Below are 54,904 nucleotides of genomic sequence, written 5' to 3'. Positions count from 1 at the left end.
CCGTAGAGCTGCTTCAGGTTGATCCCGAGCGAGCGGTAGAAGGAGAAGATCTCCGGCCCGATCGCCTCGCCCGCCGTGTAGCCCACGCGGATGCGCGAGAAGCCCAGCGTGTTCTTGAGCGGGCCATAGACGAAGAAATTGCCCAGCGCATAGGACATCCGCTTGCCGAAGCTGACGGGCTTGCCGTCGAGAATGTCGGGACCGACTTCGCGCGCGACCTTCATGTAGTGGTCGAACAGCTTCTTCTTCAGCTTGCCCGCATCTTCCATGCGGATCATCACCGAGGTCAGCTGGTTCTCGAAGACCCGCGGCGGCGCGAAGAAATAGGTCGGCCCGATCTCGCGCAGGTCGATCATCATCGTCTCGGGGCTTTCCGGGCAGTTCACGGTGAAGCCCGACCAATAGGCCTGCCCGATCGAGAAGATGAAATCGCCCACCCATGCCATCGGCAGGTAGGCGAGAACTTCGTCGTTGTGGTTCAGGTGATCGAATTCCGAGGACGCCTTGGCGGTCTCGATGATGTTGCGGTTCGACAGGACCACGCCCTTCGGCTTGCCGGTCGTGCCCGAGGTGTAGAGCATCACGCAGGTGCTGTCATAGGTCAGCTCGGCGATGCGCTTGTCCAGCTCGGCCTCGTAGCGCGAATGGCCCGCGCGGCCCTCGGCCTGCACGTCCTCCAGCGCGTTCATGCGCGAATGGTCGTATTTCCGCATGCCGCGCTTGTCGGTGTAGGTGACATGGGTGATCGCGTGGATGCGGTCCTCGATCTCGACGATCTTGTCAACCTGCTCCTGATCGCCGCAGACGACGAAGCGCGCGCCGCAATGCTCCATCACATAGGCCATCTCGTCGGCCGCCGCGTCCTGATAGAGCGGCACCGGAATCGCGCCGCACATCTGCGCCGCGACCATCGACCAGTAATGCATGGGGCGGTTGCGCCCGATGATGGCGATATAATCGCCCCGTTCCACGCCGAGGCTCAGGAAGCCCAGCGCCATCGCGCGGATTTCCTCGGCCGCTTCGGCCCAGCTCCAGCTCTGCCAGATCCCGAATTCCTTTTCGCGATAGGCGGGGTAGCCACCATATCGGGCCACGTTCCGCGCCAAAAGCGCAGGAATCGATTGGGCAGACTCCTGCCCCTTCGCGACTGCGTCAGCCAAATTTTCCTCCCTCGCGCCGGTATGTCCGGCGTCCCTCGACCGCCCCGGGCGCTCCTCCGCGCACAGTTCGGCATGGCTCGACAGTCCATGTCAAAGTTTTCGTGATCTTTTCGTGATTGTAACGAATTCTTACCGCTTCGCTGCGCAGCGAAACACGCTTTGCCGCGCCGCCTGCCGGTGGTAGCAAAAGCCAAGGAGCGGGAGGGGTGAGGTGAGCGAAACAAGCCGCGAGCGGCTGACACAGGCGGGGCTGAACCTGATCGGACAGGCGCTGTCGATCTTCGACAGCGATCTGCGGCTTGCCGTGTCGAACCGGCAATATCAGCTGATGTTCGACCTGCCCGACACGCTGACCCAGCCCGGCACCACCTTCGAGGACACGATTCGCTTCCTCGTCACGCGGGGCGAATATGGCGAGGTCGACGATATCGAGGCCGCCGTCCGCGAACGGGTCGAGACCGCCCGCGCCTTCGAGGCCCATTACATGGAGCGTCAGCGGGCGAACGGGCGCACGATCTCGGTCGAAGGCGCGCCGCTGCCCGAGGGCGGTTGGGTCACGGTCTATACCGATATCACGCCGGTGAAGCGGCAAGAGGCGCTGTTGCGCGCGCGGTCCGAGGAATTGTCAGACCAGCTGCTCGACCATGCCGAGGCGCTGGCGGCGGCGAACCGGGAACTGGCCGCGACCAACATGGCGCTGGAGGAAACCTCGCGCCAGCTGGCGATCACCGAAGCCCGCACGCGGCAGGTGACCGAGATGATGCCCGCCCATATCGCGCGGGTCGATCGTAACCTGATCTACACCTTTTCCAACCGCCGCCTGTCGACCGTTATGCCCGGCTCGCTCGCCAATGCGGTCGGCCACCACGCGAGCGAGGCGCTCGGCCCCGAGACCTATCGCAAGATCACACCCGGGTTCCGGCGCGCGCTGGCGGGCGAGGCGAGCGTCGTCGAGATCACGCATGACCCGTCGGGTCGGCGCATCCGCGTCGCGCTGACCCCCGATCTTGCCAGCAAGAACGAGGTGAGCGGGGTCTATATCCTCTCCACCGACGTCACGCATGAGGCGCAGGCCCGCGCAGCACTCGCGCAATCCGCGAAGCGCGAATTGGCCGCACAGCTGTCGTCGGGGCTGGCGCATGACTTCGCCAATCTCCTGACGATCATCCTCGGTCTGCAGGGGCGGCTCGAACGGATGGAGGGGCTGCCCGCCGACGCGCAGGACGCGATCCGGGCGACCCTTGGTGCGGCCCGGCGCGGCGGCACGCTTCTCGACCGGATCGCCGCGATCTCGGGCCCGCGCGAGCTGCGCCCGCAGGCGGTGGTGCTCGACGATCTCTTCGACGATCTCGCCGCGATGGCCGGGCCGACGCTGCATGATCCGGTGACGCTCGATTTCGACAATAGCGATCTGAAAGACTCGATCCTGCTCGATCCCGGCCCGTTGCAGGACAGCCTGCTGAACCTGATCCTGAACGCCAATCACGCGATGCGCGCCGAGGGCGGCACGATCCGGATCGAAGCCCGTGCGGTGCGCGATACATGGGTCGAGATCGCCGTGACCGATCAGGGCGGCGGGTTCTCGGATGAGGCGCTCGAACATGCGCTCGATCCGTTCTTCACGACCAAGGGCAACGAAGGCTCCGGGCTCGGCCTGTCGATGGTCTATGACCAGACCAAGCTCGCGGGCGGCACGCTGCGGCTGGCCAATACCGAAGACGGCGCGCGCGTCACGATGCGCCTGCCGCTTAAACCCGCCGCCCGCCAAACCGAGCCGATGATGGTGCTCTTGGTCGAGGATGACGAGGACATTCGCGCCAGCACCCGCGACATGCTGCGGGCGATGGATCACACGGTCGTCGAGGCGGGAACGATCGCCGAGGCCGAGGCGCTTCTGAACCTGCCCGATATAGCGCTGGTCCTGTCGGATATCCAGCTTCCCGGCCCGCGCAACGGGGTGGATCTCGCCCGCAAAATCCGCAATCAGGTTCCGATGATCCTGATGACCTCGCTGCCGCCGGGCGATGCGCTGCGCGCGCAGGCCCCCTGCCCGGTCCTTCAGAAACCCTTTACCGCCGCGCAGCTTGCGGCGCTGCTTGCGGGAGTGCCTCGATGAGTGCCGACCATCCCCTTGTCGCGATCCTCGACGACGAGCCCGAAATCCGCCGGATGCTCTCCGACGCGCTCGAAGAGGCCGGGTTCCGCACGACCTGCTACGGCCGCGCGACCGAATTCGAAGCCGGGCTGAAGCGCTCCTCCCCCGATGTCTGCCTCGTCGATCTGGGCCTGCCCGATCGCGACGGGCTCGCGCTGGTGCATCGGCTGGCGCTGGAATCGGGCGCCGCGATCATCATCATTTCGGGCCGCGCGCAGGTGCAGGACCGGGTGACGGGGCTGGAACTTGGCGCGGATGATTACATCATCAAACCCTTCGATCCGGCCGAGGTCGTGGCCCGCATCCGTGCGCGCCTGCGCAAGGGACGCAGCGAAGGCCCGGCGCAGGCGCAGACCGCCCATTTCGCAGGCTGGACCGCCCATTTCGACCGCTACCTGCTGGTGGCGGAGGACGGTGCCGAGACCTCTTTCTCCCATGCCGAAGGCGAGGTACTGCGGCTCTTTCTCGAGAGCCCGAACAGGCTAATCACCCGCGCGCAGATGCAGGAAAGCTTGGGCGGCGCGGCAGGCGAAAGCTTCGACCGGGCGATGGATGTGCGGATTTCGCGGCTGCGTACGAAGCTGGGCGAAGATCCGAAAAACCCGCGCCTTATCAAGACGATTTACGGCGCAGGCTATATCTTCCTGGGCGAGGTCCGCTGGAGCTGACGAAACCACCTCTAGCGCGGATATCAAGGCGTTAACCTCTTTTCGCTGGCCAAAACTGCTCCGCTCTGATTCACTTCACGAAATCGGGATACAGGGGCACTGCCATGCTCAATCTCCTTCTTCACACGCCGACGTCGCGACGGTTCTATCGCGTGGAAGTCTCCGACAACCTGTTCGGGGAATATACCGTGCTGCGCGAATGGGGCCTGCAGGGCCAGACCGGCGCGTCCTGTCTTCGGTGGTTCTCCAACCTGCGCGACGCAGTCCATGCGGCGGAGCGGTTTCGTCGCCGGGCGCAGCGCCGCGGCTATGCGCTGAGCGAAGCGGGCGCAGGCGAAGCGCAGGCCTGAGCCCTACTCAGTCTTCGGAGTTCTCTGCTTTCCCCGCCGCCGCGCGTTCCTCGCGCTTGATCTTCGCCCGAATCTTCTCCAGCCGCGACTTCAGCTTGCTGCGGCGGCGGTTCTGATAGGCCGTGATGATCGGCAGGGACACGTAGTAGCAGATGGTCGCCGCGATCACGCCGGGGCCGATCCCGCCGATCAGATAGGGCAACCAGACATCGGTGAAGAACCGCTCCAGCCCGCTCCATTCCGCGTGCTCGGGGGTGAACATCGCCCAGAAGTTATGCAGCAGATCGTGGCTCGCCGCCTGAAAGGTCTGCAGCAGGCTTTCCGGTTCCCCGCCATGATCGAGCCGGTCGCCGAGGATCTTGTGCCCCAGCTTCGTCGAGAAGACCGCGATGATCGGGAAGGTGACCGGGTTGCCGAAAAACGTCGCGAGGATCGCGGCGAGGATATTGCCGCGCATGATCCAGGCCACGGCGGCGGCGCTGACGAAGTGAAATCCGAAGAGCGGCGTGAAAGAGACCAAGACCCCCGCCCAGACGCCACGCGCGATCCGGTGCGGGCGGTCGGGAAGCCGGTTGACCCGGTGCTTGACGTATTGAAAAGCCCGGGACCAGCCCGAACGCGGCCAGATCGCCTCGCGCAGGTTGGCCCAAACCCCCCGTTTTTCGCGTCGTCTGAAGACCACGCTGCCGTCCTTTCTCCCCCCTGCGCCGTGTGCGTCAGGGTTTGCGCGACAGGTTTCTGATCCGCTCCACCTGCGCCACGTCGCTCTCCGCCTCCAAGGCGGTAAGCAGGCGATGCATATGTTCTGCATCGCACAGTTCGACCTCGACGAGAACCGAATAGAAGTCCGGCTTGCGCTCCACGAAGTTGAGGTCCGAAATATTTGCCTTCTGCTGGCCGATCAATGTGCAGATATGTCCCAGCACGCCCGCGTCGTTCGAGATCGTGACCTTCAGGGTCGCGGTATAGGCGGGCGGGTGTTGCCCGGTCTTCCAATGCAGATCGACCCAGCGTTCGGGCTGATCCTCGAACTCTTCGAGCGCGGGACAGTCGATGGCGTGGATCACCACGCCCTTGCCCCGATAGGTGATGCCGACGATGCGCTCGCCCGGCAGCGGCTGGCAACAATCGGCGCGGCGGAAGCTCTGATCGGCGCCGAGTCCCAGAACGGCGCGGGTCGGCTCGATCTCGGTGCCTTCGCGGCGTTGGGCGAGCTCGGGATACAGCGCGTCGAGCACATCCGAGGCCGCCAGTTCCGCAGAGCCGAGCCGGGCGAGAACCTCGTCCTGATCGCCGATCCCCAGCGCCTTGCCGGCCGTGCGCAGCGCCTTGTCGGTCACGCGGCGGCCGACATGTTCGAAGGCCACACGCGCCAGTTCCTGCCCCAGCTTGATGAAGCGGTCGCGATCTTCCTCGCGCAGCGATTTGCGGATCGCGGCCTTGGCGCGCCCGGTCGCCACTATATCGAGCCAGGTCAGCTGCGGACGCTGGCCCGAGGCGGTGATCACCTCGACCGACTGGCCATTCTTCAGCCGGGTCCAGAGCGGCACGCGGATCCCGTCGACCTTGGCGCCGACGCAGCTATTTCCGATCCGCGTGTGGATCGCATAGGCGAAATCGATCGGGGTCGCGCCTTTCGGCAGCTTCACCACATCGCCTTTCGGGGTGAAGCAGAAGACCTGATCGGAATACATCTCGAGTTTGACGTTCTCGAGAAACTCGTCGTGATCGCCGTCGCCATCGGGGTCCGAGAACCGCTCGCTGAGCGAGGCGAGCCATTTCGCTGGATCGACCGCGAAGGGGTTCTGCGCCCGCTCGCCATCGCGATAGGACCAGTGCGCCGCGACGCCCGCCTCGGCCACTTCGTGCATCTGCCGGGTGCGGATCTGCACCTCGACGCGCTTGCCGTCACGCCCCGAAACGGTGGTGTGAATCGAGCGGTAGCCGTTGGTCTTCGGCTGACTGATGTAATCCTTGAACCGGGTCGGCACCGCGCGCCAGCGGTGGTGGATCAGGCCCAGCACCCGGTAGCAATCCATCTCGGTGCGGGTAATGACGCGGAAGCCGTAGATATCCGACAGGCGCGAGAAGGTGAGCTGCTTCTCCTCCATCTTGCGCCAGATCGAATAGGGCCGCTTCGCGCGCCCGAACACGTCCGCGTCGATATCCTCGTCTTCGAGCAGCGCGCGGATGTCGGCGGTGATCTTCGGGATCACATCGCCAGTTTCCTTTTGCAGGCTGACAAAGCGGCGGATGATCGAGGTGCGTGCCTCGGGGTTGAGCACCTTGAAGGCGAGGTCTTCAAGCTCCTCGCGCATCCATTGCATACCCATCCGGCCTGCGAGCGGCGCGTAGATCTCCATCGTCTCGCGCGCTTTCTGCGCCTGCTTCTCGGCCCGCATCGAGCGGATCGTGCGCATGTTGTGCAGACGGTCGGCGAGCTTCACGAGGATCACCCGCAGGTCTTTCGACATCGCCATGAACAGCTTGCGGAAGTTCTCCGCCTGCTTCGAGGCCGCGTTCGAAAGTTGCAGATTTGTCAGCTTGGTGACGCCATCGACCAGCTCGGCGATCTGCTCGCCGAACATCTCGGACACTTCGCCATAGGTCGAGCGCGTGTCTTCGATCGTGTCGTGCAGAAGGGCGGTGATGATGGTCGCATCGTCTAGACGCTGCTCGGTCAGGATCGCCGCCACCGCGACGGGATGCGAAAAATAGGGCTCGCCCGAATGCCGGAACTGCCCTTCATGCATGTCTTTTCCGTAGGCATAGGCCTTCCGGATCAGATCCGCATCGGTCTTGGGATTATAATTGCGGACGAGCGCGATCAGGTCTTCGACGTCGATCATTCGCGCTCGTTCCGGCCAATCAGTGGATTACTCGCGCCCCTGCGCGTCCATCAGCGCGCGCAGCATACGCTCTTCGCTCATGTCGTCTTCGACGGCACGATCGGGGGTCTCACCACCCATGAGCATCGCCATCGAGTCCTCTTCGGGCTCGTCGACCTCGATCTGGGTCTGGTTGCTCTCGATGAGACGCTCACGCAGATCCTCGGCCGATTGGGTCTCCTCGGCGATTTCGCGCAGAGCGACGACGGGATTTTTATCGTTGTCACGCTCGACCGTGAGGGGAGCGCCAGCAGCGATTTCGCGGGCACGATGCGAAGCGAGCATTACCAGCTCGAAGCGGTTCGGAACCTTGTCAACGCAATCTTCAACCGTCACGCGGGCCATGAATCTCTCCAGAAGAACTCGGATTGAGGGCCCTACTTAGGCTTTGCAGTGCAGAAACACAAGCGCCCATCCGGCCCGTCCGCAGGGTTTTGACCACGTTACAGAGGGGAAATCGGGGATTTTTCCGCCTCGGGAAGGGCGGCGAGCATTTCCATCACGCTGTCGCCCGTGATCGGGTGGCGCCAGAGCGGCGCGATTTCGGCCAAGGGAATCAGCACGAAAGCCCTGTCCTGCAAGCGCGGATGCGGCAGGATCAGGTCGGTCGGGGCGTCGCGCTGCTGCGCCTCCGGCGGAAGGTTCTTCCAGCGCAGAAAGCTCTCGCGATCCGGTAGAACCCGATCCTCCGAGGCGATCAGGTCGATATCGACAACACGCGCGCTCCAACGACCTTCCCGCACACGGCCAAATTCTTCTTCGACTCCATGAAGTTGCGCGAGCGCATCGCGCGGTTGCAAACTGCTTCGCATTTTGCAACAAGCGTTCACGAAATCGGGACCGGACCCTTCGGGAACGGCAGGCGTCGACCAGAAGCGACTGGCGGCAACCAAGGAAAACCCCAATTGCTCGAGCCGCTCGATCGCGGCGCAGAGCGTAGTGCGAGGAGACCCGAATTGGCTTGGTAGATTCGCCCCGAAAGCGACCAAATAGTTAGTGTCCATAAAGACAGATTCCGTTTCCCTCGCGAAATGCGATATGTCCTAGATAAATCTGGTCGGCCCTCCCCGCCTGTGCAACACAATTGATGCGGCTATACTTTCCGTATCGGCACCTGCGCGAACTGGTCCACCCTACCTGTGCAAGAGGACTGTATGTTCTACAAGGACGAACGGCTCGCCCTGTTCATTGACGGATCTAATCTCTATGCGGCCGCCAAGGCGCTTGGCTTTGATATTGATTACAAGCTGTTGAGACAAGAATTTGAACGTCGCGGCAAACTCGTCCGCGCCTTCTATTACACCGCTCTTCTGGAGAGTGAAGAATATTCACCGATCCGGCCCCTCGTGGATTGGCTGAATTACAACGGCTTCGCGATGGTCACCAAACCGGCCAAGGAATACACGGATTCCATGGGTCGCCGGAAGGTGAAGGGCAACATGGATATCGAGCTGGCCGTCGATGCGATGGAACTCGCACCGCGCCTCGATCATATCGTGCTGTTCTCCGGCGATGGTGATTTCCGGCCGCTGATCGAAAGCCTTCAGCGTCAGGGCTGCCGCGTCTCGGTCGTCTCGACGATCCGCTCGCAGCCGCCGATGATCGCCGACGAGCTGCGCCGTCAGGCCGACAATTTCATCGAACTCGACGCGCTGCGCGAAGTGATCGGTCGCCCGCCGCGTGAGCCGCGCGAGGACGAGAACGGCGACGAGAGCTGATCCGGGGCCTGACGCGACCCGTAATTCGTGCTTGAAGGGGCGTGCAGATCACCTGCGCGCCCTTTGTCATTGCGGAAGGCCTGATGCTCGAAAACGTTTCCCTCTTTGGCCTCTTCGTCTCGGCGCTTCTGGCGGCGACGCCGATCCCGTTCCAGTCGGAGCTCGTATTCGTCGCGCTGCAGACGCTTGGCACCCAGAATATCTGGCTGATGATCCTCATCGCCGCCGTGGGAAACACGATCGGCTCGCTCGTCACCTACGTGATCGGACTGGGCGTCACCCACTGGAAAGACCGCAAATGGTTCCCCGCGACCGAAGCACAGCTCGCACGGGGCCATCGCTGGTTCGAGCGCTGGGGGATCGGCCTGCTGTTGCTGAGCTGGGCTCCCGGCGGCGATCTGATCTGCCTGATCTCGGGCATCCTGCGCATGTCGCTGTGGCTCTTCATTCCGCTGGTCTTCGTGGCCAAGGCTGGGCGCTACGCGGTGCTGGCCTGGCTGACGGCGGAAGCGATCAAACTCGCAAGCTGATCGCCTCTGGACGCGAGGCGGACGGGGCTTTAGGTCTGAACCCGAACAAAGGAGCGCGCGATGAAACCCTCCCTGACCCTTTATCTGGCAGCCCCGCGCGGCTTTTGCGCGGGCGTCGACCGGGCGATCAAGATCGTCGAGATGGCGATCGAGAAATGGGGCGCACCGGTCTATGTGCGCCACGAGATCGTGCATAACAAATACGTCGTCGACAGCCTGCGCGACCAAGGCGCGGTCTTCGTGGAAGAGCTCGACGAATGCCCTGATGACCGGCCGGTGATCTTCTCGGCCCATGGTGTGCCGAAATCGGTGCCCGCCGAGGCGTCGCGGCGCGAGATGATCTATGTCGATGCGACCTGCCCGCTGGTGAGCAAGGTCCACAAGGAAGCCGAGCGGCACTCGAACGAGGGGCTGCAGATGGTCATGATCGGCCATGCGGGCCACCCGGAAGTGCTGGGCACGATGGGGCAGCTGCCCGATGGCGAGGTGCTACTGGTCGAGACGGTCGAGGACGTGGCCAAGATCACGCCGCGCGATCCCGATAGGCTGGCCTTCATCACCCAAACCACGCTGTCGGTCGATGACACGGCGGCGATCGTGGCCGCGCTGCAGGACCGTTTTCCGAAGATCGTCGGCCCCGCGAAAGAAGACATCTGCTACGCCACCACGAACCGTCAGGCATCGGTGAAGGCGATGGCCGATCAGATCGACGCGCTGCTGGTGATCGGCGCGCCGAACTCGTCCAACTCGCGCCGTCTGGTCGAGGTCGGCAAAGCCTCGGGCTGCGCCTATTCGCAGCTGGTGCAGCGCGCCGCGGATATCGACTGGCGTGCGCTGGAAGGTGTGCAGACGGTCGGCGTGACCGCGGGCGCGAGCGCGCCGGAAGTGCTGATCGACGAGGTGATCGACGCCTTCCGCCAGCGCTATGACCTGACCGTCGACCAGATCGAAACCGCCCGCGAGGACATCGAATTCAAGGTGCCCCGCGTGCTGAGAGAGGCGTCGTGATGCGCGAAATCGGCCCGAAAATCCCCGGCGGCGCGCTGCTCCTTGGCCTTGCCGGGCTGATCCCGTTCCTTTGGGGCGTGCTGGTCGTGCAAACCGGGCAATTCGCCTTCGTGGCCGATCCGCGCGTGGCGGTGCTCGCCTATGGCCTGATGATCTTCTGCTTCATGGCAGGCAGCCTATGGGGTTTCGCCGCGAGCGCGGAATGGGAGACCGGCTATTTCCTCGCCGTCGCTCCGGTCATCTTCTTCATCGCCTTCGTGGCGCTCGGGATGCCGGTGAATTTCGTGCTGATCCTGGGCTTCCTCGCGCTCTTGCCGCTCGACTGGCTGTTCCAGAAATTCGGCCACACACCGCGCTGGTGGCTCAAACTGCGCATCGGCCTGACCGTCGTCGTCGTCGCCTGCCTGATCGCGCTTGTGAGGACGTAACGAGATGAAGCTTTATTCGATGCCCTCCTCGGGCAACAGCTACAAGGTGCGTCTGCTGATGGCGCTGCTGGGCCAGAGCTACGACAAGATCGATGTGGAATACAACACCGAGGCACTGGCCGAAGCTCATGAGAGCGGTGCGCTGCCCTTCGGCAAAGCGCCCGCGCTGCATCTCGATGACGGGCGGGTGCTGGCGGAGTCCAACGCGATCCTGACCTATCTCGGCGAGGGCTCGCGCTTCATCCCAGAGGACCGCTTCGCCCGCGCGCAGATGCTGTCCTGGATGTTCTGGGAGCAGAACCAGCACGAGGGCGTCATCGCCGTGCGCGCCGCGATCCTGTGCTATCCGCATCGCGCGCATGAGCGCACGCAGGAGACGCTCGACGCGCTGGAAGTGCGCGGCCACGTCCTGCTGGGCATCATGGAGCAGCGACTGGAGCAGGCCGATTGGCTCGCGGGCGACACGATGAGCCTCGCCGATATCTGCCTTTACGCCTACACCCATACCGCTGAGACCCGCGGCGGCTATGATCTCGAGCCCTTCCCGGCGCTGCGCCGCTGGCTCGACCGGATCGCAGCGCTCGACGGCTATGTGAGTCTCGATGCCTGAGCTTTACGCATGGACGGATGGCGCGTGCAGCGGCAATCCCGGCCCCGGCGGCTGGGGCGTCTTGATGCGCGCGATGGACGGTGAAAGCGTCGTCAAAGAGCGCGAGCTAAAGGGCGGCGAAGCGGAGACCACCAATAACCGGATGGAGCTTCTGGCCGCCATCAACGCGCTGGAGACCCTGACCCGCGACACCGCGATCACGATCACCACCGACTCCGCTTACGTGAAGAACGGCGTGACCGGCTGGATCCACGGCTGGAAGCGCAACGGCTGGAAGACCGCGGCGAAGAAGCCGGTGAAGAACGTCGATCTCTGGCAGCGGCTCGACGAGGCGCAGCGCCGCCATCGCGTGACGTGGGAATGGATCAAGGGCCACGCGGGCCACCCCGAGAACGAGCGCGCCGACGAGCTGGCCCGCGCCGGGATGGAACCCTTCAAACCGGCCAAGCAAAAATGACCGCCCTGCCTGACTGGCTGGGGGAGTTTCCCTTGGGGGCTGCGCTGGATTACGCCTCGGTGCTGGTCTTCGCGCTGACCGGGGCGCTGGTCGCCTCGCGCCAGCAGCTCGATCTCGTGGGCTTCATCTTCATTGCCGCGCTGACCGCTATCGGCGGCGGCACGCTGCGCGATCTGCTTCTGGGCCGCGACCCGGTCTTCTGGGTCGGCGATCCCACCTATGTGCTGATCGCGGCAGGGGCGGCGGTGGTCGTGTTCTTCACCGCGCATCTTCTGGAAAGCCGCTACCGCGCGCTGCTGTGGCTCGATGCCTGCGCCTTGGCGGTGGCAGTGCCTGCGGGCGTCGCGATCACGATGCGGCTGGAGCATGGGCCGGTGATCGTGCTGATCATGGGCATCGCCACCGGCACGTTCGGCGGCCTGATGCGCGACGTGGTCTGCAACGAGGTGCCGCTGGTTCTCAAACAGGGCGAGCTGTATCTCTCCTGCGCGTTTGCCGGGGCCATGAGCGCAGTGATAGCGACGGCGCTCGGGGCGGATACGCTGATCGCGCTTTTGATCTGCGGCGGCGTGACCTTTGCGCTGCGGGCCGGATCGCTGCGTTTCGGCTGGAAGCTTCCGGTCTACAAGGCGCGCCCACCGCGCCAATACTGACGGAAGTCGATTAACCGAAGTAACTCAGCACGACCGGCGCGAGGAAGGCGGTCAGCACCGCGTTCAGCCCCATGCCGATGGACGCAAACGCGCCCGCAGTCTCATGCACCTGAAAGGCGCGCGCCGTGCCGATCCCATGCGCCGCGACGCCCACCGCGAAGCCCCGCGCCCGCCAGTCGCGAAAGCCCAGCAGGTTGAGCATCGGCGTCACCGTGATCGCCCCGATCATGCCGGTCAGGATCACCAGCGCCGCGGTCAGCGACGGCTCGCCACCAAGGGATTGCGAAATCCCGATAGCCACCGGGGCCGTCACCGATTTCGGCGCGAGCGAGGCGAGCAGTTCAGGCCCCGCGCCCATCGCCTTTGCAATCGCCAGAACCGAGACGATGGCCGTGACCGACCCCGCCGCCAGACCCGCCGCGATCGGCAGAAGCGCGCGTTTCACCTTGGGCAGGTTCGCATGCAGCGGCACCGCGAGACAGACCGTCGCCGGGCCCAGCATGAAGTGGACGAACTGCGCCCCGTCGAAATAGCGCTGATAGGGCGTGCCCGTCATCAGGAGCACCGCGCCTAAGATTACCACCGCGATCATCACCGGATTGGCGAAGGGGCTGCGGTTCACGCGCCTGAAGATCGTATCCCCGATCCAATAGGCGATCAGCGTCGCCCACAGCCACAGCAGCGGTTCGGAGGACAGGTAGGACCAGAGCTTGAACGGATCAGTCATCGACATCGCTCCGGGTCAGCTTCGCCACCGCGACGAAGGCCGCCGCCCCGACCACGATCGCCAACATCGTCGACACCACCAGCGCCACCGCCAGCCCCAGCCCATGCTCGCGCAACGCGCCCAGATGCGCGACGATCCCCACGCCCGCAGGCACGAAGAGAAGCGACAGGTGTTGCAAGACGAACTGGGCCGTGGGGCGCACGATCTGCTGCACCTTGCCCGAGACGCTCATGAGCAAAAGCAGGAAGATCATCCCCAGAACCGGGCCGGGAAGCGGCAGTTGCAAAGCACGGGACAGGATCTCGCCAGCGAGTTGGCAGGCGAGGATCAGGGACAGGGCTGGGATCATCGGTCGGCTCCTTGGGACGCTTCCGATGCTAAGCCCGCGCGCGCAAAAGGAAAAGACGGAGGACGCGCATACCGGCACCCTCAGCCGGCACGTCGCACCAGCCAAAACCCTGCGCGGGAATGCGCCAATATATTGTGGATAACAGCCCCATCATAGCCAGATGCGGTGTCTTCCCATTGACTCGCAGGCCTGCTCTACGGACACTTCTCAGAACTCGGTCAGATTCGGAAAGTTCGGCAATTGCGCTTCTCTCGGCTACGTCTCAACGGTTTCAAGAGCTTCGTGGACCCCACGGATCTCGTGATCCATGACGGGCTGACCGGCGTCGTCGGACCCAATGGCTGCGGCAAGTCGAACCTGTTGGAAGCGCTGCGCTGGGTGATGGGCGAGAACCGCCCCTCTGCAATGCGCGGCGGCGGGATGGAAGACGTGATCTTCGCGGGGGCCTCGTCGCGCGGCGCGCGCAATTTCGCGGAAGTCGCGCTGCAGATCGACAATACCGAGCGGCTTGCGCCCTCCGGGTTCAACGACAGCGACGGGCTGGAGATCGTGCGCCGGATCACCCGCGATGCGGGCTCGGCCTATAAGGTGAACTCCAAGGACGTGCGCGCCCGCGACGTGCAGATGCTGTTCGCCGACGCCTCGACCGGCGCGCATTCGCCCGCGCTCGTGCGGCAGGGCCAGATTTCCGAACTGATCAACGCCAAACCGAAGAACCGCCGCCGCATCCTCGAGGAAGCGGCCGGGATCTCGGGCCTCTATCAGCGCCGCCACGAAGCGGAGTTGAAGCTGAACGGCGCCGAACAGAACCTGACCCGCGTCGACGACGTGATCGAGCAACTCGCCTCGCAGCTGGCCACTCTCGCCCGGCAGGCGCGTCAGGCCGCGCGCTACCGCACCATCGGCGAAGAGCTGCGCCGCGCCGAGGGGATGCTGCTCTATCGCCGCTGGCGCGAAGCCGATCTGGCCCGCACCACCGCCGAAGAGGCGCATCGCGAGAAGGTCGCCGGGGCCGCGCAGGCCGAGAAAGCCTCCCGCGAGTCTGCCAAGGCCCGGCAGGGCAAGGAAGACGCGCTACCGCCGCTGCGCGAGGAAGAGGCCATCGCGGGCGCGATCCTGCAGCGCCTCACCGTGCAGCGCGACGCGCTCTCGGATCAGGAAGATCAGGCGATCGCGCGGATCGAGACGCTGAAGGCCCGGATCGAACAGCTCGTGCGCGACATGGAGCGCGAAGCGGGGCTCAACCGCGATGCGGGCGAGACGATCGGGCGGCTCGAATGGGAGCAATCCCAGATCGCGAAAGCCTCCGAGGGGCATGAAGACAAACTGGCCGCCGCGGTCGATGCCGCTCATGAGGCCGCGCAGATTCTGCAGGAGCGCGAGGCGCAACTGTCGGAGCTGACCGAGGATGTCGCGCGGCTCGCCGCCCGCCACCAGTCGTCGCAGCGCCTCGTCACCGACAACCGCGCAACGGCCGAGAAATCCGAAGCCGCCGCCGCGCAGGCGAAGCAGGCCGCCGAGGCCGCTGCTGCCGCGCTTGCGAAGGCGAACACCGAATTCGAGGCGGCCGAAGGCGCACAGACACAGGCGCAGGCTGCCGCCGAAGCTGCAGAAGAGGCATTGGCCGCCGCCGATGACGCGCGGGCCGAGGCGCAGGGCCGCGAAAGCGCGGCCCGGGCGGCGCGCTCGGAGGCCGAGGGCGAAGCGGGGGCCTTGCGGGCCGAAGTGTCGGCGCTGGCCCGTCTCGTCGAGCGCGAAGCCTCCAACGGTCAGCAGATTCTCGACCGCGTCCGGGTGGATCGCGGCTACGAGGCGGCGCTCGGTGCCGCGCTCGCCGATGATCTGCGCGCGCCGGAAGTGGGCGAGGATGACGCGACCGGCTGGCAGGCGCTGCCCGACTATCCCGCGCCGCAGCCCCTGCCCGTCGGTGTCGAGCCGCTCTCGGCTCATGTGGATGTGCCCGATGTGCTGGTCCGCCGGATTTCGCAGATCGGTCTGGTCGAGGATTACGACGAGGGTGTGCGGCTGCAGGATCAACTGGCCCCCGGCCAGCGGCTCGTCTCGACCGAGGGCGATCTGTGGCGCTGGGACGGCTATCGCGCCGGCGCCGAGGATGCCCCGACCGCCGCAGCCCTACGCCTGCAACAGCTCAACCGTCTGGTGGAGTTGAAGCGCGATCTGGAAGAGGCCGAGGCGCGCGCTTCGGGCGCGAAATCCGCCCATGAGGCGCTGACCGCCGCGCTGGCTGAGGCCACCCGCGCCGATGCCGCCGCCCGCGAGGCGCGCCGCGATGCCGATCGCCGTCTGGCCGAAGCGGGCCGCGCGCTCAGCCGCGCCGAGGCCGATCGCTCCATCGCCAGCTCCAAGCTGGAAAGCGCCCAACTCGCCGTCGCCCGCCACGAGGAAGAGGCTGGCAGCGCGCGGATGGCGCTGCGCGAGGCGGAGAATGCGCAATCCTCCCTGCCCGATCTGGACGCCGCGCGCGGCGACGTCGAGGCGGTGAAGATGACCGTCGAAGCGGCGCGGATGACGATGATGACCAAGCGCTCCGCCCATGACGAAATCCGTCGGGAAGGCGAGGCGCGGCTGAAGCGTCGGCAGGAGATCACCAAGGAAATCTCCGGCTGGCGGCACCGTCTGGAGACCGCCGAGAAGCGCTCGGCTGAGCTGGAAACCCGCAAGATCGAGAGCGAGGCGGAGCTGAAGGACGCCTCCGCCGCCCCCGAGGAACTGGCCGCGAAACGCGCCGAACTGTCGGAGGCCATCGCCACCGCCGAAGCGCGTCAGGCCGAGGCATCGGACAAGCTTTCGAGTGCGGAAAGCGCCCTGCGCGAGGCGCAGCTGGCCGAACGCGAGGCCGAACGTCTGGCCGGTGAGGCGCGCGAAGCCCGCGCCCGTGCCGAAGCCCGCGTCGATGCGGCCCGCGAAACCGTCGCCTATGCCGCCGAACGTATCCTCGAGGAGACCGAGAAGTCGCCGCAGGATTTGCTGGAAAGCCTCGACGCCGATCCCGAAAAGATGCCCGACGCGGAGAAGCTCGACGCGGAAGTGAACCGGCTCAAGCGGCTGCGCGAGAGCCTTGGTGCGGTGAACCTGCGCGCCGAGGAAGATGCCCGCGAGGTGCAGGAAGAGCATGACACGCTGGTGCAGGAGAAATCCGATCTCGAAGAGGCGATCCGCAAGCTGCGCGCCGGGATTTCGGGTCTGAACCGCGAAGGGCGCGAGCGTCTACTGACCGCGTTCGAGCAGGTGAACGAGAACTTCCGCACGCTGTTCACCCACCTCTTCGGCGGCGGCTCGGCGAACCTGCAGCTGGTCGAAAGCGACGACCCGCTGGAGGCCGGTCTCGAGATCATGTGCCAGCCGCCGGGCAAGAAGCTGTCGACGCTGTCGCTGCTGTCGGGTGGCGAGCAGACGCTGACCGCGATGGCGCTGATCTTCGCGGTCTTCATGGCCAACCCCGCCCCGATCTGCGTGCTCGACGAGGTCGACGCGCCGCTCGATGACGCCAACGTGACGCGCTTCTGCGACCTGCTCGACGAGATGACGCGGCGCACCGATACGCGCTTCCTGATCATCACCCACCACGCGGTGACGATGGCGCGGATGGACCGGTTGTTCGGTGTGACGATGCAGGAGCAGGGCGTGAGCCAGCTGGTCTCGGTCGACCTGAAGAAGGCCGAGGCGCTGGTGGCATAACGGCGAGGGGCTCGGCCCCGCGCTATCGCGCCCCCGGGATATTTCGATCAAGAAGAAGAGACGCGAATCCGCTTGCGGGGAAACAGGCGCGCGCCTAGCCTCGCCGCGAAATTTCATGGAGGGCGCAATGGCCAAGATCGAAGCACGTCTCGAAGAGCTGGGAATTCACCTTCCCGATGCGCCCGCACCGGCGGCAAATTACGTGCCCTTCGTGCGCACCGACAATCAACTGTTCGTCTCGGGACAGATCTCGAACGGGCCCGAGGGGCTGATCCGCGGCAAGCTCGGCGACGGGATGGATGTCGAAGAGGGCGCGATGGCGGCGCGGTTCTGCGGGCTGGCGCTGATCGCGCAGGCGAAAGCGGCCATTCGTGATCTCGACAAGCTCCGCGTGGTGAAGCTGGTGGGCTTCGTGAATTCGACGCCTGAGTTCACCGATCAGCCCAAGGTCGTGAACGGCTGTTCGGACCTGATGGTCGAAGTCTTCGGCGACGCGGGGCGTCACGCGCGTTCGGCGGTCTCGGCGGCTTCGCTGCCGATGGGCGTCGCGGTCGAAATCGAGGCGATTTTCGAGGTCGCGTGATGGCATTGCATCCTGATTTTCTCCGGCTTCCGATCGCGCATCGGGCGCTGCACGACTACACGCTCGGCCGCCCTGAAAACAGTCGCGGCGCAATCCGCGCGGCTATCGCGGCGGGCTACGGGATCGAGATCGACGTGCAACTCTCGGCCGATGGCGTGCCGATGGTGTTTCACGACTACGCGCTGGACCGGCTGACCGCAGAGCGCGGCCCGGTGCGCCAGCGCACGTCGGCAGAGCTTGGCGCGATCCATCTGAGCGGCACGCAGGAAGGTATTCCGACCCTCGCCGAAGTGCTGAAGATCGTCGACGGGCAGGTTCCGCTTCTGGTCGAGATCAAGGATCAGGACGGCGCGCTCGGCCAGCAGATCGGCCCGCTGGAAGAGGCGACGGCGCTGTTGTTGCGCGACTATGAAGGCCCGGTCGCGGTGATGTCCTTCAACCCCCACGCGGTGGCGGCTTTCGGCGAGCTGGCCCCGGGCGTGCCTGTCGGGCTGACCACCTCGGCCTATCAGCCCAATGACTGGGCGCTGCTGCCTGCAGCCCGCGGCGACGAGCTGCGCCATATCCCCGATTTCGAGCGCGTCGGCGCGGCCTTCATCTCGCATGAGGCGAAGGACCTGAACGCGCTGCGTGTGACCGAGCTGAAATCGCTCGGCGTGCCGGTGCTGTGCTGGACGATCCGCTCGGTCGACGAGGAGGCGCTGGCGCGTCGGGTGGCCGATAACGTGACCTTCGAAGGCTACCTCTCGGCGCTTCCGGCTTGACGCCGCGCGCTCAGGGTACAGATTCAGGCAAAGGATGGCCTAACCACCCGGGATCAAATGGATCAAAGCGTTGAAATCACGCTTTATTCGGATATTTCCGAAATAAGTGAAAAAGACTGGAACGCCTGCGCCTGCCCCGAAATCGGGGATGGGGAGCGGGCGTTCGACCCGTTCACCACGCATCGGTTTCTTGCGGCCTTGGAGGCCTCCGGCTCGGTCGGTCCGGGGACGGGATGGGATGCGCGGCATCTGGTGGCGCGGATGGGCGACCGGGTGATCGGCGTGGCGCCGCTTTACGTGAAATCGCACAGTCAGGGCGAGTATGTCTTCGATCACGGCTGGGCCGATGCGTTCGAGCGCGCGGGCGGGCGCTATTACCCCAAGCTGCAATGCGCGGTACCCTTCACCCCCGTGGCCGGGCGGCGTCTGCTGGTTCTGCCGGGGCTGGAAGAGGCCGGGGGCCGCGCGCTTCTGGCCGGGATGGCGCAGATCGCGGAAGGAGCCGGGGTCTCGTCGGTTCATATGACATTCTGCACCGAGGACGAAGCGGAGCTTGCCGCCGAGGCGGGCTGGCTGCCGCGGCTCGGGCAACAATTTCACTGGTTCAACGAGGACTACGAGAGCTTCGACCAGTTCCTCGGCGAGCTGAGTTCGCGCAAGCGCAAGACGCTGCGCAAGGAACGCCAGCGGGCACAGGCCTTCGGCGGCGAGATCGTGCAGCTGACCGGCGACGATATCCGGCCCGAGCATTGGGATGCGTTCTGGCAGTTCTATCAGGACACCGGCGCGCGAAAATGGGGCCGCCCCTACCTGAGCCGTGCCTTCTTCGACCTGCTGCACGAGATGCGCGACGACGTGCTTCTGGTGCTGGCGATGAACGGAGACCGCCCGATTGCGGGTGCGCTGAACCTGATAGGGCGGGATGCGCTCTTCGGGCGCTATTGGGGCTGCATCGAGGATCACCCCTTCCTGCATTTCGAGCTTTGCTACCATCAGGCAGTCGATTACGCGATCGCGCACAAGCTGAGCCGGGTCGAGGCCGGGGCGCAGGGCGAACATAAGCTGGCGCGCGGCTACCTGCCCGTCGCGACCCATTCGGCGCATTGGATCGGCCATGAAGGTCTGCGCGGCGCGGTCGCGGAGTATCTGGAGGCCGAACGCGCCGCCGTGGACGAAGATATCGAGATACTTACCGAAATGGGCCCGTTCCGGAGCCCCTCGGGTGGCAGCGATGAGCAGGCGTGATAAGTAGCAGTGTTAAAGGACGTATGACGGGAGCGATGAATGAATTTCAATGACCTGACCGATGTCAGCGCGTGGCTGACGCAGGATCGGATCGATGCGGCCATCATGGTTGCGGTGAATGTGGTGGCTGCGCTGGTGATCTTGCTGGTCGCGATGGCGATCTCGGCCTGGGCCAAACGGCGTATCGTGGCGCTGTCGCAGCGTTACAAACGGCTGGACGACACGCTCTTCGGCTTCCTCGGCAATATGGTGAAATACCTGATCCTCGCGATCGGGGTGATCTTCATCCTCAACCGCTTCGGTATTCAGACCACCTCGTTGGCCGCCCTTGTCGGTGCCGCCGGTCTGGCCATCGGTCTGGCGCTGCAAGGCACGCTGTCGAACCTTGCGGCGGGCGTGATGATCATTCTGTTCCGCCCGTTCCGCCAAGGCGATTTCATCGCCGCGGGCTCGGAAAGCGGCACGGTGACCGAGATCCAGCTCTTCTACACGGTGCTGACGACCTATGACGGCATCCAGATCATCGTGCCCAACAGCGACATCTGGTCGAGCGCGATCACCAATTTCTCCGCCAACCCGACACGGATGATGGATCTGACCATCGGCGTCGCCTATGACGCGGACCTGAAGAAGACGCAGGAAGTGCTGGAGAATATCTCGCTCTCCGATCCGCGTGCCCTGCAAGAGCCCGCGCCCGTGATCCGGGTGAAGCAACTGGGCGACAGCTCGGTCGATTTCACCTTCCGCGTCTGGGCCAAGACGGAAGATTTCTGGGGACTTCAGGCGGAATATACCCGTAAGATCAAGGTGGAGTTCGACGCTAACGGCATCGGCATTCCCTTCCCCACGCGGACGCTCGAAGTGGTGCAGGTGCCGAAGATCGAGACCCGCAGCGTGACCCGCGAAAGCGGCGCCGCTTGAACTGGCGGCCCGCTGCTGCAAGGCTGCGGGCCAGCTTAACGCATCAGGGAGTAAGCGATGACATCGAAGCTCGAACCCGAGGAACGCAAGGCGCTGCTGAACGCGCTTGAAGATACCGGATGGCGCGCGGCCGATGGGCAGGATGCCTTGATCAAGCGGCTTCTGTTCAAGGATTTCTCCGCCGCTTGGGGGTTCATGAGCCAAGCCGCGCTCTGCGCCGAGAAGATGGATCACCATCCCGATTGGCGCAATGTCTACAACAAGCTCGAAATCACGCTGACGACCCATGATTGCGGCGGCATCAGCGTCCTCGATATCGAACTGGCCGGCGCGCTGGATTCGCTGGCCGAGGGCGTGGCCGAGGTCGACCGCGATATCGGACGCCCGGTGATGCGTCTGACCGAACCAGTCGAAAAAGACAAAGACTGAACGAAAAACGCCCGGCTCCTTGGCCGGGCGTTTTCATGTTCCGGAAAGGGCGCGCGTTAGATTGCCGCGAGAAGCCCCTTGCCCGCCGAGGCTTCGCAGGTGCCGGGGCTATCCTCGACATGCAGCAGCTTGACCACGCCATCCTCGACCAGCATCGCATAGCGCTTCGAGCGGTTGATGAGGCCCGCGGGCGGCGCGGTGAAATCCATCTCGATCGCCTGCGTGAAAGCGGCTTCCGGGTCGGCCAGCATGGTCAGCCCCGCCTCGGTCGCGCCGGTCTCTTCGCCCCAGGATTTCATCACGAAGGGGTCATTGACGGAGATGCAGACGATCTCGTCCACGCCCTTCTCGGCGAATTGGTCCTTGGTGCGGATGAAGCTGGGCACATGGGCGGTGGTGCAGACGCCGGTAAAGGCGCCCGGCACGGCGAAGATCACGATCTTGCGGCCCTTCATCTTGTCACCGAGGCTCACGGGTTGCGGCCCTTCATCGCCCATCGCGAGGAAAGTCGCGCCAGGAAGAACGTCGCCGGTCGTTAAGGTCATAGAAAGCTCCGATTTGTTCGCGTTGCACTTGTTCCGCCCGTCGATATAGGGTCAAGCGCGAGCCGGGCCAGTGGAGAAAGTCATGGGTGGAATAGTGATCGTCGGCGCGGGACAGGCCGCAGCCTCGATGGCCGCGAAACTGCGGGCGCTGAAATATGACGGTGCGATCACCGTGATCGGCGCGGAGCCCATTCAGCCCTACCAGCGACCACCCCTGTCGAAAGCCTATCTGCTGGGCGATATGGAGCTGGAGCGGCTCACGCTGCGCGCCCCCGACTGGTGGCAGGAGAACGACATCGTGCTGCGGCTCGGCACCTCCGTCACCGCGATCGATGCCGAGGCGCAGACGGTCACCCTGTCGGATGGCGAGACGCTCGATTATTCCGAACTCGCGCTCTGCACCGGGGCCACGCCGCGCCGTCTGCCCGCGGCGATCGGCGGCGATCTGGGCAATGTCTTCACCGTGCGCAACCTCGCGGATGTCGACCGGATGCAGCCCCATTTCACCCCCGGAAAACGGCTCGTGGTGGTCGGCGGCGGCTATATCGGGCTGGAGGCCGCGGCGGTCGCGCGCAAGCTCGGCCTCGAGGTCACGCTGGTCGAGGCCGCCCCGCGCATCCTCGGCCGCGTCGCCTGCGAAGAAACTGCAGACGCGATCCGCGCGCTGCATCGCGGGCGCGGCGTCGAAATCCTCGAAGGGGTCGGCCTGACGCGATTGACCGGCGAGGAGGCCGTCACCGGCGCGATCCTCGAGGACGGGCGCGAATTGCCCGCCGATTTCGTGATCGTCGGCATCGGCATCACCCCCGACGAAGAGGTCGCCCGCGAAGCCGGTATCCATTGCGAAAACGGCATCGCCGCCGACGCGCAGGGCCGCACCTCCGCGCCCCATATCTGGGCGGCGGGCGATTGCGCCTCCTTCCCCGGGGCCGCTGAACGTATCCGCCTCGAATCCGTCGGCAACGCAATCGACATGGGCGAGCTGGTCGCCGAGAACATGCTGGGAGCAGGCCGCGCCTTTGCCCCAAAACCGTGGTTCTGGTCCGATCAGTTCGACGCGAAGCTGCAGATCGCCGGGCTCAATGCGGGCTACGATCAGGTCGTCAGCCGCCGCGATGACGGCAGCAGCTTCTGGTATTTCCGCGCAGGCCGCCTGATCGCGGTGGACGCGATCAACGATGCGCGCGCCTATATGGTCGGCAAACGCCTGATCGAAGCGGGCAAACCCGTGACGCCCGAAGCTGTCGAGACCACGGCAGAGCTGAAAGCCCTGATGAAATGAGAATTATCGGAGGCGCGAAACGCGGGCTGAAACTGGCGGATGTGGGTGCAGGCGACATGGATGCGCATCTGCGCCCCACGACCGACCGCGTGCGCGAGTCGATCTTCAACCTGCTGATGAATGGCGGGCATGGCAATCCGGTGCCCGAGGCACGTGTGCTCGATCTCTTCGCGGGCACCGGCGCGCTGGGGCTGGAGGCGCTGTCGCGCGGCGCGGCCCGCGTGGACTTCGTCGATGACGGCACCGCCGCCCGCGCACTTCTGCGCCGCAATATCGAGGCGATGCGCGCGATGGGCGTCACCGATGTCTGGCGGCGCGATGCGACCAATATGGGTCCAAATCGCGGCCCCGGCTATGATCTGATCTTCCTCGACCCGCCCTATGGGATGGGACTGGGCGAACGTGCCCTCGCCTCCTGTCTCGAGAATGGATGGATCGCTCCGGGCGCGATGATCGTTTGGGAAGAGAACACCCCGCCGATCCTGCCCGCCGCCCTCGAACAGCTCGACCAACGCCGCTATGGCGACACGCTCGTAACCCTTGCCCGGATGCCTGAATGACAAACCACCCGAAGATCCCCCATGCCGTCCTGTTCGATTGCGACGGTGTGCTCGTCGACAGCGAGCCCGCGACCTTCGACCTGATTCAGGAAGAATTCGCCCGCTACGGCGTGCATAAGACGATCTCCGAACTGGAAGAGGCCTTCATCGGCTCCACCATCGAGAATGTCTATCAATGGGGCCGCGCGCATGGGGCCGATCTGCCCGAGGGCTGGGTCGACAGCTATTACGAAGGGCTCTACGCCCGGCTGCGCGAGGGGACCGAGTTGATGCCCGGCATCCCGCGCCTTCTCGCCCGGCTCGATGCGGAGGGAATTCCCTTTGCGGTCGGCTCGAACGGACGGCAGGCGAAGATGGAGGCGACGCTCGGGCAGCACCCGGATATCCGCACGCGGCTCGAAGGACTTCTGTTCTCGGGGCAGGACATGGGAATGCCCAAGCCGAAGCCCGATCTCTACATCCATGCCGCGCGCCATCTGGGCGCTGACCCGAAGGCTTGCGTGGTGATCGAAGATAGCGCCACAGGCGCGCGCGCGGCGAAAAACGCAGGTATGCGCTGCCTCGGCTATTCGCCGAAAGGCGATAACCCGCGGCTCGCGGCGGAAGGGGCGGAACTGTTCACCGACATGGCCCAAGTGCCGCGGCTCATCGGCCTCGATCCCTGATCTTCGGCTTGGCGGAAATATCCCGGGGGGCTGGCGCAGCCAGCGGGGGCGGAGCCCCACTAACGACTGAATCTTAGCGCCAGGTCGGGTGGAAGCGTCCCGCCGGCGAGGTGGTGAAGATCTCGCAACCATCGGCGGTCACGCCCACCGAATGCTCGAACTGCGCCGACAACGACTTGTCCCGCGTCACGGCGGTCCAATCGTCGGCCAGAACCTTGGTCTCGGGGCGGCCCAGATTCACCATCGGCTCGATCGTGAAGATCATGCCCTCTTCCAGCATCGCGCCGGATCCTGCGCGCCCGTAATGCAGCACGTTCGGCGGCGCGTGGAACACCTTGCCCACGCCGTGGCCGCAGAAATCGCGCACGACCGACATGCGGTTGCTCTCGACGAATTTCTGGATCGCGTGGCCGATATCGCCAAAGGTGTTGCCGGGCTTCACCTGCTCGATGCCGACCATGAGCGAGTCATGGGTGACCTGGATCAGGCGCTCGGCCTTGCGGCTCAGATTGCCCGCGACATACATCCGCGAGCTGTCCCCGAACCAGCCGTCGAGGATCACGGTCACGTCGATATTGATGATATCGCCGTCCTTCAGCTTCTTGTCGCCCGGGATACCGTGGCAGACGACATGGTTCACCGAGATGCAGCTCGCGTGCTGATAGCCGCGATACCCGATGGTCGCCGAGGTGGCGCCCAGCTCGCCCACGCGGCGTTCGATGAAGGCGTCGAGTGCTGCGGTCGTGACCCCCGGCTCCACCAGATCGGCGACCTCGTCGAGAATTTGCGCCGTCACCTGCGAGGAGGCGCGCATTCCCGCAAAATCGCTCTGATCGTAGATCCGGATTCCGTCCTTCGTGGTGCGGCCCTGAGTATCGTCCAACGGTCTGCTCCTTAAGGGTTTCGGCCTTTAGATAGTCACAAAAGCGGGGCTTGGCCAGTGCCCGGGCTTTTCGCGCCCCGTTCCGCGCCCTATACCAAGTCGAAAGGAGCCTCACAGATGCCAAATCCCACCGCAGCGATCCTGATCATCGGCGATGAAATCCTCTCGGGGCGCACCCGCGAGGGAAACGCGCATTATCTGGCCGGACAGCTGGTCGAGCGCGGAATCACCTGCCGCGAAATCCGCGTGGTGCCGGACGACAATGACGTGATCGTGGCTGCGGTGCGGGAGCTCTCGGCAGCCCATGATCACCTTTTTACGAGCGGCGGAATCGGCCCGACCCATGACGACATCACCGCCGATGCGGTGGCCGAGGCGATGGGGGCCAAGCTCGACGTGCGCGAGGATGCCAAGGCGATCCTCGCCGCGCATTATGCAGCCCGGGATGCGGAATTCACCTCCGCGCGGCTGCGCATGGCGCGGATCCCCGACGGGGCGGTATTGATCGAGAACCCGGTCTCCGCCGCGCCGGGCTTTTCGCTGGGCAATGTCCATGTGATGGCGGGCGTGCCGAACATCTTTCAGGCGATGGTCGAGGGGCTCTTGCCGAAACTCACCGGCGGCGCGCCGATGATCTCGCGCAGCCTGCAGGTGCTGCGCGCGGAATCCTCGGTGGCCGACGATCTGCGCGCGCTGGCGGGCCGCTATCCCGACCTCTCGATCGGCTCCTACCCCTTCGTGCAGGAAGGCCGGTACGGCACCAATCTCGTGCTGCGCGGCACCGATCCCGTTCAGGTCGATGCGGGCTTCGCCGAACTGAAAACCGCCTTCCCGGAGGGCACATGATCGACGCCTATGCGATCATCGACGCAACCTGGCCCGCAGCCGAATATCGCCGCGCGGGCGGATTTCTGATCCGCGACGGGCAAGGCGGCGGCTCGCGCGTCAGCTGCGCGACGCTGGATGTGCCGCTCGAACAGGCCGACATTCCGGCCGCCGAAGCCGCGCATCGCGCCTTGGGTCAGCGTCCGCGCTTCATGATCCGCGCGGGCGACGAGGCCTTGGATGCGGTCCTGGAGACGCGCGGCTACGAATCCTATGACCCGGTGCGGATCTGGTCGGCTCCAATCGCGGCGATGCAGGGCGAGGTGCCGCCCGTGACCGCTTTCGCCCATTGGCCGCCGCTGCAGATCGCCCGCGACCTCTGGACCGAGCTCGATGTCGGACCCGAGCGCCAAGCGATCATGGATCGCGCCGAGGTGCCGAAAACCTGCGTTCTGGGCCGCAAAGACGACCGGGCCGCAGGCGTTGCCTATATCGCTGTTTATGAAGGGGCCGCGATGCTCCATGCGCTCGCGGTCGCGCCGCAATATCGCCGGATGAACCTCGCGCGCGAGATGATCCATGAGGGCGCACGCTGGGCCGCCGAGGCCGGGGCCGAGCGGTTCGAGATGATCACGACATTTGAAAACGATGCCTCGAACGGGCTTGCCAAGAGCTTCGGCATGGAAGTGCGCGCGCAGTATCACTATCGCCGCGCGCCGGAGGCCGCATGACCGGCCGGGCGTCCCTTCTCCTCGCCGGTCTGCTGGCCGCCCCCCTGTCCCACGCGGCGCTGGCCGCATCGGCGGACCTGACACTGCCCGCAGGCGCCACCCAATCCGCGCAGGAAACGAGCCCCGCCACCAGCTACCAGTTGGCGGTCGGGCCGTGGCAGGACGGTCAGCTCGAGACCCGCGATCTGGAAGGCGCGCGCTCCGACACCGCCTATCAGTTGCGGGCCAATCAGAACACGACACTGCAAATCCTCGCGCCCCTGCGCGATCAACTCGAACAGGCGGGCTACGACATTCTCTATGAATGCGACACGCAGGCCTGCGGCGGGTTCGATTTCCGCTACGCGCTCGACCTGCTGTCGGAGCCCGCGATGCATGTCGATCTGGGCGACTTCCGCTATATCGCGGCGCGCAAGGGGGCCGATTATTTCGCGATCACCGTGTCGCGGTCCTCTGAGTCGGGCTTCATTCAGGTGACCGAGATGCGGGTGCAAGACGTCACGCCTGCTCAGCCCGACGATCCGCTCGCCCCGCCGCAAACCGCGCCGATTCTGCCGCGCGCCGATGCGCCCGCCGTCGCCCCGTCCGCGCTTGCGCAAACGCTGGAGGCGCAGGGCTCGGTCGCGCTCGACGATCTCGACTTCCCCTCCGGGGCCTCTGCGCTTGGCTCGGGCGATTTCGCCTCGCTGCAGGCGCTGGCCGAGTTCCTCAAGGCCAATCCCGATTTTCAGGTGATGCTAGTGGGTCATACCGATGCGGTGGGCTCGCTCGCGGCCAATATCGCGCTGTCGAAGAAACGCGCGCAATCGGCACGGCAGAAGCTGATCGGCGATTACGGGGTGGCGGCGTCGCAGGTCAGCGCCGAGGGGGCGGGCTTCCTCGCCCCGCGCGCAAGCAACCTGACCAAAGAGGGACGCGAGAAAAACAGACGGGTCGAAGCGGTTCTCACCTCGACCCGGAGTTAGCGCCAGCCGACGGAATGGCCCGGCGCGGGAGGGAGTTCGCTCTCACCAGTTGTCGGGGCCCTTCTCGGCAAAGGTCTTGGCGAGGAAATCTATGAAGGCGCGCACCTTCGGCTGCGTGAAACGGCCCGGCGGATAGATCGCGTAGATGCCCAGCGTCTCCATCGGCAGATCGGGCATCGCCTCTTCCACCAGCCCTTCGCGCATCGCATCGGCGTAAAGGAAGGACGGCAGGTAAGCGATCCCCAGACCGGCGGTCGCGGCATGCAGCAGCGACTGGCCGTCATTGACCGTCAGCCAGCCCGCCGAGCGAACCTGACGCCGCTCGCCCGAAGGCGCGGTCAGCTTCCAGACATTGCCCGCCGACTGGTTGGAGTAATGCAGCAGCTTGTGGTCGTTGAGATCGTCGATCCGCTCGGGGCGGCCGAATTTCTTGAAGTAATCCGGCGAGGCAATCATCCGGCGCGAAGTCTCGGTCAGCTTGCGCGCGCGCAGGCTCGAATCCTCCAGCTCGCCGACGCGGATCGCCATGTCGAACCCTTCGGAGATGAGTTCGACGTAGCGGTTGTTCAGCACCATATTCACGGTGATTTCGGGAAATTCCTGCAGGAATTCGCCCAGAACGGGCGAGAGAAGATTCACACCGAAATCGGTGGCGACCGAGATGCGCAGCAGCCCCGAGGGCGCCGTCTGCATCGACGTGACCAGCGCATCGGCCTCGCCCGCATCATTGAGAACACGACGCGCGCGATCGTAATAGGCCAGCCCGATTTCCGTCGGCGAAACGCGACGGGTGGTGCGATTCAGAAGACGTGCGCCGAGGCGCGCCTCCAACGCCGAGACGTGTTTCGACACAGCCGATTTGGAGATGCCCATCTTCTTGGCCGCATCGGTGAAGCCCCCTTGGTCCACAACGGTGGCAAAGGCTTCCATTTCAGTCAGGCGATCCATCCCAAACACCCTTCGGCTTGTAATTTCTGTTTCTTATTTCCCGCTTATCGGCACGAAATCGGGCGCAATTTAGACTTCGCGGCGACAATACGAGGGTAACAATCGGAGAGAATCCCGCAGGTTGGTGATCCCTGCGAAACGGTGGCGCTTTCGCTCTGACGCCGCGTTTGACGTGACAAGCTTGGCCTCGCGCCGCAGAGTGCGGGCCAAATCAGGGAGGGTTACATGAGCCAATATCCGCATATCTTCACGCCGCTCGATCTGGGCCATGTGACGCTGCCGAACCGCGTGCTGATGGGCTCGATGCACACCAATCTAGAAGAGCGCGGCGACTGGAATGCGGTGGCCGAGTTCTATGCCGAGCGCGCGCGCGGCGGTGTCGCGCTGATGGTGACGGGCGGCATGGCCCCCAACAATGAAGGCGGCGTCTTCCCCGGCGCGGCAGGTCTGTTCACCCCCGAAGATATCGCGCATCACAAGATCATCACCGACCGCGTCCACGCGGCGGGCGGCAGGATCGCGATGCAAATCCTGCACGCCGGGCGCTACGCCTATGGTCCCGATTGCGTGGCCCCTTCGGCCATCAAATCCCCGATCTCCCCCTTCCCGCCGAAAGAGCTCGACGAAGCCGGGATCGAGAAGCAGATCGCCGACATCGCCACCGCCGCCGCGCGCGCCCGCGAGGCGGGCTATGACGGAGTCGAGGTGATGGGCTCCGAGGGCTATTTCCTCAACCAGTTCCTCGTGCGCCACACCAATAAGCGCGAAGACGGTTGGGGCGGCTCGTTCGAGAACCGGATGCGCCTGCCCGTCGAAGTGGTCAAGCGCGTGCGCGAAGCGGTCGGCCCCGATTTCATCGTGATCTTCCGTATCTCGCTGATCGACCTGATCCCCGACGGCTCGACTTGGGAAGAGGTCGTCACGCTCGCCAAAGCCGTCGAGGCGGCGGGCGCCACGATGCTCAACACCGGCATCGGCTGGCACGAGGCGCGGGTGCCGACCATCGTGACGTCGGTGCCGCGCGCGGCCTTCACCTGGCTCACCGGTCGGCTCAAGCCCGAGGTCTCGATCCCGGTCATCACCTCGAACCGGATCAACACGCCGGAAATCGGCGAGAGCGTCCTGGCCGAGGGCTGCGCCGACATGGTGTCGATGGCGCGCCCCTTCCTCGCCGATGCGGATTTCGTGGTGAAGGCGAAAGAGGGCCGCGCCGCCGAGATCGCGCCCTGCATCGCCTGCAACCAGGCCTGCCTGGACCACACGTTCCAGGGCAAGGTCTCGAGCTGCCTCGTGAATCCGCGCGCCGCCCATGAGACCGAGATCGTCATCACCAAGACCGAGGCGCCGAAATCCATCGCCGTCGTCGGCGCGGGCCCGGCGGGCCTGTCTGCGGCGATCACCGCAGCCGAGCGCGGCCATGCGGTGACGCTGTTCGACCGCGCCTCGGAACTCGGCGGGCAGCTGACCATGGCGCGTGCGATCCCCGGCAAGGAGGAATTCCACGGGCTCACCGACTGGTTCAAGACCATGATCGAGAAGACCGGCGTGACGGTGAAGCTGGAGACCGACGCCACGCCCGATCTCCTCGCCCCCTTCGACGAGATCATCATCGCGACCGGCGTGCAGCCGCGCGACCCGGAAATCCCGACCGAGGGCGGGCAGGTCGTGACTTATATCGACATCCTCAAGGGCCGCGTCACCGCCGGCAAACGTGTCGCAGTGATCGGCGCGGGCGGCATCGGCTTCGATGTGGCCGAATTCCTGACGGTGACCGACAGCCCGACGCTGGATCTGGAAGAATGGAAGCGCGAATGGGGCGTCGGCGATCCGGCGCAGACGCCGGGCGGGCTGACCAAGCCCGCGCCCGAGGCCCCCGCCCGCGAAGTGACGCTGCTGCAGCGCAAGAAGGAGAAGCTCGGCCGCCGCCTCGGCAAGACCACGGGCTGGGTTCACCGCGCGGCGCTGCATATGAAGGACGTGAAGATGATCGGCGGGGTGAATTACGAGAAGATCACTGCCGAGGGGCTGCATGTCACTTTCGGCGAGGCGCGCGAAAATCCGACGTTGATCGAGGCCGATACGGTGGTGCTCTGCGCAGGCCAACTCTCGGACCGCTCGCTGGCCGATGCGCTGATCGCGGCGGGCCGTAGCCCGCATGTGATCGGCGGCGCGGATGTGGCAGCGGAACTCGACGCGAAACGCGCCATCGATCAGGGCACCCGGCTCGCCGCCGCGCTCTGATCACCTTTTCGGCTTGGAAGAAATATCCCGGGGGGCTCGCATCGCGAGCGGGGGCAGAGCCCCCTCCTCGCTTTCAGCTTGATCGCCACGCCCCGCCATCTGCGCCGAAACGCATCGCCAGATCGGCGACCAGCGCCATGTCGATCGCATCCAGCGGCCCCTCATGGCGCGGGCGGAAGCGCAGGCGGAAGGCGGGCAGGATCGTCGCGAGCGGCGCTTCCGGGTAGCCGAGGCTGGACGCCAGCGCGAGGAAGCTCTCGGAGTCGATCGCAGGGGCCTGTGCCCCACGCTCAGGCCAGATCGCCAAGCCCTGCCGCGCGAGCCTTTGCCAGTCGAAGCGCGGCCCCGGATCGATCTTGCGCTCGGGCGCGAAATCCGAATGGCCGATGACGTTTTCCGGCGCGATTGCCCAGCGGCGCATGATCTGCGGCAGCAACTCTTCCAGCGACGCCATCAGCGGCTCGGGGAACGGACGGTCGCCTTCATTGTCCAACTCGATCCCGATGGAGCGCGAATTCACATCGCCCAGACCCTGCCAGCTCCCCAAACCCGCATGCCAGGCGCGCATCTCCTCGGGCACGAGCTGCTCGACCGAACCGTCGCGACCGATCAGCCAATGCGCGGAGACCTCCGCCTCGGGGAGGCAGAGGCGGGTGCGTGCGGACTCGCAGGACCGCATCGCGGTGTAATGGATGACGATAATTTCCGGCACCGCCCCATCGCGGCGCGGGCCGTAATTGGGCGAGGGCCAGTCGGCGCTCACTGACGCGCTTGCTGGAACGGCGTCGGATCCCAACCGCAGGCGAACCCGTCGCCATCGGGATCGAGGTTCAGCCGGTCTTTCTGCGGACCGCCTGCCGAGAGGAAGGCGCGCTGCGCCTGATCGGCCGAGACGTATTTCGCGCAGGCCTTGCTCGACGAGGTCAGCTTGATGCCCGACCGCTTGTAGACGGAATCACCCGGCCGGTTCGACACCGACAGCGCATAGGCGGCGAGGTTCGGGCCCGAGCTGTCCTGATTGCTGATCGTGTTCTGCGCGACGGGCGCGGTCGCGAGGCTGCTCGACGCGGTGGTGTCGAAGCCCGGCGAGCTGGCCGTGGTGCTCGACCCGGCGGTGCTGTTCGACGCGTCGGTCTGCTGCAGCGCGGCCATCGCATCGGCCCCGATCGCAGCGCCGCTATTGTCGGCGCCATTCGAGCTGGAGGCCGAGGTCGACGGGTCGTCGCCGATGGTGCCGCCTGCGTCGATCGTCGGCGCAGACAGCGCATTGGTCGTGCCCGGCATCGCGGTGCCGGTCGCGTTCAGCGGTGCGCCGGGCGCGTCGGGGTTGGTCGAACCGTTGTCGGTCGGCAGAACGCTCTGCGCCGAGGGCGGCACGATGGGCTGGCCGCGCAGTTCGGCCTCGCGACGGGCCTCGGGGCCACTGTCGGGGATCGAAGAGATACAGCCCGAGAGGGCCAGAACGCCGCCGAGGATCGCGAGTGCCTGTTTCATGTTACCACCATTTCTCCGGTTTGGCTGCGAAGCCCGCCGCCTGTTCGAGGACATGGGCGTGGTTCAGCAGATCGCCCTCTTCCCAGGGCCGCCCGATGAGTTGCAGCCCCAGCGGAAGCCCCTTGCTGTCCAGCCCGCACGGCACCGAAACGCCGGGAAGGCCTGCAAGGTTCACCGTCACGGTGAACACGTCCTGCATATACATTTCGACCGGATCGGCGCCGTCCATCTCGCCCAGACCGAAAGCGGCCGAGGGGGTGGCGGGCGTCAGGATCGAGTCGATGCCCTGTGCGAAGACCTGCTCGAAGTCGCGCTTGATCAACGCGCGGACCTTGCGGGCGCGGTTGTAATAGGCGTCGTAGAAGCCTGCCGACAGCACATAGGTGCCGATCATCACGCGACGCTGCACCTCGGGGCCGAAGCCTTCGGCGCGGGTCTTCTCGTACATGTCGACGATGCCCTCGCCCGCCGCGAGCTTGGCGCGGTGACCGTAGCGAACGCCATCATAGCGCGCGAGGTTCGACGAGGCTTCCGCCGGGGCCACGACGTAATAGGCGGGCAGCGCGTATTTCGTATGCGGCAGCGAGATATCGACGATCTCGGCGCCCGCATCTTTCATCATCGCGATGCCGTCGTCCCAGAGCATCTGGATTTCGGCGGGCATGCCCTCGATGCGGTATTCCTTCGGGATACCGATCTTCTTGCCGCGAATGTCGCCGGTCAGGGCCGCCTCGAAATCCGGGACCGGAATATCGGCGGAGGTCGAATCCTTCGGATCGTGCGAGCACATCGTGCCGAGCATGATCGCCGCGTCGCGCACCGATTTGGTCATCGGGCCCGCCTGATCGAGCGAGGAGGCAAAGGCCACCACGCCCCAGCGCGAGACCCGGCCATAGGTCGGCTTGATGCCGACGATGCCGGTGAAGGCGGCGGGCTGGCGGATCGAGCCGCCGGTATCTGTGCCGGTCGCGGCAAGGCACAGATCGGCGGCCACGGCGGCAGCGGACCCGCCCGAGGAGCCGCCCGGCGTCAGTTTCCGGTCGTCGATCTTCCACGGGTTCACGGCGGGGCCGTAGCACGCGGTCTCGTTCGACGAGCCCATCGCGAATTCGTCCATCGACAGCTTGCCGAGCATGACCGCGCCCGCATCCCACAGGTTCTGCGTGACGGTGGATTCGTATTCCGGCTTGAACCCGTCGAGGATGTTCGACGCGGCCTGCGTCGTCACGCCCTTGGTCGCGAAAAGATCCTTGATGCCCAGCGGGATACCGCACATCGCGGGCGCGTCGCCCGACTTGATGCGGGCATCGGCGGCCTTGGCCTGCTCCAGCGCGATCTCGGGGGTCTTGTGCACGTAAGCGTTCAGCGCGCCGGCCCCCTCGATCTCGTTCAGGCAGGACTCGGTCAGTTCGACCGCGGTCACATCGCCCTTTTTCAACGCGTCGCGCGCGTCGGCAATCGTCAGTTTGTTCAGGCTCATTCGACCACCTTCGGCACGGCAAAGAAGCCCTCGCGGGCATCGGGGGCGTTCTTGAGGATTTTCTCGGGATAACCGCCATCGGTCACCTCGTCGACGCGACGCTTGAGGCGCATCGGCGTCACGGAGGTCATCGGCTCGACGCCCTCGACGTCGACCTCGTTGAGCTGCTCCATGAAGGTCAGGATACTGGACAGCTCCTGCGCGAGCTCGGGCAGATGGTCTTCGGGCACCCGGATCCGGGCCAGATGCGCCACTTTGCGGGCGGTGTCGATATCAATGGACATGTGCTTCTCCGCTTGTCTTGGAAGGCGGTTTAGCCCGAGCCACTGGGGCTTTCAAGCGCCGCGCCCCGCATCAGCGGGCCCCTGCCCTGTCACACGCGAATTTGCGCGCTAATCTTGGAACCTGCACAGTGCTGATACGTCACCCTGTCACAATCGAAGTGCCTAACGGAGGAAACCCATATGAAAGTCATTTGGCTCGGCCATTCCGGCTTCCGCATCAAAACCGGCGATGCGGTGATCCTGCTCGACCCGTTCCTGACCGGCTCGCCGGTCTTTCCGGATGACAAGCGCAGCGAAGCGATCGAAGGCGCGACGCATCTGCTGCTGACCCATGGCCATGGCGATCACGCCTCCGATGCGGTGCCGATCGCGAAGGAACTGGGCATTCCGATCTACTGCATTCACGAATTGTCGATCATCCTTGGCGCCGAGGGGGTCGAAACCGTCGGCTTCGGCAAAGGCGGCACGGTCGATTTGGGCGGCGCGAAGGTTACGATGGTCAACGCGACCCATTCGGCCTCGATCGATTACAAGGGCGGCGACCCGGTCTATGCAGGCCAGCCCGCGGGCTTCATGATCGAAGCCGAGGGACACACGATCTATGTCACCGGCGACACCGACATCATGGCCGACATGGAATGGATGGGCGAACTGCATAATCCCGATATCGGCATCCTCGCAGCGGGCGGCCATTTCACGATGGACATGAAGCGCGCGGCCTGGGCGTCGAAGAAGTATTTCAACTTCAAGACCGTCATCCCCTGCCACTACAAGACTTTCGATGCGCTGGAGCAATCGGCCCAGCCGCTCATCGACGGCTTGCCGGGGGTGGATGTCATCGAACCCGAGATACTCAAAGCGATCGAGCTCTAAGCTGAAGCGCGCCGGGTCGCGGGCGGCATTGCTTGCAGCTTGCAGCCCGGCGCGCTAGCTTCTCGCCCGGATCGGGAGGCCGAATAGATGTCAGACTTATTGTCCTTCAAGGAGATGTGCGAGCGGTTCGACGTGACCCCGCGCACGCTGCGCTATTACGAGTATATCGAGCTTCTCAATCCCCAGAAGGAAGGGCGTTCGCGCTATTACGGTCCGCGCGAGGTCGCGCGGATGACGTTGATCCTGCGCGGTCGCCGATTTGGCTTCTCGCTCGAGGAACTGCGCCAGTGGCTCATGATCTACGATAAGCAAGGCACGGAAGAGCAGAACCGCGTCTGGGTCGAACTTGCCGATCGGCAGCTTGACGTATTGACGCAGCAGCGTGAAGAATTGGACGCGGCTATCGACGACCTCCGACAATTGCGTGATCAGGTTCGGGACACACTTGATTCTTGACCCTGAAATGCATTCCTTAACGTCAGCGAGGTCGTGAGAGCGCCTTGTGAGCTTGACGATTATGGCGAGTTTCGAGGAAAGAAACTTGCTTTACCGTACGGTAAAAATTCCCTGACATTACGTCATTGGATTCGTGACGCCACGTTACGGTGACGCGAACGTAAAGAAGTCTTGTAATGTGGCCGCAGGCAGACGATTTGCCGCGTCGCATTACGCAAAGGAAACGCGAGGCAGAGAGTATGACCGACACAGTAATGACGATCCGCGAGATGTGCGACGCCTTCGAGGTGACCCCGCGCACCCTGCGGTTCTACGAAAGCAAGGAGTTGCTGTTTCCCATTCGCGAGGGACAGAAGCGGCTGTTTACGCGACGCGATCGCGCCCGGCTGAAACTGATCCTGCGCGGCAAACGTTTCGGGTTTTCGCTGGAGGATATCCGCCAGCTGCTGGACCTCTACGAGATGGGCGACAAGCAGAAGACGCAGCTGAACGAGACGATCAAGCTCGCACAGCAACGTCTGGAGGAAATGACGCGCCAACGCGAGGAACTGGGTCAGGCGATCGACGAACTGGCCGGTCAGATCGAGTGGGCGGAGAAGGAACTGGAGAAGGCGCGCCACGACGACGCGGCCTGATCCGCGAAGACGACTAAAGGGAGCGAACCATGTCGAGCTTTATCGCCAACACCAAGGACATGCAGTTTGTGCTGCATGAGCTGCTCAAAGTCTCGAATTCGGATGTGCCGGGTTACGAGGAAATGGACCGCGACTTCACCGAGGCCGTTCTGGATGCGGCCGGGAAGGTCTCGTCCGAGGTGCTGGCTCCGCTGAACGAGGTGGGCGACAAGGAAGGCTGCGTGCTCGAAAACGGCGTGGTCCGCACGCCCAAAGGGTTCGACAAGGCGTTCGAGGCGATGAAAGAGGGCGGCTGGACCGCGCTCGATTGCGATCCCGAGTTCGGCGGTCAGGGCATGCCCTATCTGCTCAACTGCGCGGTGGGCGAGATGTTCGTCTCGGCCAACATGGCCTTCAACATGTATCAGGGCCTGACCCACGGCGCCTATTCGGCGATCCACACGCACGGCACGGATGAGCAGAAGCAGACCTATCTGCCGAAGATGGTCACCTGCGACTGGACCGGCACGATGAACCTGACGGAGCCCCATTGCGGCACCGATCTGGGTCTCATGCGCACCAAGGCCGAGCCGCAGGACGACGGCTCCTACGCGATCACCGGCACGAAAATCTTCATCTCGGCGGGCGATCACGACCTGTCGGATAACGTGATTCACCTCGTGCTGGCGAAGGCGCCGGGCGGTGGCGAAGGCACCAAGGGCGTGTCGCTCTTCATCGTGCCGAAATTCCTCGTCAACGAGGACGGCTCGCTGGGCGAGCGCAACTCGCTCTCGGTCGGCAAGCTCGAAGAGAAGATGGGCATCCACGGCAACGCGACCTGCGTCATGAACTATGACGGCGCGAAGGGCTGGCTGCTGGGCGATCTCCACAAGGGGATGCGCGCGATGTTCACCATGATGAACGAAGCGCGTCTCGGCGTGGGCCTTCAGGGCTACGCCGTGGCCGAGGCTGCCTATCAGGAAGCCGTGGCTTACGCGAAGGACCGCACGCAGGGTCGCGACGTGACCGGCGTGAAAGCGCCCGAGAAAGCCGCCGATCCGATCATCGTGCACCCGGACGTGCGCCGGATGCTGATGGATCAGAAGAGCTTCGTCGAGGGCGCCCGCGCCTTCACCTTCTGGGGTGCGCATCTGATCGACCGCTCCCATGCGCTCAACGATGCCGAGGCCGAAGGTCTGATCTCGCTGATGACCCCGGTCATCAAGGGCTTCCTGACCGACAAGGGCTTCGAGACCGCCGTCTCCGCGCAGCAGGTATTCGGTGGCCACGGCTATACCGAGGACTGGCCGATGTCGCAGCATGTGCGCGACGCGCGCATCGCGATGATCTACGAGGGTGCGAACGGCATTCAGGCGCTCGACCTGGTGGGCCGCAAGCTCGCTCAGGACGGCGGCAAGCACGTCATGGCCTTCTTCGAGATGGTCAAAGCCGAGTGCAAATCGCATGACGATGACGAGCGGATGAAGCCCTTCACCGACGCGCTGAAAAATGCCTCCAAGCAGCTTCAGACGGCGGGCATGTTCTTCATGCAAAACGGCATGAAGAACCCGAACGCGGCGCTCTCGGGCAGCTATGACTTCATGCATCTGATGGGACATGTCTGCCTCGGCCTGATGTGGACGCGGATGGCGAAAGCCGCCTTCACCGCGCTCGACAACGGCGCCTCGGACACCGCGTTCTACGAAGGCAAGATCGCGACGGGTCGCTACTACATGGCGCGTCAGCTTCCGGCCTGCGCGATGCACCTCGCACGGATCGAGACCGGCGCGGACCCGGTCATGGCGCTCGCCGACGACCAGTTCTAAGGCGACCGGATCCAACGAAAAAATGAACGGCGGGCCTCGGCCCGCCGTTTCAATTTTCAATCACCGCCATGTCAGGCGAAGTGTAGCGCTGGACGATTGTTTTGCGGCCGCGCGGGTCTACCCTCGGAATCTCCAACCAGAGACGATTCCCACCGAGTCCCGCCGTCATGTATCTCGATAATGCAGAAACCAACCGCCGTTACGACGCCGCTCTCGCAGAGCTGCGGGCGCGGGGCGTGTTCCGCTCGACCCGGCCGCCAATGGGCGCACGGGTGCTGCATTGGCTGGGCTTCGAGCCGCGCCCGATTCCCTATCTCGACTGGAAGCAGAACCTGCTGATCTTCGCAGCCGGGTTCGCGGTGGCGCAGCTTCTGGTTGACCACCTGCTGAGCGCGACCGAGGGTATGTCCTTTGCGCCGCATCTGGTGACGCTTGTGATCTCGGCGCTCGCCTTCGGTGCGCTGATGGCGCTTTGGCAAATCCACCGCAAGAACAAGCTCGGGCTGAGCGATTGGGACGACCTCTAGGGGCGATTCCCATGCCCAAACCATGGGCGCGGGCGGTCTGGCCAGCACGCAGGTTTCTTCCTAAGCTGCGCGCAACCTGACGCGCCTTCCCGCGCTACATTGCCCCGGAGCCTGAATGCCCAAACGCCTGCGCCTGACCCGTCGCTTTCCCGTCGCCATGACCAATGACGCCTATCGCAGACTCAACCGGTTCGCGCAGGAGGCGGAGATCACGCCCGACGAGGCGCTGACCTTCCTGTTCGAGCATTTTAGCTCCGTCACCCACGAGGAAAATCTCAACCACCGCCTGCGGCTGTTCAAGGCCGAGCTTGGCGAGCGCAAAGCCTGATTTCGAAAGGACATCCATGACCCGCCTGTCTCTCGCTTTCGCTGTCGCGTCCCTTGCCCTCTCGGCCCTGCCTGCGCTCGCGTTCGATGCCGCCGACCGCAACGCGGTGACGCAGGAAGTCGCGGGTTTCACGAAGGCGGTGAACGATAAAGACTACTCCGTCTTCTTCGACACGGTGCCGCCGAAGATGATGCAGGCGATTGCGGATCAGACGGGCGTCCCGAAAGAGCAGCTCGAAGACATCATGCGCAAGCAGATCAACGACGCGATGGCCTCGGTGACGATCGACGATTTCGAGATGAACATCGCCGCGATGAAGACCGGAGAGACGTCTTCGGGCCGGGCCTATGCGCAAATCCCGACCTCGACGGTGATGGAGGTGCCCGATATGGGCAAGGTGCGCTCGACCAACACCACGCTGGCACTGCAAGACGGCGAGGAATGGTATCTCGTGCGTATCGACAGCCCGGCGCAGATCGCGGTTCTGCGCAAGGTCTATCCCGATTTCGAAGGCATCGAGTTTCCCAAAGGCACGATGGAAGCGGTACGCTAACCGCGCCGCGCCGCTCGCTTTTTCCGCGCTTTCCGTTCGCGTCCGTTCACCTCTCGCGACGGAACGCCGCCCTCTCCCTCGCGTTGGACGCGACGTCGTGCTGGAATGACGTTGCGGCGAAATGCTCATGAGGGGCTTACGTTCGCGTCACTTAGGGGTCAGATTGGCCCCGTGATCAGGGAGGACCGCAGCGAATGGCGGCACAACTTTATTGCTTCGGAGAGTCTGGCAACGCCTACAAGGCGGCGCTGACGATGGAACTGGCGGGCTACGACTGGGAGCCTGTCTATGTCGATTTCTTCAACGGCGAGGCGCGCAGCGCCGAATATCACGCGCTGAACGAAATGGCCGAGGCGCCCGTCTTCAAAGAGGGTGACCTGACCCTGTCGCAATCCTGCGTCATCCAGCTTCACATCGCGGAGCAGACCGGCAAATTCCTCGCCGAGGATCGCAACGAGATGCTGCGCTGGATGTTCTGGGACGCGCAAAAGGGCTCGGGCCAGCAGGGCGGCCTGCGCTTCTTGATGAACTTCCTGCCCGAAGAGAAGCGCCCGCAAGAGGCGATCGGCTGGCTCAAGGGCCGCGTGCTCACCGCGATCAAGACGCTGGAGAAACATATGGACGGCCGCGACTGGGTCGTCGGCGACCAGCCCAGCTTGGCCGATTTCGCCTGCTGCGGCTACCTCTACTACCCCGAGCCCTTCGGGTTCGACCGCAAGGAATTCCCCAATATCGACCGTTGGCTGGATGGCATCGCCGCCCTGCCCGGTTGGAAACACCCCTATGATTTGATGCCCGGCAATCCTTCCGACCGGGCGTGAGGAGGAACCATGACGGAAGCCTATATCTATGACGCAGCCCGCACCCCCCGGGGCAAGGGCCGCAAGGACGGCTCGTTGCACGAGGTCAGCTCGGTCGCGCTGTCGGCGCGGCTGCTGAACGCGGTGGCGGAGCGTAACAACCTCGAAGGTCACGCGGTCGAGGACGTGATCTGGGGCAACGCGACCCAGGTGATGGAGCAGGGCGGCTGCCTTGCACGCTCGGCGGTGCTTCTGTCGGACCTCGACGAGCGCATCCCCGGCCTGTCGATCAACCGCTTCTGCGCCTCGGGCATGGAAGCGGTGAACCTCGCCGCCAACCAGGTGCGCGGCGGCGCGGGCATGGGCTATATCGCAGGCGGCGTCGAGATGATGGGCCGCGTCGCGATGGGCTCGGACGGCGCGGCAATCGCCGTGGACCCGTCGCTCGCGATGAAGACCTACTTCGTCCCGCAGGGCATCTCGGCCGATATCATCGCGACCGAATACGGCTTTAGCCGCGAAGACGTCGACGCGCTCGGCGTGGAATCGCAGCGCCGTGCAGCCGAAGCAATCAAGGAAAACCGTTTCGCGAAATCCATCGTGCCGGTGAAGGACCAGAACGGTCTGACCATCCTCGACCACGACGAATTCCCGCGGGCGGGCACCACGATGGAAAGCCTCGGCGGCCTCAAGCCCTCCTTCAAGGAGATGGGCGAGGTGATGCCGGGCTTCGACAAGGTCGCGATGCTGAAATACCCGCATCTCGATCACATCAACCACGTCCACCACGCGGGCAACTCGTCGGGGATCGTGGACGGCGCCGCCGCCGTGCTGATCGGCAACAAGGAATTCGGTGAGGCGCATGGCCTCAAGCCGCGCGCGCGTATCCGCGCCACCGCGAAGATCGGCACCGATCCGACGATCATGCTGACCGGCCCGGTTCCGGTGACCGAGAAGATCCTCGCGGATTCGGGCATGTCGATCTCGGATATCGACCTGTTCGAGGTGAACGAGGCGTTTGCGGCTGTCGTGCTGCGCTTCATGCAGGCCTTCCAGGTCGATGCCGACAAGGTCAACGTCAATGGCGGCGCGATCGCGCTTGGCCACCCGCTCGGCGCCACCGGCGCGATCATCATCGGCACGCTGCTGGACGAGCTGGAACGCCGCGACCTGAACACCGGTCTGGCCACGCTTTGCGTCGCGTCCGGCATGGGCGCCGCGACCATCATCGAGCGCGTGTGAGGGAGGAACAAATGGCTGATTTCAAATACGAACTTGGCAGCGACGGCGTTGCCGTCATCACTTGGGACGTGCCCGAGAAGTCGATGAACGTGATGAGCATGGAGGGCTTCGCGCTCCTCGACAGTTTCATCGACAAGGCGCTGGCGGATGACAAATGCAAAGGTGTCGTCATCACCTCCGGCAAGCCCGATTTCGCGGGCGGCATGGACCTCAACGTCATCGCGCAGATGCGTGAAGGCGGCGCTCAGGCGATCTTCGACGGCGTGATGCAGATGCACCATGTCCTGCGCAAGATCGAGCGCGCCGGCATGGACCCGAAGACCAACAAGGGCGGCAAGCCGATCGCGACCGCGATCCCCGGCACCGCGCTCGGCATCGGTCTGGAACTGCCGCTGTCGACGCATCGCACCTTTGTCGCGGACAATCCGAAGGCCAAGATCGGCCTGCCCGAGATCATGGTCGGCATCTTCCCCGGCGGCGGCGGCACCACCCGTGTCTCGCGCAAGCTCGGCGCGATGGCGGCGGCGCCCTTCCTGCTGGAAGGCAAGCTGTCGAACCCGAAGAAGGCGAAAGCTGCGGGCCTGATCGACGAGGTCGTCGAGGATCCGCTGGCCGCCGCGAAGGAATGGGTGCTGAACGCAAAAGACGCCGATTTGGTGAAACCGTGGGACGCGAAGGGCTTCAAGATGCCCGGCGGCGCACCCTATCACCCGGCGGGCTTCATGACCTTCGTGGGTGCCTCCGCGATGGTGCATGGCAAGACCGCGGGCGTCTATCCGGCGGCCAAGGCGCTTCTGTCGGCGGTCTATGAAGGCGCGCTCGTGCCCTTCGATCAGGCGATCAAGATCGAGGCGCGCTGGTTTACCCACGTTCTGCTGAACCCGTCGTCGACCTCGATGATCCGCTCGCTCTTCATCAACAAGGGCGCGCTGGAGAAGGGCGCGAACCGCCCGGATGTCTCCGATCAGAAGGTGAAGAAGGTCGGCATCCTCGGCGCAGGCATGATGGGCGCAGGCATTGCCTTTGTCTCGGCCAAGGCCGGTATCGAGGTCGTGCTGATCGACAACAGCCAGGAGGCCGCCGATCGCGGGAAATCCTATTCCGAGGGCATCCTCGACAAGGGTATTTCGCGCAAGAAGGTCACCGAAGAGGGCAAGGCGAAGACGCTGGGCCTGATCAACGCGACCACGGATTACGCCGCCCTTGAGGGTTGCGACCTGATCGTGGAAGCGGTGTTCGAAGATCCGGGCGTCAAAGCCGAGGTCACCAAGAAGGCCGAAGCCGTGATCCCGCAGGACGCGATCTTCGCCACCAACACCTCGACCCTGCCGATCACCGAACTGGCCAAAGCCAGCGCGCGCCCCGAGCAGTTCATCGGCATCCACTTCTTCTCGCCCGTCGACAAGATGATGCTGGTGGAGATCATCAAGGGAGCGCAGACCGGCCCGGTGGCGGTGGCGAAGGCGCTCGATTTCGTGCGCCAGATCCGCAAGACGCCGATCGTGGTCAACGACGCGCGCTTCTTCTATGCCAACCGCTGCATCATCCCCTATATCAACGAGGGGATTCGCATGGTGGCCGAGGGGGTGAACCCGACGCTGGTCGAACATGCGGCCACGATGGTCGGCATGCCGCTGGGGCCGCTGCAGCTGGTGGACGAGACCTCGATCGACCTCGGCGTGAAGATCGCGAAGGCCACCAAGGCGGCGATGGGCGATGCCTATCCCGATGAGGCGGTCGATGACGTGCTGTTCTGGATGGCTGATGAAGGTCGGATGGGCCGCAAGTCGAACGCGGGCTTCTACGACTATGACGAGAAGGGCAAACGTCAGGGTCTGTGGGAAGGTCTCGACGCCAAGTTCCCGCGCAGCCCCGAGCAGCCCGACGTGCATCACGTCCAGCATCGCCTGCTGATGGCGCAGGTGCTGGAAGCGGTCCGTGCCTTCGAGCAGGGCGTGCTGGAAGACATCCGCGAGGGTGACGTGGGCGCGATCCTCGGCTGGGGCTTCGCCCCGTGGTCGGGTGGCCCGTTCAGCTGGCTCGATATCCTCGGCGCCGGCAAGGCCGTCACGATCTGCGAGGCGCTCACCGCGCAATACGGCCCGCGCTTCGAGGCCCCGGCCCTGCTGCGCGACATCGCAGCCTCGGGCGAGACCTTCTACGGTCGCTACGGCGACGGTCAGGCCGCGAAAGCCGCCTGATCCGAGAGCGCCAGAGAAACCAGAACGCCGGGACCTAAAGGCCCCGGCGTTTTTCTATGGCCGGGAGGCACTTCAACGCCCGCCTCCCACCTGTCTCCAAGACAAAGGAAAACGCCGCACCCTGGTCATGGGTGCGGCGTTCGGCCTGTCAGTTGATCAGGAGGGAATCAGGCCGGGCTATCACTCTGCCGCGTAAGCGTGCGCGGTCAGATCTTCGTCGATGAGCCCTGCAACGATCGAGCGTGCCATCTCAAGCGACAGCGTCTCGTAGTTCGGGCCTGCATCATCGTCGAAGAGTGCTTCGAGCCGATGGCTGTTGATCGAACCGCAATGGACCATGCCAGAACCATTCGCGTAGACGATCTCCTCCTCCTCAAACTCCAGCACGATCACGTCGATCGGACGGTGGGGTGTAATCCGATCGATCCCACGATAGCCTTCAAGAGCCGAGGCGGGGATTACGGCGAAGGGGTCACCGTAAATTGCCTCGGCCATGTCGCTTTCCACCATCATGTTCTGTTCAGGCAAAAGCAGCATCGGGGTTTTGTTGCCCAACGCGCCGACCGGCACGGCGAGCGGCTTGCGATGGTCCGGGCAACGCCCGTGACCGAGCCAGAGTTGAGTTCGCTTGACGTCCTTGACGGGACGCAGGCCACTGTCGAAGGTCATGACCATGTCGCCGACCGCAATTGCTTCCACCGGGCGCCAGCCCATAGCGGTCGCGATTCGCGTTCCGGCAACGATCCCCGAAGCAGCCCCGTTATCGAGCACTCGCCCGGAGGTTGCGCCCGCCAGAGCGGAATCGAAGGCGCAATCGTCGTTCCAAGTCGTCGTTGCACTGCGGATCATGTCGGTCTTCCTTCTGAAAGTCGGCGAGGCCATTTCTTCGTCCTACCTAGATCAATTGATTCCTGGGGAGTTTCCGGGGCCGAAAGGTGACCGAAATGTGGCAAACCTATACTTTCGGACAGTAAGTTGCTCACGGACCCGTGATTGACCTATCTTTTTGGATAGGGGTTCGCGCGTTTGACCTATCTTTTTGGATAGGGGTGCGCTCACAGACCCGTGAGAATCGCCCAAATTGCGTCGCAAATTGCAATTGCGCGAAAATTTAGAATCGGTAACCGAACCGCGCGATGTCCTCGGCACAGAGTTTCGAAACCACTTCAGCATCGAAATCTGAAAAATACCCGCGCCAGTTGCGCTTCCGCTCGGAGATGTTGCATCTCGCGAGGGGAGTCACGCAAAACCCGAGATGTGACGCGAGAGGTGCGGCATCGGCCTCTACATCTTCGAGGCGAATATAGAGGTCACAAATCTCCTCCCCGTCCGGCAGCCGCATGTAGCTGCCATAAGGGGCCGCCGCGAGGGATGCCTGCGTGTGCGGATGGTTAAGGAAGTCCGAAAAGCTGAGCGACTTTGCTAACGCCACGGCGGGATGCGCCATCCGCTGCTCGCGCAACCAATGGTAGTAGCTGACCACCCGGTCCCACGGGTTCCGCACCAGCGTGAAGGTGAAATAGGCGCGCGCCTCGTCTTCGCTATAGAGACCCAGCCCGTCGCTCAGCGTGGAATGCTTCCAAAGCCGCCCCCGGGTCTCGCGCCCTTCCAGCCTGCGTTTGCGTCGCCGCGCCTTGGGCGTATCACCGATCAGCAGGTCATCCGCCATCGCGCGGTTCTCCAGCGCGAGCGTCAGCGCCGTGCCACCCGTCTTCGGGATATGAACGAAGATGTAGCGGCGGCCATGCGAAACGATCATGCGCGCGACACTAGCTGTGACGAAAGATGACGCAAACCCTCTTTCCTTTCGCGCGATGCCGCCTGAAGATGCCCGGACAATTTACGTGGAGGATTTCATGGGCTGGCTTGCCGACGAGACGGGTCTGGAGAAATGCGCGGCGAATTACGCACCGCTTACACCTTTATCGCACCTCAACCGCGCGCTGGAGGTCTTCCCCGAGCGACCGGCGGTGATCTACGGCAGCCGCTCTTATAATTACGTTGATTACCACGCGCGCGTGAGTCAGCTGGCCTCCGCCCTCAAGGCACGCGGCGTGAAGCCCGGCGACGTGGTGGCGACGATCCTGCCCAACACCCTGCCCCAGATCGAGGCGCATTTCGGCGTGCCCGCCTGTGGCGCGGTGCTCAACGCGATCAATACGCGGCTCGATGTCGATACCGTCGCCTATATCTTCGAGCACGGCGGCGCGAAGATCGTGCTCTGCGACGTGGCCTTCCTGCCGGTGGCCGAAGAGGCCGTGAAGAAGATGAAGGGCCCCGCGCCACAGATCGTCGAGGTCGCCGACCCCGAGCACGGGTTCGAGCCGACCGGGCATTACCTCGAATACGAGGCGCTGGTGGCCGAGGGCGATCCGATGTTCACCTGGATCATGCCCGAGGACGAATGGGAGAGCATCGCGCTCAACTACACCTCCGGCACGACGGGGCGGCCCAAGGGCGTCGTGTATCACCACCGGGGCGCCTATCTTTCGACTCAGGCCAATGCGATCTCGTGGCGGATGCAGCTCTATCCGGTTCTGCTGACCATCGTGCCGCTGTTCCATTGCAACTCGTGGACCCATAGCTGGATGGTGCCGATGATGGGCGGCACGGTCGTCGGCTGCCGCGACGTGACTGCGAAGGCGATCTACGACGCGATCGCGGATCATGGCGTGACGCATTTCGGCGGCGCGCCGATCGTGCTGAACACCATCATCAACGCCAAGGACGAACATCGCCGCGCCTTCGATCATGTGGTGGAGGTCTTCACCGCCGGTGCGCCCCCGCCCGCCTCGACGCTGGCCGCGATCGAGCCTCTGGGCTTCAACGTCACGCAGGTCTACGGGCTGACCGAAACCTACGGCCCGGCGGTGGAATGCACATGGAAGCCCTCCTGGGAGGGAACCGAGGGCGAGGCCCGCGCCGATCTGAAGGCGCGCACCGGGGTCTCGATGCCGATGCTCGAGAAAGTCACCGTCTACGATCAGGGCAAGGAGGTCGCGCGCGACGCCCAGCATCTGGGCGAGATCGTCTTCCGAGGCAACATGGTCATGAAGGGCTATTTCAAGAACCCGCAAGCCACGCGCGAGGCCTTCGAGGGCGGCGTGTTCCACTCGGGCGACATCGCCTTCATGCATCCCGACGGCTACATCAAGATCACCGACCGCGCGAAGGACATCATCATCTCGGGCGGCGAGAACGTCTCCTCGGTCGAGGTGGAGGGCGTGATCTGCGCCCATCCGGCGGTGTCGCTCGCCTCGGTCGTGGCCAAGCCGGACGAGACCTGGGGCGAGGTGCCCTGCGCCTTTGTCGAGCTGAAGGAGGGCAAGGAGGCGACCGAAGAAGAACTGATCAAGTTCTGCCGCGCTCGGCTCGCAGGCTTCAAGACGCCCAAGCGTGTGATCTTCTCGGAACTGCCGAAGACCTCGACCGGCAAGATCCAGAAATTCGAGCTGCGGGCGGTCGCCAAACTGCTCGACGAGTAGGGCTTCTTTCTACGCGTGCGCGCGCCCGCGCGCGAGGGGCGCGCGTGAAATGCTCAGCTTTCGCTCTCGGCGCAATGCTGGCGGAAGGCGCGCGACAGCATGTCCAGCTCGGCGCGCAGAAGATCGATCTCGGCGCGCAGATCACCCGCCAGCGGCGCCCCCGCGACCAGCGAGAAGCGGTCGATCACCTCGCCATCCGCCTTGCGGCAGACGAGGAAGGTCAGCACCCCCTCGCTCAGCAACTCCGTCGGGATCGGCTGCGCGATGCGCCAGTCGCCGGGCCCGCCGCTGACCGACATCCCTTCCAGCACCTCGCCCTGATGGCGCACCTCCAGATCGGGCGCCTCTTTCTCATGGCTCACCGCTTCCCAGCGCCCTGCCTTGATCCGCGTGCTGTCCAGCATCCTCGCCTCCGTCACAGTTCGGCGCGCGGGTAGCGCGCGAAGGTGAGATCGCGGATCACCACCTCGTTCATCCGTGGGTTTTCAAAAATCAGATCGACCCACGCCTTTTCCAGCCGCCGCTCGTTCATCCGCGTATAGGCTAGATCGAATTCGACAGAGCGCGCGCCCTCGCCATGGGGCAGTTCGCGCACCAGCTGCTCCGAATTGGGGCCGTGCTTGATGTTGAGGCGGCAGAACACTTCCAGCTCCCGCTCGCAGTCCAGCTGCATCTCCAGCCGGATGAGATGGTTGAGCTGCAGCCCGCCCAGCGCCGCGTCGGGCAGATCGAGCACCAGCGACAGGAACGACCCTTCGAACCGCAGCACATCGAGCCGCAGCCCGAACGGCGCGAGCGTCTCGCCCTTCGTATTGCGGATCTGGCGCAGCGTGATCTCGGAGCGCGGACAGTCATGGAACAGGGTGAGGTCATCGCCGAGCTTGGCGCGGCTTTGCGCCCCCGCGATGCCATGCGGATGCGCCTTCACGCGCCAGAGCGGCGGTCGCCACGCCCAATCGCTGCCCGATGGTTTGCGCACAGAGCTATCGCCGGGAAAGGCCGTCAGCCGCTGCTCGGTCGCGCGCAGCACCGTGTCGACTTCGTTGCGCAGGGCACGCGCCCGTGCGCGCAGACCGCGAAGCCCCTCCGGATCCAATGCAGGGACCTTGGACGCCGCATCGCGCCAGCGCCGCAAGCTGCGTCGCTCGGCAATCCGTTGCAACAGCGATCCGCCGTTCCGTCCTGCCATGTGCTGCCCTTCTTTCCCGCCTGCCGGTGCCGTTTGCGGCATCACAGCAGTTATTCATTATCATCGGGTTGCGAGAAAGGGGGAATTTCCGCACGAACTCATCGAGTTCCGGGGTTTCGACCGGGAAGGTGACTGCGCGTCGGCTTGGGCGGTCAATTCGCGGCGCGGATCGCGGCGATGAATGTCTCCAGCAATTGCCGCTGCTGGGCATAGCTCATTTCGCCTTCCTTCAGCGGCATCACCGACAGCGCCGTGATCCGCCCGCCAAGCGCCGTGACGCCCCGCAGGTAGGTCTTCGCAATCGGCGGTCCGCCCGTGCCGGAGCGATCCTCGACCCGCAGCAGCAATGTACCATTCGAGATATCGGTGCCCTTGATCGTCACGTCAGCGGCTTCGCCCGAGCGCGACAGCGCCGCGCGCCCGATTTCGGAATGGAAGAAATCACCAATCTTCTTGAGCCGGTCCTGCGACAGCTTGCCGGAGCCATCCTCCAGGGCGGGCGGCCCGACCGTGACGCTCAGCAGCGCGGGTTCGGGTGCGTGGGCATCCTCGGCATTGCCGGAGATCGCCGCGCAATTGCCGAAGAGCGCGAAGCCCCCCGCGCCGGAATTGCGCAGGCTTTTCGGATCGACGCACCAGCCTTTCGGCGCCGCCACCGTCAACGCGCCATTGGCCAGCGTGGTGCGGGCCTTCGCGACCTGCGCCGTGCCGAAGGCGGTCGGCTGGCAGGCGGCCAGCAAACCGATCATCCCCAGCGCGAGGGCGAGGGGCTTCAAAAGACGTGACGAGCGGTGTCCGACAGCAAAAATCATGCGCTTGGAGATAGCCTCAGCGCCCTCATCGCGCAAGTCTGCCGGGTTTCGCCGCATTGCGGCTGCGCGAGGTTCAGCCCAATGCGATCCGGCGCGCCGCGGCCGTGCCGTCATCCGGATCGTGGCTGACCATGAGGCACGGGATACGCTCGGCTTGGAGATGCTGCAGCGTGAAACTGCGGATCTCGGCCCGCAACTCCGCATCGAGCGCGGCGAAGGGCTCGTCGATAAGCACCGCACGGGGTCGCGCCAGCAGCGTGCGCATCAACGCCGCGCGGGTGCGCTGCCCGCCCGATAGCGTCGCCGGGTCGCGATCCGCCATGCCCGCAAGCCCGGCCTGTTCCAGCGCGGCCTCCACCGCCGCGTGCCGGGCGACCTTGCCCTTCACCTGCGCCGACAGACCGAAGGCCAGATTGTCGCCGACCGAGAGATGTGGGAACAGCTGCGCCTGCTGGAACAGCATCCCGATGCCGCGCCTCTCAGCGGGGAGCTGCGTGACGCTTTCGCCATCGAGCCGCACATCGCCCGAAGCCGTGAACCCCCGCGGCAGATGGCCGCCGATATGGGCGAGCAGGCTCGACTTGCCGATCCCGGAGGCCCCCATCAGGCAGACGGTCTCTCCGGGCGCCACGACCAGCGACAGCGGCGCGAAGAGCGGGGCGGAGGCGCCGGGCGCGGTCAGGCTCAGATCGATCAACTCAAGGCTCATGCCACTCCTCCGCGCAAGCCGCGCCGGTTGCGATGCCACCATGCCGGGACCGCGAGCGCCAGCGCGAAACCCACCCATGGCAGCGCCGCCTGCATGAGCGCAAGGATCGCGGCCAGCCGTCGATCCGCCCCCGAGGCCAGCGCCACGGCTTCAGTCGCCAGCGCCTGAACGCGCCCCGCGCCGGGCAGCAGAACGGCGAGATATTGCGCCACCGACACTGCGACCCCGATCGCCGCCGCCGCACAGATCGGACCCAGCAGCATCGGCAGCTTGATCCGCAGCAGCCGCCGCGTCGGCCCAGCCCCGAGGCTCGCCGCACTGGCGAGATGGGCACGATCCAACGCCCGCCACGGCCCGGCCAGTGCGATCATCACATAGGGAAAGACGAAGAGCAGCTCGGCCCATGTCACCGCGACCGGCCCCGGCGGCAGACCGAGCCAGAGAAACCCGGTGGTCAGCCCCTGCAGAAACCCGATCTGCGGCAGCAGAAGCGGCAGGACGATCAGCGCGCCGAGCGGCAGGCGTTTTCCGGAGCGATCCTCGCTTTCCAGCCAGAGCATCGCGAGGATCAGCGCCAAAGCGGTCGAGACGAGCGCAAGCGTCAGGCTGGTCAGCGCGGGCCCCGCCCAGTCGGCGCTCGCCCAGCGTTTGAAGGTGAGATCGGCGGGCAGCGCATCGGGAAAACGCCAGAAGCTCGCGAGGCTCCAGAGGATCAGCGCACCCAGCGATCCGATCGCCAGAAGACCACCCGCGCCGATCAAACCAGCGCCGCTCCAGTTCCGCCGCGATGCGCCGCGCTGCCCGGTGCGGATCAGCGCCTTGCCGAACCGTGCCACCGCGCGCTCGCCGACCATCCACAGCGCCGCACTCGCCCCCATCACGGCCAGCAAGATCACCGCCAGCGCCGAGGCGGGGACCGCTTGCGCCGGGTCCGGCGCGCCGTAGAGCCGCAGGATGCGCACCGCCAGCGTCGGCGGGTTCGACGGCCCGAGAATCAGCGCCATGTCGACGACCGACAGCGAGAAGGCCAGCACGATCAGCACCGGCAGCCGGAGCGCCGGGTACAGCTGCGGCCAGACGATCCGCGCCCAGACGCGGCCCGGCGCATAGCCAAGCGCGCGCCCCGCCGCCATCTGCTCGGCAACCGGGCGCTGCGCCGCGGCCACCAGCGTCATCAATGTCAGGAACGGCACCTCTTTCAGCATCAGCCCGAGGATCAGCGACAGCCCCCACGGATCGCCCAGCGTCACGATCTGCGGCGGCAGATCCCAGCCGGTCGCCCAGGGCGAAATCAGCCGCGCCGCCCAGCCCGAGGGCGCGATGAGAAATGCCAGCCCGATCGCCAGCGCCGCATGGGGCACTGCCAGCAGCGGCGTCAGCCAGCGCGACGCCGATTGCCGCGTCACCAGCCAGCGCGCCAGCGGGATCGAGGCCGCGAGCGACAGCAGCGCAGCCCCCAGGCCGGTCACCAATGTCAGCCGCAGCGAGGTGAGGATACCGGGCGCGGCCAGTGCCTCGGTGAAGCCCTCCCAGCCCAGATCAACCCGCCCCAGCCCCGGCTGCCAGCCAAACGCAGTCGCCAGCGTCAAAGCCGCGCCGAGCAGCACCGGCGCGCCGATCACCAGCGTCAGGATCGCCCCGGCGAGCCGCATCAAACCCTCACTTCGTGTAGCGCTGCGCCCAGTCCTCGGTGAGCTTCGTCATCCAGCTCGGATGCGGCTCGGGGAGCGTCGGCCCGAGATCGTCCAGCGTCGGCAGCGCGGGCGCGGTGGGCAGGTCCGCGAAAGCCGCCTTCGCATCGGCATCCAGCTTTGCCGGATCGAGCACCGAGAAACTGCCCAGCACACGGATGTCCTGCATATGCGCCTGCGTGGCCGGGTCGAGCAGGAAATTCGCGACCAGTTCCGCCCCCGCCTGATGCGCCGCGTTATAGGGGATCGCGACAAAGGAGATATTCCCGATCGTGCCGCCTTCGGGCACCCAGACGCGGACCGAAGGCGGCAGCACACCCTGCTCGATCATCGCGGCGGGCGCGGCCGGATCGAAGAACATCGCGAAATCGACCTCGCCATCGGCCAGCAACTGCGCCTGCGCGCTCTCGTTCTCGGGGAAGGATTTGCCTTCACGCCACATCAGCGGACGCAGCGCGTCATACCAGGCCCAGAGCGGCGCGGTCTCCTTCGCATAGGCCTCGTCCGTCACGGGCTGCGACAGCGCCGCCGGGTCGGGCGCCAGTTCGACCAGTGCCTGCTTGAGGAAGCTCGCCCCCATGAAATTCGACGGGTTGGGATGGGTGAAGCGGCCCGGATGCGCCTCGGCCCAGTCCAGCAGCCCCGCCATATCCTTCGGCGGATCGCTCACCCGCTCCGCATCATAGGCAAAGGCGAATTTCGCAAGCCGCCACGGGCTCTCGTACCCTTCGGTCGGCACGGTGAAATCGGTCGTGGCCGCCGAGCCCTCCGACAGGTCGAGATATTTCGCATTGGGCAGATCGGAAACGAACGGCCCGTGCAGCAAGCCCGCCTCTTTCATCGCCAGAAAGTTCGGCCCGTTGATCCAGATAAGGTCCACCGCGCCGCCGTCATCCTGACCCGCCGCCTTCTCGGCCTGCACGCGCGAGACAGCTTCGGCGGTGTCGGACAGCTTCACCTGTTCGACCGTGACGTCGTATTTCTCCTGCATCTGATCGGACACCCAGTCGATGAACGCATTGGTGCGCGGATCGCCGCCCCAGGCGTTGAAATAGACCGTCTGGCCCTTCGCCTCGGCCTCCGTTTGCGCCCAATCGGCGAAGGCGGGGGATGCGAGCGGCAGCGCGAAACTCGCGGCAAGAACCGGGGCGGCAAGAAGGTTTCTCATACTCTCTCCGTTCAGGAAAACGCCCGCCAGCCCATCAGCCAACGGGTCACGGTGGTCACGAAACAGGCGACGGCGAAGAGGCCCGCGAGGATCGGGAAGGCCTGCGGAAACAGGCAGATCGCCGAGAAGAACAGGATCGTCTCGGCCCCCTCAGTGAGCCCGCCGAGGTAGTAGATGCCCTTGGTCGGATAGGCATCGGTGCTCATCCCGCGCTTGGCGGCGATCGAGGCGAAGGCGAGGAAGCTCGACCCGGTGCCGACGAAGGCCGCGATCAGGATGGTCGCGGCCAGCGCGTTGCGCGCAGGATCGGCCAGCGCGAAGCCCACCGGGATCAGCGCGTAGAACAGGAAATCCAGCGCGATATCGAGGAACGCCCCGCGATCTGTCGGCCCCTTGATCCGCGCGATGGCCCCGTCGAGCCCGTCCGCGATCCGGTTGATAAGGATCAGCGCCAGCGCCAGCCAATAGGCGTGGAACGCCAGCGCCGGGATCGCCAGAAGACCCAGTGCGAAGCCCGCCACCGTCACCTGATCGGCGCGGATACCCCGCGCGGCCAGCGCCTCGGCGGGGGGCTGCATCATGGCACGTTGCAGCGGCAGGAGAGCAGCGTCGATCATCCGCGCCTCCACGCCATGAAGCGCTCGGCGATCCGCAGCGTGCGCGGGTTCACATGAGCCTGCCGCCAACGCCCGGCGGCGTTCTTCGCGGCCTCGGACCAGCTCGGATAGATATGCGGCGTCGAGAGAATCTTGCCCAAGCCCAGCCCGTGCCGCATCGCCAGCGCGAATTCCGCCAGCACCTCGGCGGCATGCGCCCCGCAGACCGTGGCACCAAGAATCTTGTCGGAGCCTTTCGGGGTGACGATCCGCACGAAGCCCTGCCCCGCCCCTTCGGCGAGCGCACGGTCGAGATCGCCCAGCGGATAGGTCGTGACCTCGTGATGCACGCCCTCGGCCTCGGCTTCCGCAGCCGTCATCCCCACCCGTGCCAGCTCGGGCGAGGTGAAGACCGCATGCGGGATCGGCGCGGCATGGGCTTTGAAGCGCCAGAAGGGAGAGGCCAGCGCATTCGCCGCCGCGATCCAGCCCTGATGACCTGCGGCATTGGTCAGCTGCAACGGCCCCGCCGCATCGCCTGCGGCGTAGATATTGGGCATGAGGGTTTCAAGGTAGTCGTTCGTCTCGATCACCTTATTCGCCGGAATGCCCAGTTCCTCCAGCCCGAAACCTTCGAGCCGCGCCTTGCGCCCGACCGCGACCAGAAGCGTGTCGAAGCCGAGTTTGGAGCCGTCCTCCAGTTCCAGCCATTTGCCGCCTTCTTCACCGGAGTCGTCACGCCCGAAGCGGATCGCCTTCGCACCGAGCTTCAGGTCGACCCCATCGGCGCGCAAGGCCGCCGCGATGGCATCCGAGGCCTCCGTATCCTCACGGATCAAAAGCCGCTCCGCCGCCTCGACCACGGTGACGCCCGCGCCAAGTCGCGCCAGCGCCTGCGCGATCTCGCAGCCGATCGGACCGCCGCCGAGGATCACCATTCTCTCGGGCGGCGCAGGCATCGCGGCGAGCGTCTCCCACAGCGTATCCGAGGTCAGCGGCTCGACCGATCCGATCCCCTCGATCGGCGGGATCACCGGGGCCGCGCCGGTCGCGAGCACCACCCCGCGCGCGGTCAGGCGCTCATCGCCGACACGCACCGTCCACGGGTCTTCCAGCCGCGCATGACCTTCGATCACCTCGACGCCCAAGCCCTCATAGCGCTCCACGGAATCATTCGGCTCGATCTGCGCGATCACCTCGGAGATTCGCTGCGTCACCACGGGCCAATCGACCGAGACATCCGCGCGCACGCCAAGCGCCTCGGAGCCGCGCGCCACGCCCGCCGCCCGAGCCGAGGCGATCAGCGCCTTCGACGGCACGCAGCCGAAATTCAGGCAATCGCCGCCCATCGGGCCTTCCTGTACCAGCGTCACTTTCGCCTTGGCCTGCGCCGCGACATAAGAGGCCACCAGCCCCGCGGCCCCTGCGCCGATCACGATCAGGTTGCGGTCGAACTTCGCCGGGCGCTCATAGCCGCGATAGGCCCGCTTGCGTGCCCATACCCGCAGCGCCGCGCGCGCGACCCAGGGAAACACCGCCAGCGCCGCGAAGGCACCCAGCAGCCCCGGCGAGACGATCCCCGGCAGGCT

General features: G+C 65.1%; 58 protein-coding genes (1 of these 58 cut by a window edge). 34 read left to right on the top strand and 24 right to left on the bottom strand.

Features of this window, described 5'->3' with window-relative positions; all coding sequences use genetic code 11:
- Positions 1-1,160, bottom strand: the 5' portion of a protein-coding gene (locus B3D39_RS15615) for a long-chain fatty acid--CoA ligase (RefSeq protein ID WP_078550812.1). The gene continues 817 nt to the left of window position 1, outside the view; the window shows 1,160 of its 1,977 coding nt (coding positions 1-1,160); the start codon lies at positions 1,158-1,160; the stop codon falls past the left edge of the window.
- Between the two features lie 211 nt (positions 1,161-1,371).
- Between B3D39_RS15615 and B3D39_RS15610 the strand changes: the two genes are divergently transcribed.
- The 3 genes from B3D39_RS15610 (at position 1,372) to B3D39_RS15600 (ending at position 4,333) form a co-directional block, all read left to right on the top strand.
- Complete coding sequence (locus B3D39_RS15610; RefSeq protein WP_274962802.1) at positions 1,372-3,276, top strand: PAS-domain containing protein; 1,905 nt, start codon at positions 1,372-1,374, stop codon at positions 3,274-3,276.
- Positions 3,273-3,983 carry a response regulator transcription factor gene (locus B3D39_RS15605; RefSeq protein WP_078541712.1) on the top strand — a complete coding sequence of 237 codons (711 nt, stop codon included), beginning with the start codon at positions 3,273-3,275 and terminating at the stop codon, positions 3,981-3,983. Before B3D39_RS15610 ends, B3D39_RS15605 begins: the two co-directional genes overlap by 4 nt.
- Positions 3,984-4,087: 104 nt before the next feature.
- Positions 4,088-4,333: a WGR domain-containing protein gene (locus B3D39_RS15600; protein ID WP_078541711.1), complete on the top strand. Its 246-nt coding sequence runs from the start codon at positions 4,088-4,090 to the stop codon at positions 4,331-4,333.
- Positions 4,334-4,340: 7 nt separating this feature from the next.
- On the opposite strand, the gene B3D39_RS15595 is transcribed toward B3D39_RS15600, so the two are convergent.
- The 4 genes from B3D39_RS15595 to folK all read right to left on the bottom strand — a co-directional run bounded on the left by B3D39_RS15595 (position 4,341) and on the right by folK (position 8,225).
- A complete protein-coding gene (locus tag B3D39_RS15595; protein ID WP_274962803.1) occupies positions 4,341-5,015 on the bottom strand; it encodes a DUF2062 domain-containing protein in 675 nt (224 codons plus the stop codon).
- A 34-nt stretch (positions 5,016-5,049) separates the two neighbouring features.
- On the bottom strand, positions 5,050-7,182 hold the full coding sequence (locus tag B3D39_RS15590; RefSeq protein WP_274962804.1) for a RelA/SpoT family protein: 2,133 nt from the start codon (positions 7,180-7,182) through the stop codon (positions 5,050-5,052).
- Between the two features lie 27 nt (positions 7,183-7,209).
- On the bottom strand, positions 7,210-7,566 hold the full coding sequence (gene rpoZ, locus B3D39_RS15585) for a DNA-directed RNA polymerase subunit omega (protein ID WP_098409730.1): 357 nt from the start codon (positions 7,564-7,566) through the stop codon (positions 7,210-7,212).
- A gap of 98 nt (positions 7,567-7,664) precedes the next feature.
- Positions 7,665-8,225 (bottom strand): 2-amino-4-hydroxy-6-hydroxymethyldihydropteridine diphosphokinase, encoded by a 561-nt coding sequence (gene folK / locus B3D39_RS15580; RefSeq protein WP_286789857.1) that lies wholly within the window; start codon positions 8,223-8,225, stop codon positions 7,665-7,667.
- Between the two features lie 150 nt (positions 8,226-8,375).
- On the opposite strand from folK, the gene B3D39_RS15575 reads away from it, so the two are divergent.
- From B3D39_RS15575 to B3D39_RS15545, 7 genes are all read left to right on the top strand, one after another.
- Positions 8,376-8,939 carry an NYN domain-containing protein gene (locus B3D39_RS15575; protein ID WP_078541707.1) on the top strand — a complete coding sequence of 188 codons (564 nt, stop codon included), beginning with the start codon at positions 8,376-8,378 and terminating at the stop codon, positions 8,937-8,939.
- A gap of 83 nt (positions 8,940-9,022) precedes the next feature.
- Positions 9,023-9,469 (top strand): YqaA family protein, encoded by a 447-nt coding sequence (locus B3D39_RS15570; protein WP_078606086.1) that lies wholly within the window; start codon positions 9,023-9,025, stop codon positions 9,467-9,469.
- 60 nt (positions 9,470-9,529) lie between these two features.
- The gene (ispH, locus tag B3D39_RS15565) at positions 9,530-10,477 is read left to right on the top strand and encodes a 4-hydroxy-3-methylbut-2-enyl diphosphate reductase (protein WP_078541705.1); all 948 of its coding nucleotides are present in this window, start codon (positions 9,530-9,532) and stop codon (positions 10,475-10,477) included.
- A complete protein-coding gene (locus B3D39_RS15560) occupies positions 10,477-10,905 on the top strand; it encodes a DUF3429 domain-containing protein (RefSeq protein ID WP_274962806.1) in 429 nt (142 codons plus the stop codon). The genes ispH and B3D39_RS15560 overlap by 1 nt, the downstream gene beginning before the upstream one ends.
- 4 nt (positions 10,906-10,909) lie before the next feature.
- The gene (locus B3D39_RS15555) at positions 10,910-11,515 is read left to right on the top strand and encodes a glutathione S-transferase family protein (RefSeq protein WP_274962807.1); all 606 of its coding nucleotides are present in this window, start codon (positions 10,910-10,912) and stop codon (positions 11,513-11,515) included.
- A complete protein-coding gene (gene rnhA, locus B3D39_RS15550; protein WP_078551118.1) occupies positions 11,508-11,972 on the top strand; it encodes a ribonuclease HI in 465 nt (154 codons plus the stop codon). The genes B3D39_RS15555 and rnhA overlap by 8 nt, the downstream gene beginning before the upstream one ends.
- Complete coding sequence (locus B3D39_RS15545) at positions 11,969-12,625, top strand: trimeric intracellular cation channel family protein (protein ID WP_078522350.1); 657 nt, start codon at positions 11,969-11,971, stop codon at positions 12,623-12,625. The genes rnhA and B3D39_RS15545 overlap by 4 nt, the downstream gene beginning before the upstream one ends.
- Positions 12,626-12,635: 10 nt before the next feature.
- Here the strand turns inward: B3D39_RS15545 and B3D39_RS15540 are convergent, their stop codons facing one another.
- Positions 12,636-13,352: an LrgB family protein gene (locus B3D39_RS15540; protein WP_078522349.1), complete on the bottom strand. Its 717-nt coding sequence runs from the start codon at positions 13,350-13,352 to the stop codon at positions 12,636-12,638.
- Positions 13,345-13,701: a CidA/LrgA family protein gene (locus B3D39_RS15535; protein ID WP_274962808.1), complete on the bottom strand. Its 357-nt coding sequence runs from the start codon at positions 13,699-13,701 to the stop codon at positions 13,345-13,347. The genes B3D39_RS15540 and B3D39_RS15535 overlap by 8 nt, the downstream gene beginning before the upstream one ends.
- Positions 13,702-13,941: 240 nt before the next feature.
- On the opposite strand from B3D39_RS15535, the gene smc reads away from it, so the two are divergent.
- The 6 genes from smc (at position 13,942) to B3D39_RS15505 (ending at position 21,342) form a co-directional block, all read left to right on the top strand.
- The gene (gene smc, locus B3D39_RS15530) at positions 13,942-17,400 is read left to right on the top strand and encodes a chromosome segregation protein SMC (protein ID WP_286789856.1); all 3,459 of its coding nucleotides are present in this window, start codon (positions 13,942-13,944) and stop codon (positions 17,398-17,400) included.
- Positions 17,401-17,527: 127 nt separating this feature from the next.
- Entirely contained in the window at positions 17,528-17,983 is a 456-nt protein-coding gene (locus B3D39_RS15525; protein ID WP_274963297.1) for a RidA family protein, read from the top strand.
- The gene (locus B3D39_RS15520; protein ID WP_414718013.1) at positions 17,983-18,747 is read left to right on the top strand and encodes a glycerophosphodiester phosphodiesterase family protein; all 765 of its coding nucleotides are present in this window, start codon (positions 17,983-17,985) and stop codon (positions 18,745-18,747) included. The genes B3D39_RS15525 and B3D39_RS15520 overlap by 1 nt, the downstream gene beginning before the upstream one ends.
- Before the next feature lie 57 nt (positions 18,748-18,804).
- A complete protein-coding gene (locus B3D39_RS15515; RefSeq protein WP_274963295.1) occupies positions 18,805-19,992 on the top strand; it encodes a GNAT family N-acetyltransferase in 1,188 nt (395 codons plus the stop codon).
- A gap of 39 nt (positions 19,993-20,031) precedes the next feature.
- Positions 20,032-20,913: a mechanosensitive ion channel family protein gene (locus B3D39_RS15510; protein WP_078602255.1), complete on the top strand. Its 882-nt coding sequence runs from the start codon at positions 20,032-20,034 to the stop codon at positions 20,911-20,913.
- Between the two features lie 57 nt (positions 20,914-20,970).
- The gene (locus tag B3D39_RS15505; RefSeq protein ID WP_338113653.1) at positions 20,971-21,342 is read left to right on the top strand and encodes a 4a-hydroxytetrahydrobiopterin dehydratase; all 372 of its coding nucleotides are present in this window, start codon (positions 20,971-20,973) and stop codon (positions 21,340-21,342) included.
- A gap of 56 nt (positions 21,343-21,398) precedes the next feature.
- Here B3D39_RS15505 and B3D39_RS15500 read toward each other — a convergent pair whose 3' ends face one another.
- Complete coding sequence (locus B3D39_RS15500; protein ID WP_274963294.1) at positions 21,399-21,887, bottom strand: peroxiredoxin; 489 nt, start codon at positions 21,885-21,887, stop codon at positions 21,399-21,401.
- A gap of 82 nt (positions 21,888-21,969) precedes the next feature.
- On the opposite strand from B3D39_RS15500, the gene B3D39_RS15495 reads away from it, so the two are divergent.
- The 3 genes from B3D39_RS15495 to B3D39_RS15485 are packed head-to-tail and all read left to right on the top strand — an operon-like array spanning position 21,970 to position 24,394.
- Positions 21,970-23,169 (top strand): NAD(P)/FAD-dependent oxidoreductase, encoded by a 1,200-nt coding sequence (locus B3D39_RS15495; RefSeq protein WP_274963293.1) that lies wholly within the window; start codon positions 21,970-21,972, stop codon positions 23,167-23,169.
- Positions 23,166-23,729 (top strand): 16S rRNA (guanine(966)-N(2))-methyltransferase RsmD, encoded by a 564-nt coding sequence (gene rsmD / locus B3D39_RS15490; RefSeq protein ID WP_274963292.1) that lies wholly within the window; start codon positions 23,166-23,168, stop codon positions 23,727-23,729. The genes B3D39_RS15495 and rsmD overlap by 4 nt, the downstream gene beginning before the upstream one ends.
- On the top strand, positions 23,726-24,394 hold the full coding sequence (locus tag B3D39_RS15485) for an HAD family hydrolase (protein ID WP_274963291.1): 669 nt from the start codon (positions 23,726-23,728) through the stop codon (positions 24,392-24,394). The genes rsmD and B3D39_RS15485 overlap by 4 nt, the downstream gene beginning before the upstream one ends.
- A gap of 73 nt (positions 24,395-24,467) precedes the next feature.
- Here B3D39_RS15485 and map read toward each other — a convergent pair whose 3' ends face one another.
- Positions 24,468-25,277, bottom strand: a complete 810-nt coding sequence (gene map, locus B3D39_RS15480) for a type I methionyl aminopeptidase (RefSeq protein WP_078550844.1) — start codon at positions 25,275-25,277, stop codon at positions 24,468-24,470.
- Between the two features lie 117 nt (positions 25,278-25,394).
- On the opposite strand from map, the gene B3D39_RS15475 reads away from it, so the two are divergent.
- Genes B3D39_RS15475 through B3D39_RS15465 form a run of 3 tightly spaced genes read left to right on the top strand, consistent with a single transcriptional unit; the run spans position 25,395 to position 27,798 of the window.
- The gene (locus B3D39_RS15475) at positions 25,395-26,123 is read left to right on the top strand and encodes a competence/damage-inducible protein A (protein WP_274963290.1); all 729 of its coding nucleotides are present in this window, start codon (positions 25,395-25,397) and stop codon (positions 26,121-26,123) included.
- Positions 26,120-26,833, top strand: a complete 714-nt coding sequence (locus B3D39_RS15470; protein ID WP_274963289.1) for a GNAT family N-acetyltransferase — start codon at positions 26,120-26,122, stop codon at positions 26,831-26,833. The genes B3D39_RS15475 and B3D39_RS15470 overlap by 4 nt, the downstream gene beginning before the upstream one ends.
- Positions 26,830-27,798: an OmpA family protein gene (locus B3D39_RS15465; protein ID WP_274963288.1), complete on the top strand. Its 969-nt coding sequence runs from the start codon at positions 26,830-26,832 to the stop codon at positions 27,796-27,798. Before B3D39_RS15470 ends, B3D39_RS15465 begins: the two co-directional genes overlap by 4 nt.
- 42 nt (positions 27,799-27,840) lie before the next feature.
- Here B3D39_RS15465 and B3D39_RS15460 read toward each other — a convergent pair whose 3' ends face one another.
- A complete protein-coding gene (locus B3D39_RS15460) occupies positions 27,841-28,746 on the bottom strand; it encodes a LysR family transcriptional regulator (protein WP_078550848.1) in 906 nt (301 codons plus the stop codon).
- A gap of 225 nt (positions 28,747-28,971) precedes the next feature.
- Between B3D39_RS15460 and B3D39_RS15455 the strand changes: the two genes are divergently transcribed.
- A complete protein-coding gene (locus tag B3D39_RS15455) occupies positions 28,972-30,987 on the top strand; it encodes an NADPH-dependent 2,4-dienoyl-CoA reductase (protein ID WP_274963287.1) in 2,016 nt (671 codons plus the stop codon).
- 73 nt (positions 30,988-31,060) lie between these two features.
- On the opposite strand, the gene B3D39_RS15450 is transcribed toward B3D39_RS15455, so the two are convergent.
- From B3D39_RS15450 to gatC, 4 genes are read right to left on the bottom strand one after another with little or no spacing between them, the layout of a single operon-like run.
- Complete coding sequence (locus tag B3D39_RS15450) at positions 31,061-31,750, bottom strand: N-acetylmuramoyl-L-alanine amidase (RefSeq protein ID WP_274963286.1); 690 nt, start codon at positions 31,748-31,750, stop codon at positions 31,061-31,063.
- Positions 31,747-32,481 (bottom strand): hypothetical protein, encoded by a 735-nt coding sequence (locus tag B3D39_RS15445; protein WP_274963285.1) that lies wholly within the window; start codon positions 32,479-32,481, stop codon positions 31,747-31,749. The genes B3D39_RS15450 and B3D39_RS15445 overlap by 4 nt, the downstream gene beginning before the upstream one ends.
- Position 32,482: 1 nt before the next feature.
- The gene (gatA, locus tag B3D39_RS15440; protein WP_286789855.1) at positions 32,483-33,961 is read right to left on the bottom strand and encodes an Asp-tRNA(Asn)/Glu-tRNA(Gln) amidotransferase subunit GatA; all 1,479 of its coding nucleotides are present in this window, start codon (positions 33,959-33,961) and stop codon (positions 32,483-32,485) included.
- Entirely contained in the window at positions 33,958-34,245 is a 288-nt protein-coding gene (gatC, locus tag B3D39_RS15435) for an Asp-tRNA(Asn)/Glu-tRNA(Gln) amidotransferase subunit GatC (protein WP_075775378.1), read from the bottom strand. Before gatC ends, gatA begins: the two co-directional genes overlap by 4 nt.
- Positions 34,246-34,425: 180 nt before the next feature.
- Here gatC and B3D39_RS15430 point away from each other — a divergent pair, with 180 nt between their 5' ends.
- The 10 genes from B3D39_RS15430 to B3D39_RS15385 all read left to right on the top strand — a co-directional run bounded on the left by B3D39_RS15430 (position 34,426) and on the right by B3D39_RS15385 (position 43,665).
- Positions 34,426-35,118, top strand: a complete 693-nt coding sequence (locus B3D39_RS15430; protein WP_274962326.1) for a metal-dependent hydrolase — start codon at positions 34,426-34,428, stop codon at positions 35,116-35,118.
- Between the two features lie 87 nt (positions 35,119-35,205).
- Positions 35,206-35,574, top strand: coding sequence for a MerR family transcriptional regulator (locus tag B3D39_RS15425; protein ID WP_274962325.1), 369 nt, complete (start codon positions 35,206-35,208; stop codon positions 35,572-35,574).
- A 239-nt stretch (positions 35,575-35,813) separates the two neighbouring features.
- The gene (locus B3D39_RS15420; RefSeq protein ID WP_078522328.1) at positions 35,814-36,209 is read left to right on the top strand and encodes a MerR family transcriptional regulator; all 396 of its coding nucleotides are present in this window, start codon (positions 35,814-35,816) and stop codon (positions 36,207-36,209) included.
- A gap of 29 nt (positions 36,210-36,238) precedes the next feature.
- Positions 36,239-38,014 (top strand): acyl-CoA dehydrogenase C-terminal domain-containing protein, encoded by a 1,776-nt coding sequence (locus tag B3D39_RS15415; protein WP_078550854.1) that lies wholly within the window; start codon positions 36,239-36,241, stop codon positions 38,012-38,014.
- Positions 38,015-38,181: 167 nt separating this feature from the next.
- On the top strand, positions 38,182-38,541 hold the full coding sequence (locus B3D39_RS15410; RefSeq protein WP_078522326.1) for a DUF6404 family protein: 360 nt from the start codon (positions 38,182-38,184) through the stop codon (positions 38,539-38,541).
- A gap of 115 nt (positions 38,542-38,656) precedes the next feature.
- Complete coding sequence (locus B3D39_RS15405) at positions 38,657-38,869, top strand: hypothetical protein (protein WP_274962324.1); 213 nt, start codon at positions 38,657-38,659, stop codon at positions 38,867-38,869.
- 16 nt (positions 38,870-38,885) lie between these two features.
- Entirely contained in the window at positions 38,886-39,422 is a 537-nt protein-coding gene (locus B3D39_RS15400; RefSeq protein WP_274962323.1) for a hypothetical protein, read from the top strand.
- Between the two features lie 194 nt (positions 39,423-39,616).
- A complete protein-coding gene (locus B3D39_RS15395) occupies positions 39,617-40,243 on the top strand; it encodes a glutathione S-transferase family protein (protein ID WP_078602270.1) in 627 nt (208 codons plus the stop codon).
- Between the two features lie 9 nt (positions 40,244-40,252).
- Positions 40,253-41,464: an acetyl-CoA C-acetyltransferase gene (locus tag B3D39_RS15390; protein WP_078522322.1), complete on the top strand. Its 1,212-nt coding sequence runs from the start codon at positions 40,253-40,255 to the stop codon at positions 41,462-41,464.
- 11 nt (positions 41,465-41,475) lie between these two features.
- On the top strand, positions 41,476-43,665 hold the full coding sequence (locus B3D39_RS15385; RefSeq protein ID WP_274962322.1) for a 3-hydroxyacyl-CoA dehydrogenase NAD-binding domain-containing protein: 2,190 nt from the start codon (positions 41,476-41,478) through the stop codon (positions 43,663-43,665).
- A gap of 180 nt (positions 43,666-43,845) precedes the next feature.
- Here the strand turns inward: B3D39_RS15385 and B3D39_RS15380 are convergent, their stop codons facing one another.
- Together B3D39_RS15380 and B3D39_RS15375 are read right to left on the bottom strand one after the other, a co-directional pair.
- Positions 43,846-44,514: a Hint domain-containing protein gene (locus B3D39_RS15380; RefSeq protein WP_274962321.1), complete on the bottom strand. Its 669-nt coding sequence runs from the start codon at positions 44,512-44,514 to the stop codon at positions 43,846-43,848.
- Positions 44,515-44,776: 262 nt separating this feature from the next.
- Entirely contained in the window at positions 44,777-45,424 is a 648-nt protein-coding gene (locus B3D39_RS15375; RefSeq protein ID WP_274962320.1) for a sulfotransferase family 2 domain-containing protein, read from the bottom strand.
- A gap of 97 nt (positions 45,425-45,521) precedes the next feature.
- On the opposite strand from B3D39_RS15375, the gene B3D39_RS15370 reads away from it, so the two are divergent.
- Positions 45,522-47,150 (top strand): AMP-binding protein, encoded by a 1,629-nt coding sequence (locus tag B3D39_RS15370; RefSeq protein ID WP_274962319.1) that lies wholly within the window; start codon positions 45,522-45,524, stop codon positions 47,148-47,150.
- A gap of 53 nt (positions 47,151-47,203) precedes the next feature.
- Here B3D39_RS15370 and B3D39_RS15365 read toward each other — a convergent pair whose 3' ends face one another.
- The 8 genes from B3D39_RS15365 to B3D39_RS15330 all read right to left on the bottom strand — a co-directional run.
- Complete coding sequence (locus B3D39_RS15365; protein ID WP_274962318.1) at positions 47,204-47,554, bottom strand: hypothetical protein; 351 nt, start codon at positions 47,552-47,554, stop codon at positions 47,204-47,206.
- 11 nt (positions 47,555-47,565) lie between these two features.
- Entirely contained in the window at positions 47,566-48,339 is a 774-nt protein-coding gene (locus tag B3D39_RS15360; RefSeq protein WP_274962317.1) for a DUF6478 family protein, read from the bottom strand.
- A 152-nt stretch (positions 48,340-48,491) separates the two neighbouring features.
- Positions 48,492-49,088: a hypothetical protein gene (locus B3D39_RS15355; RefSeq protein ID WP_274962316.1), complete on the bottom strand. Its 597-nt coding sequence runs from the start codon at positions 49,086-49,088 to the stop codon at positions 48,492-48,494.
- A 136-nt stretch (positions 49,089-49,224) separates the two neighbouring features.
- Positions 49,225-49,860, bottom strand: a complete 636-nt coding sequence (locus tag B3D39_RS15350; RefSeq protein WP_274962315.1) for an ATP-binding cassette domain-containing protein — start codon at positions 49,858-49,860, stop codon at positions 49,225-49,227.
- Positions 49,857-51,512 (bottom strand): ABC transporter permease, encoded by a 1,656-nt coding sequence (locus B3D39_RS15345; RefSeq protein ID WP_274962314.1) that lies wholly within the window; start codon positions 51,510-51,512, stop codon positions 49,857-49,859. Before B3D39_RS15345 ends, B3D39_RS15350 begins: the two co-directional genes overlap by 4 nt.
- A gap of 7 nt (positions 51,513-51,519) precedes the next feature.
- A complete protein-coding gene (locus tag B3D39_RS15340; protein WP_274962313.1) occupies positions 51,520-52,719 on the bottom strand; it encodes an ABC transporter substrate-binding protein in 1,200 nt (399 codons plus the stop codon).
- 11 nt (positions 52,720-52,730) lie between these two features.
- A complete protein-coding gene (locus B3D39_RS15335) occupies positions 52,731-53,336 on the bottom strand; it encodes a CDP-alcohol phosphatidyltransferase family protein (protein ID WP_078541666.1) in 606 nt (201 codons plus the stop codon).
- The coding region (locus B3D39_RS15330; protein ID WP_349678104.1) for a dihydrolipoyl dehydrogenase family protein at positions 53,333-54,904 on the bottom strand (1,572 nt) is incomplete at its 5' end. The genes B3D39_RS15335 and B3D39_RS15330, both read right to left, overlap by 4 nt.

Source organism: Thioclava sp. UBA3469, from assembly GCF_002378135.1.
Lineage (GTDB): Bacteria > Pseudomonadota > Alphaproteobacteria > Rhodobacterales > Rhodobacteraceae > Thioclava > Thioclava sediminum.
The sequence above is the reverse complement of the archived record's forward strand: the minus strand, read 5'-3'. Positions and strand labels throughout refer to the sequence as shown.

Excerpts from the sequence above, each read along its gene's own strand:
- B3D39_RS15525 (WP_274963297.1), top strand. The coding sequence starts at position 17,528 with ATGGCCAAGATCGAAGCACGTCTCGAAGAGCTGGGAATTCACCTTCCC.
- B3D39_RS15600 (WP_078541711.1), top strand. The coding sequence starts at position 4,088 with ATGCTCAATCTCCTTCTTCACACGCCGACGTCGCGACGGTTCTATCGC.
- B3D39_RS15340 (WP_274962313.1), bottom strand. The coding sequence starts at position 52,719 with ATGAGAAACCTTCTTGCCGCCCCGGTTCTTGCCGCGAGTTTCGCGCTG.
- rsmD (WP_274963292.1), top strand. The coding sequence starts at position 23,166 with ATGAGAATTATCGGAGGCGCGAAACGCGGGCTGAAACTGGCGGATGTG.
- B3D39_RS15460 (WP_078550848.1), bottom strand. The coding sequence starts at position 28,746 with ATGGATCGCCTGACTGAAATGGAAGCCTTTGCCACCGTTGTGGACCAA.
- B3D39_RS15475 (WP_274963290.1), top strand. The coding sequence starts at position 25,395 with ATGCCAAATCCCACCGCAGCGATCCTGATCATCGGCGATGAAATCCTC.
- folK (WP_286789857.1), bottom strand. The coding sequence starts at position 8,225 with ATGGACACTAACTATTTGGTCGCTTTCGGGGCGAATCTACCAAGCCAA.
- B3D39_RS15375 (WP_274962320.1), bottom strand. The coding sequence starts at position 45,424 with ATGATCGTTTCGCATGGCCGCCGCTACATCTTCGTTCATATCCCGAAG.
- B3D39_RS15405 (WP_274962324.1), top strand. The coding sequence starts at position 38,657 with ATGCCCAAACGCCTGCGCCTGACCCGTCGCTTTCCCGTCGCCATGACC.
- B3D39_RS15470 (WP_274963289.1), top strand. The coding sequence starts at position 26,120 with ATGATCGACGCCTATGCGATCATCGACGCAACCTGGCCCGCAGCCGAA.
- B3D39_RS15500 (WP_274963294.1), bottom strand. The coding sequence starts at position 21,887 with ATGACCTTAACGACCGGCGACGTTCTTCCTGGCGCGACTTTCCTCGCG.
- gatA (WP_286789855.1), bottom strand. The coding sequence starts at position 33,961 with ATGAGCCTGAACAAACTGACGATTGCCGACGCGCGCGACGCGTTGAAA.
- B3D39_RS15410 (WP_078522326.1), top strand. The coding sequence starts at position 38,182 with ATGTATCTCGATAATGCAGAAACCAACCGCCGTTACGACGCCGCTCTC.
- B3D39_RS15445 (WP_274963285.1), bottom strand. The coding sequence starts at position 32,481 with ATGAAACAGGCACTCGCGATCCTCGGCGGCGTTCTGGCCCTCTCGGGC.
- B3D39_RS15430 (WP_274962326.1), top strand. The coding sequence starts at position 34,426 with ATGAAAGTCATTTGGCTCGGCCATTCCGGCTTCCGCATCAAAACCGGC.
- B3D39_RS15495 (WP_274963293.1), top strand. The coding sequence starts at position 21,970 with ATGGGTGGAATAGTGATCGTCGGCGCGGGACAGGCCGCAGCCTCGATG.
- rnhA (WP_078551118.1), top strand. The coding sequence starts at position 11,508 with ATGCCTGAGCTTTACGCATGGACGGATGGCGCGTGCAGCGGCAATCCC.
- rpoZ (WP_098409730.1), bottom strand. The coding sequence starts at position 7,566 with ATGGCCCGCGTGACGGTTGAAGATTGCGTTGACAAGGTTCCGAACCGC.
- B3D39_RS15465 (WP_274963288.1), top strand. The coding sequence starts at position 26,830 with ATGACCGGCCGGGCGTCCCTTCTCCTCGCCGGTCTGCTGGCCGCCCCC.
- B3D39_RS15575 (WP_078541707.1), top strand. The coding sequence starts at position 8,376 with ATGTTCTACAAGGACGAACGGCTCGCCCTGTTCATTGACGGATCTAAT.
- B3D39_RS15350 (WP_274962315.1), bottom strand. The coding sequence starts at position 49,860 with ATGAGCCTTGAGTTGATCGATCTGAGCCTGACCGCGCCCGGCGCCTCC.
- B3D39_RS15520 (WP_414718013.1), top strand. The coding sequence starts at position 17,983 with ATGGCATTGCATCCTGATTTTCTCCGGCTTCCGATCGCGCATCGGGCG.
- B3D39_RS15545 (WP_078522350.1), top strand. The coding sequence starts at position 11,969 with ATGACCGCCCTGCCTGACTGGCTGGGGGAGTTTCCCTTGGGGGCTGCG.
- B3D39_RS15570 (WP_078606086.1), top strand. The coding sequence starts at position 9,023 with ATGCTCGAAAACGTTTCCCTCTTTGGCCTCTTCGTCTCGGCGCTTCTG.
- B3D39_RS15505 (WP_338113653.1), top strand. The coding sequence starts at position 20,971 with ATGACATCGAAGCTCGAACCCGAGGAACGCAAGGCGCTGCTGAACGCG.
- B3D39_RS15415 (WP_078550854.1), top strand. The coding sequence starts at position 36,239 with ATGTCGAGCTTTATCGCCAACACCAAGGACATGCAGTTTGTGCTGCAT.
- B3D39_RS15360 (WP_274962317.1), bottom strand. The coding sequence starts at position 48,339 with ATGGCAGGACGGAACGGCGGATCGCTGTTGCAACGGATTGCCGAGCGA.
- B3D39_RS15380 (WP_274962321.1), bottom strand. The coding sequence starts at position 44,514 with ATGATCCGCAGTGCAACGACGACTTGGAACGACGATTGCGCCTTCGAT.
- B3D39_RS15345 (WP_274962314.1), bottom strand. The coding sequence starts at position 51,512 with ATGCGGCTCGCCGGGGCGATCCTGACGCTGGTGATCGGCGCGCCGGTG.
- B3D39_RS15355 (WP_274962316.1), bottom strand. The coding sequence starts at position 49,088 with ATGATCGGTTTGCTGGCCGCCTGCCAGCCGACCGCCTTCGGCACGGCG.
- B3D39_RS15400 (WP_274962323.1), top strand. The coding sequence starts at position 38,886 with ATGACCCGCCTGTCTCTCGCTTTCGCTGTCGCGTCCCTTGCCCTCTCG.
- B3D39_RS15555 (WP_274962807.1), top strand. The coding sequence starts at position 10,910 with ATGAAGCTTTATTCGATGCCCTCCTCGGGCAACAGCTACAAGGTGCGT.
- B3D39_RS15420 (WP_078522328.1), top strand. The coding sequence starts at position 35,814 with ATGACCGACACAGTAATGACGATCCGCGAGATGTGCGACGCCTTCGAG.
- B3D39_RS15335 (WP_078541666.1), bottom strand. The coding sequence starts at position 53,336 with ATGATCGACGCTGCTCTCCTGCCGCTGCAACGTGCCATGATGCAGCCC.
- B3D39_RS15485 (WP_274963291.1), top strand. The coding sequence starts at position 23,726 with ATGACAAACCACCCGAAGATCCCCCATGCCGTCCTGTTCGATTGCGAC.
- B3D39_RS15390 (WP_078522322.1), top strand. The coding sequence starts at position 40,253 with ATGACGGAAGCCTATATCTATGACGCAGCCCGCACCCCCCGGGGCAAG.
- B3D39_RS15395 (WP_078602270.1), top strand. The coding sequence starts at position 39,617 with ATGGCGGCACAACTTTATTGCTTCGGAGAGTCTGGCAACGCCTACAAG.
- B3D39_RS15590 (WP_274962804.1), bottom strand. The coding sequence starts at position 7,182 with ATGATCGACGTCGAAGACCTGATCGCGCTCGTCCGCAATTATAATCCC.
- B3D39_RS15510 (WP_078602255.1), top strand. The coding sequence starts at position 20,032 with ATGAATTTCAATGACCTGACCGATGTCAGCGCGTGGCTGACGCAGGAT.
- B3D39_RS15540 (WP_078522349.1), bottom strand. The coding sequence starts at position 13,352 with ATGACTGATCCGTTCAAGCTCTGGTCCTACCTGTCCTCCGAACCGCTG.
- B3D39_RS15515 (WP_274963295.1), top strand. The coding sequence starts at position 18,805 with ATGGATCAAAGCGTTGAAATCACGCTTTATTCGGATATTTCCGAAATA.
- B3D39_RS15455 (WP_274963287.1), top strand. The coding sequence starts at position 28,972 with ATGAGCCAATATCCGCATATCTTCACGCCGCTCGATCTGGGCCATGTG.
- B3D39_RS15385 (WP_274962322.1), top strand. The coding sequence starts at position 41,476 with ATGGCTGATTTCAAATACGAACTTGGCAGCGACGGCGTTGCCGTCATC.
- B3D39_RS15535 (WP_274962808.1), bottom strand. The coding sequence starts at position 13,701 with ATGATCCCAGCCCTGTCCCTGATCCTCGCCTGCCAACTCGCTGGCGAG.
- B3D39_RS15365 (WP_274962318.1), bottom strand. The coding sequence starts at position 47,554 with ATGCTGGACAGCACGCGGATCAAGGCAGGGCGCTGGGAAGCGGTGAGC.
- B3D39_RS15425 (WP_274962325.1), top strand. The coding sequence starts at position 35,206 with ATGTCAGACTTATTGTCCTTCAAGGAGATGTGCGAGCGGTTCGACGTG.
- gatC (WP_075775378.1), bottom strand. The coding sequence starts at position 34,245 with ATGTCCATTGATATCGACACCGCCCGCAAAGTGGCGCATCTGGCCCGG.
- B3D39_RS15370 (WP_274962319.1), top strand. The coding sequence starts at position 45,522 with ATGGGCTGGCTTGCCGACGAGACGGGTCTGGAGAAATGCGCGGCGAAT.
- B3D39_RS15560 (WP_274962806.1), top strand. The coding sequence starts at position 10,477 with ATGCGCGAAATCGGCCCGAAAATCCCCGGCGGCGCGCTGCTCCTTGGC.
- ispH (WP_078541705.1), top strand. The coding sequence starts at position 9,530 with ATGAAACCCTCCCTGACCCTTTATCTGGCAGCCCCGCGCGGCTTTTGC.
- B3D39_RS15605 (WP_078541712.1), top strand. The coding sequence starts at position 3,273 with ATGAGTGCCGACCATCCCCTTGTCGCGATCCTCGACGACGAGCCCGAA.